At 34.9% G+C, this 45,007-nt stretch carries 44 protein-coding genes, 2 pseudogenes and 2 riboswitches; of the genes and pseudogenes, 8 read left to right on the forward strand and 38 right to left on the reverse strand.

Annotated features, from left to right (window positions below):
- Nucleotides 1-217 (reverse strand): helix-turn-helix domain-containing protein (locus D2K40_RS12285; RefSeq protein WP_162879199.1); only part of this gene is annotated, 217 nt, incomplete at its 3' end.
- Between the two features lie 346 nt (nt 218-563).
- Here D2K40_RS12285 and D2K40_RS12290 point away from each other — a divergent pair.
- Nucleotides 564-650, forward strand: coding sequence for a YjcZ family sporulation protein (locus D2K40_RS12290; protein ID WP_117156389.1), 87 nt, complete (start codon nt 564-566; stop codon nt 648-650).
- Between the two features lie 338 nt (nt 651-988).
- Nucleotides 989-1,456, forward strand: coding sequence for a hypothetical protein (locus tag D2K40_RS12295; RefSeq protein ID WP_373285579.1), 468 nt, complete (start codon nt 989-991; stop codon nt 1,454-1,456).
- A 203-nt stretch (nt 1,457-1,659) separates the two neighbouring features.
- Here the strand turns inward: D2K40_RS12295 and D2K40_RS12300 are convergent, their stop codons facing one another.
- Nucleotides 1,660-2,139 carry a hypothetical protein gene (locus D2K40_RS12300; RefSeq protein ID WP_117156450.1) on the reverse strand — a complete coding sequence of 160 codons (480 nt, stop codon included), beginning with the start codon at nt 2,137-2,139 and terminating at the stop codon, nt 1,660-1,662.
- A gap of 203 nt (nt 2,140-2,342) precedes the next feature.
- Between D2K40_RS12300 and D2K40_RS12305 the strand changes: the two genes are divergently transcribed.
- From D2K40_RS12305 to D2K40_RS12315, 3 genes are all read left to right on the forward strand, one after another.
- Nucleotides 2,343-3,248: a ferritin family protein gene (locus tag D2K40_RS12305; RefSeq protein WP_117156391.1), complete on the forward strand. Its 906-nt coding sequence runs from the start codon at nt 2,343-2,345 to the stop codon at nt 3,246-3,248.
- A gap of 151 nt (nt 3,249-3,399) precedes the next feature.
- The gene (locus tag D2K40_RS12310; protein ID WP_117156393.1) at nt 3,400-3,756 is read left to right on the forward strand and encodes a PadR family transcriptional regulator; all 357 of its coding nucleotides are present in this window, start codon (nt 3,400-3,402) and stop codon (nt 3,754-3,756) included.
- Nucleotides 3,743-4,747 carry an HAAS signaling domain-containing protein gene (locus D2K40_RS12315; RefSeq protein WP_117156395.1) on the forward strand — a complete coding sequence of 335 codons (1,005 nt, stop codon included), beginning with the start codon at nt 3,743-3,745 and terminating at the stop codon, nt 4,745-4,747. Before D2K40_RS12310 ends, D2K40_RS12315 begins: the two co-directional genes overlap by 14 nt.
- Before the next feature lie 41 nt (nt 4,748-4,788).
- Here D2K40_RS12315 and D2K40_RS16665 read toward each other — a convergent pair whose 3' ends face one another.
- The 22 genes and pseudogenes from D2K40_RS16665 to D2K40_RS12420 form a co-directional block, all read right to left on the reverse strand.
- On the reverse strand, nt 4,789-6,096 hold the full coding sequence (locus tag D2K40_RS16665; RefSeq protein WP_229666757.1) for a globin-coupled sensor protein: 1,308 nt from the start codon (nt 6,094-6,096) through the stop codon (nt 4,789-4,791).
- A gap of 378 nt (nt 6,097-6,474) precedes the next feature.
- Nucleotides 6,475-6,840, reverse strand: coding sequence for a DUF488 domain-containing protein (locus tag D2K40_RS12325; protein WP_117156399.1), 366 nt, complete (start codon nt 6,838-6,840; stop codon nt 6,475-6,477).
- A 125-nt stretch (nt 6,841-6,965) separates the two neighbouring features.
- Nucleotides 6,966-7,175 carry a hypothetical protein gene (locus D2K40_RS12330; RefSeq protein WP_117156401.1) on the reverse strand — a complete coding sequence of 70 codons (210 nt, stop codon included), beginning with the start codon at nt 7,173-7,175 and terminating at the stop codon, nt 6,966-6,968.
- Nucleotides 7,176-7,350: 175 nt separating this feature from the next.
- Entirely contained in the window at nt 7,351-7,893 is a 543-nt protein-coding gene (locus D2K40_RS12335) for a GNAT family N-acetyltransferase (protein WP_117156403.1), read from the reverse strand.
- 51 nt (nt 7,894-7,944) lie between these two features.
- Nucleotides 7,945-8,562, reverse strand: coding sequence for an HAD family hydrolase (locus D2K40_RS12340; protein ID WP_117156405.1), 618 nt, complete (start codon nt 8,560-8,562; stop codon nt 7,945-7,947).
- Nucleotides 8,563-8,799: 237 nt separating this feature from the next.
- A complete protein-coding gene (locus tag D2K40_RS16440; RefSeq protein ID WP_162879210.1) occupies nt 8,800-9,912 on the reverse strand; it encodes a DUF5667 domain-containing protein in 1,113 nt (370 codons plus the stop codon).
- 22 nt (nt 9,913-9,934) lie between these two features.
- Entirely contained in the window at nt 9,935-10,450 is a 516-nt protein-coding gene (locus tag D2K40_RS12350) for a hypothetical protein (RefSeq protein ID WP_117156407.1), read from the reverse strand.
- 215 nt (nt 10,451-10,665) lie between these two features.
- Nucleotides 10,666-10,749: riboswitch (cyclic di-GMP riboswitch) on the reverse strand.
- Nucleotides 10,750-10,990: 241 nt separating this feature from the next.
- Nucleotides 10,991-12,184: a chromate efflux transporter gene (chrA, locus tag D2K40_RS12355; protein ID WP_117156409.1), complete on the reverse strand. Its 1,194-nt coding sequence runs from the start codon at nt 12,182-12,184 to the stop codon at nt 10,991-10,993.
- Nucleotides 12,185-12,199: 15 nt separating this feature from the next.
- On the reverse strand, nt 12,200-12,502 hold the full coding sequence (locus tag D2K40_RS12360) for a PadR family transcriptional regulator (protein WP_117156410.1): 303 nt from the start codon (nt 12,500-12,502) through the stop codon (nt 12,200-12,202).
- A gap of 207 nt (nt 12,503-12,709) precedes the next feature.
- Nucleotides 12,710-13,060: a DUF2200 domain-containing protein gene (locus D2K40_RS12365; protein WP_117156411.1), complete on the reverse strand. Its 351-nt coding sequence runs from the start codon at nt 13,058-13,060 to the stop codon at nt 12,710-12,712.
- 75 nt (nt 13,061-13,135) lie between these two features.
- A complete protein-coding gene (locus D2K40_RS12370; RefSeq protein WP_117156412.1) occupies nt 13,136-14,320 on the reverse strand; it encodes a permease in 1,185 nt (394 codons plus the stop codon).
- Between the two features lie 313 nt (nt 14,321-14,633).
- Nucleotides 14,634-16,859: an ABC transporter permease gene (locus D2K40_RS12375; protein ID WP_117156413.1), complete on the reverse strand. Its 2,226-nt coding sequence runs from the start codon at nt 16,857-16,859 to the stop codon at nt 14,634-14,636.
- On the reverse strand, nt 16,859-17,557 hold the full coding sequence (locus D2K40_RS12380) for an ABC transporter ATP-binding protein (protein WP_117156414.1): 699 nt from the start codon (nt 17,555-17,557) through the stop codon (nt 16,859-16,861). The genes D2K40_RS12375 and D2K40_RS12380 overlap by 1 nt, the downstream gene beginning before the upstream one ends.
- Before the next feature lie 22 nt (nt 17,558-17,579).
- Nucleotides 17,580-18,188 (reverse strand): TetR/AcrR family transcriptional regulator, encoded by a 609-nt coding sequence (locus D2K40_RS12385; protein ID WP_117156415.1) that lies wholly within the window; start codon nt 18,186-18,188, stop codon nt 17,580-17,582.
- 163 nt (nt 18,189-18,351) lie between these two features.
- Entirely contained in the window at nt 18,352-18,522 is a 171-nt protein-coding gene (locus D2K40_RS16445; RefSeq protein ID WP_162879211.1) for a hypothetical protein, read from the reverse strand.
- A gap of 203 nt (nt 18,523-18,725) precedes the next feature.
- Nucleotides 18,726-18,959 carry a DUF2316 family protein gene (locus D2K40_RS12390; protein WP_117156416.1) on the reverse strand — a complete coding sequence of 78 codons (234 nt, stop codon included), beginning with the start codon at nt 18,957-18,959 and terminating at the stop codon, nt 18,726-18,728.
- A 109-nt stretch (nt 18,960-19,068) separates the two neighbouring features.
- Entirely contained in the window at nt 19,069-20,079 is a 1,011-nt protein-coding gene (locus D2K40_RS12395; RefSeq protein WP_117156417.1) for a FecCD family ABC transporter permease, read from the reverse strand.
- Nucleotides 20,076-21,083, reverse strand: a complete 1,008-nt coding sequence (locus D2K40_RS12400; protein ID WP_373285578.1) for a FecCD family ABC transporter permease — start codon at nt 21,081-21,083, stop codon at nt 20,076-20,078. The genes D2K40_RS12395 and D2K40_RS12400 overlap by 4 nt, the downstream gene beginning before the upstream one ends.
- A 133-nt stretch (nt 21,084-21,216) precedes the next feature.
- On the reverse strand, nt 21,217-22,194 hold the full coding sequence (locus D2K40_RS12405; protein ID WP_117156418.1) for an iron-hydroxamate ABC transporter substrate-binding protein: 978 nt from the start codon (nt 22,192-22,194) through the stop codon (nt 21,217-21,219).
- A gap of 95 nt (nt 22,195-22,289) precedes the next feature.
- Nucleotides 22,290-22,480 (reverse strand): annotated as a pseudogene (locus D2K40_RS12410) (ATP-binding cassette domain-containing protein); the annotation flags it as partial.
- Between the two features lie 180 nt (nt 22,481-22,660).
- Nucleotides 22,661-23,131, reverse strand: a complete 471-nt coding sequence (locus tag D2K40_RS12415) for a hypothetical protein (RefSeq protein WP_117156419.1) — start codon at nt 23,129-23,131, stop codon at nt 22,661-22,663.
- Between the two features lie 126 nt (nt 23,132-23,257).
- Complete coding sequence (locus D2K40_RS12420) at nt 23,258-23,833, reverse strand: CBO0543 family protein (protein WP_229666753.1); 576 nt, start codon at nt 23,831-23,833, stop codon at nt 23,258-23,260.
- Between the two features lie 183 nt (nt 23,834-24,016).
- On the opposite strand from D2K40_RS12420, the gene D2K40_RS12425 reads away from it, so the two are divergent.
- Complete coding sequence (locus D2K40_RS12425) at nt 24,017-24,274, forward strand: Dabb family protein (RefSeq protein ID WP_229666751.1); 258 nt, start codon at nt 24,017-24,019, stop codon at nt 24,272-24,274.
- 451 nt (nt 24,275-24,725) lie between these two features.
- Here the strand turns inward: D2K40_RS12425 and D2K40_RS12430 are convergent, their stop codons facing one another.
- The 6 genes from D2K40_RS12430 to D2K40_RS12455 all read right to left on the reverse strand — a co-directional run bounded on the left by D2K40_RS12430 (nt 24,726) and on the right by D2K40_RS12455 (nt 34,070).
- Nucleotides 24,726-27,230: a sensor domain-containing protein gene (locus D2K40_RS12430; protein WP_162879212.1), complete on the reverse strand. Its 2,505-nt coding sequence runs from the start codon at nt 27,228-27,230 to the stop codon at nt 24,726-24,728.
- Nucleotides 27,231-27,313: 83 nt separating this feature from the next.
- A complete protein-coding gene (locus tag D2K40_RS12435) occupies nt 27,314-27,943 on the reverse strand; it encodes a response regulator transcription factor (RefSeq protein ID WP_117156422.1) in 630 nt (209 codons plus the stop codon).
- 114 nt (nt 27,944-28,057) lie between these two features.
- On the reverse strand, nt 28,058-29,749 hold the full coding sequence (locus D2K40_RS12440) for a methyl-accepting chemotaxis protein (RefSeq protein WP_117156424.1): 1,692 nt from the start codon (nt 29,747-29,749) through the stop codon (nt 28,058-28,060).
- A gap of 346 nt (nt 29,750-30,095) precedes the next feature.
- Nucleotides 30,096-30,179, reverse strand: a riboswitch (cyclic di-GMP riboswitch).
- 490 nt (nt 30,180-30,669) lie between these two features.
- Nucleotides 30,670-32,154 carry a methyl-accepting chemotaxis protein gene (locus tag D2K40_RS12445; protein WP_117156426.1) on the reverse strand — a complete coding sequence of 495 codons (1,485 nt, stop codon included), beginning with the start codon at nt 32,152-32,154 and terminating at the stop codon, nt 30,670-30,672.
- Nucleotides 32,155-32,726: 572 nt separating this feature from the next.
- Nucleotides 32,727-33,059: a plasmid pRiA4b ORF-3 family protein gene (locus D2K40_RS12450; protein WP_117156428.1), complete on the reverse strand. Its 333-nt coding sequence runs from the start codon at nt 33,057-33,059 to the stop codon at nt 32,727-32,729.
- Nucleotides 33,060-33,086: 27 nt separating this feature from the next.
- Nucleotides 33,087-34,070 carry an NAD(P)/FAD-dependent oxidoreductase gene (locus D2K40_RS12455; protein ID WP_117156430.1) on the reverse strand — a complete coding sequence of 328 codons (984 nt, stop codon included), beginning with the start codon at nt 34,068-34,070 and terminating at the stop codon, nt 33,087-33,089.
- 251 nt (nt 34,071-34,321) lie between these two features.
- On the opposite strand from D2K40_RS12455, the gene D2K40_RS12460 reads away from it, so the two are divergent.
- Entirely contained in the window at nt 34,322-35,200 is an 879-nt protein-coding gene (locus D2K40_RS12460) for a sensor domain-containing diguanylate cyclase (RefSeq protein ID WP_117156432.1), read from the forward strand.
- A gap of 237 nt (nt 35,201-35,437) precedes the next feature.
- Here D2K40_RS12460 and D2K40_RS12465 read toward each other — a convergent pair whose 3' ends face one another.
- The 8 genes and pseudogenes from D2K40_RS12465 to nadC form a co-directional block, all read right to left on the reverse strand.
- Nucleotides 35,438-36,511: a Gfo/Idh/MocA family protein gene (locus tag D2K40_RS12465; RefSeq protein WP_117156434.1), complete on the reverse strand. Its 1,074-nt coding sequence runs from the start codon at nt 36,509-36,511 to the stop codon at nt 35,438-35,440.
- 77 nt (nt 36,512-36,588) lie between these two features.
- Complete coding sequence (locus D2K40_RS12470) at nt 36,589-37,449, reverse strand: sugar phosphate isomerase/epimerase family protein (RefSeq protein ID WP_117156436.1); 861 nt, start codon at nt 37,447-37,449, stop codon at nt 36,589-36,591.
- Nucleotides 37,450-37,483: 34 nt separating this feature from the next.
- Nucleotides 37,484-38,638: a Gfo/Idh/MocA family protein gene (locus tag D2K40_RS12475; RefSeq protein WP_188618826.1), complete on the reverse strand. Its 1,155-nt coding sequence runs from the start codon at nt 38,636-38,638 to the stop codon at nt 37,484-37,486.
- A gap of 272 nt (nt 38,639-38,910) precedes the next feature.
- Nucleotides 38,911-39,753, reverse strand: coding sequence for an AraC family transcriptional regulator (locus D2K40_RS12480; protein WP_117156440.1), 843 nt, complete (start codon nt 39,751-39,753; stop codon nt 38,911-38,913).
- Nucleotides 39,754-39,917: 164 nt separating this feature from the next.
- Nucleotides 39,918-40,169: pseudogene (locus D2K40_RS12485) on the reverse strand (family 1 glycosylhydrolase); the annotation flags it as partial.
- The gene (locus tag D2K40_RS12490; RefSeq protein WP_162879213.1) at nt 40,170-42,107 is read right to left on the reverse strand and encodes a TRAP transporter permease; all 1,938 of its coding nucleotides are present in this window, start codon (nt 42,105-42,107) and stop codon (nt 40,170-40,172) included.
- 31 nt (nt 42,108-42,138) lie between these two features.
- On the reverse strand, nt 42,139-43,152 hold the full coding sequence (locus tag D2K40_RS12495; RefSeq protein WP_162879214.1) for a TAXI family TRAP transporter solute-binding subunit: 1,014 nt from the start codon (nt 43,150-43,152) through the stop codon (nt 42,139-42,141).
- A 26-nt stretch (nt 43,153-43,178) separates the two neighbouring features.
- On the reverse strand, nt 43,179-44,009 hold the full coding sequence (gene nadC / locus D2K40_RS12500; protein WP_117156446.1) for a carboxylating nicotinate-nucleotide diphosphorylase: 831 nt from the start codon (nt 44,007-44,009) through the stop codon (nt 43,179-43,181).
- A gap of 234 nt (nt 44,010-44,243) precedes the next feature.
- On the opposite strand from nadC, the gene D2K40_RS12505 reads away from it, so the two are divergent.
- On the forward strand, nt 44,244-45,007 hold a 764-nt coding region (locus D2K40_RS12505; RefSeq protein WP_162879215.1), incomplete at its 3' end, for an RNA-guided endonuclease TnpB family protein.

Genomic DNA, 45,007 nt, shown 5'->3' on the forward strand with positions numbered 1-45,007 from the left:
TGTTGTATTTATTTAAACACTTCCCTTTCCAGTTGTTCGCTGGTAGGTGACCATTTTGAACCATTTCTCGGGCAATATACCAATAAGCATCTTTTTCTTTTTGTTTCCCGAAAAAGAAGTTAAAAACAAACCTGGAACAACCAATGGTTTTATTGATAAGTTCAGTCTGTTTTTTATTGGGATAGATGCGAAATTTATAGGCTTTGTTTACAATCATAGTTTCACCTCCTCATTAGGTCAATTATACCATTTTGGAGAGTAAAAAAACAAACGTTTGTTCTTGTTGTTTTAAGGGAGTTGGTGTGTACTGAAACTCGCATCTAATTACTTACATGTAGCACTCAAACAGTCGGACAATTGAGATGGCAAATGCCATCCCTTGTCCGAAGCCGATTCATCTCATGACTGAAGTCACGAGTGTTTTCGGATAATTTATAAAATCATCGTTTGGTGTTAAAAGGGGCCTTACCTGAAAATGCTTTTTTCTAATATGTTCCTGGTTTATAGCCCAACCAAATTTAAAAAAATTTAATATTATGTATTAGTTAGGGAGGTGAAGTTTTATGGGATATCAATCTAATGACAGCTTTGTGTTGATTGTTGTATTATTTATTCTTTTGATTATTGTTGGCGCATCTTTCTATGCCTAAAACCTAACACAGCCATAACCTAGCATCGTAATTCACATTTCTTTACTGAAGAGCATATTTTGTAGGCTCTTCAGTTTTTATTATGCTTTCAGTCTCTTTTTATTTGAATTGTTAGTACTATCGCTAACCAATACCTTGCTCCCCTAGTCTTCAACTCCAAAAATACAGTAGAAAACATTAGTATTTTTTACACTAATATCACTAATTTCTATTTCTGACAAATACACAATTCTAGTTTTCTAATGTTATATAGGCATTCACACATTTAACGCTGTCCAAGTTTATAAACAAATGCCTAATGAATAGGATGAGAGTGATAAAAGTTAAGGAGTGATATTTTGTATTCTACTGATGAACAAGAATATTGGAGAAGTATTTATGGTCAGGACGTTTCTTCTATGCCATTTCAATCACACAATTATTCCTATGGATCTTTAGATGAAAGACAAATGATTCCTGGTTTTCCATGGGCAGGAGGTACGATGCAACCACCATCAGGTTTTCCTGGTTCACCTCCACCATTTGCACCGCCTGGGCAAGGGCAAGAAGCTGGCCCACCTTCTTCACCACCACCAAATTATGTTCCTGCACAAACACAGCAAGCTCAAACGTTTGCAGTTGACCCAGGGAGTATAAGAGGATGTTTATTTAGATTTACGTATGTTTGGATGCGAGGCTTTCAACAATTTTGGTTTTATCCAATATTCGTAGGTCGAAATTCCGTTTCTGGATACCGTTGGAATGGTTTTAGATGGGTTTATTTCGGAACAAGCTTACGACAAATTCAATCGTTCACTTGCATATAATTAGGGGTATGGTAGATTGATATCTACCATATTCAGTAACAACAAAAAAATTGATCCAGTTTCACCCATCTAGTTGCCTAAGTTTCACAATATCCCTATTAAAAAATAACCTCATCCTAAAACAAACGTAATGTCTTAGGATGAGGTTCAATTCGTGTTACCACCTTAAGTTTATAAATTATGTTTCCATACTTACTCTTTCTCTACATATTTTTACTTTGTTGAAGCAGTTTGGACTCCCCTGTACGTTCCCATTCTTCTACTGTTTCATATGCACGTTCAGGAGAATATCCTTTCCCAACAAGAATTCCCATTAGAATAAATTCTTGTAGAATATGTGTAGCATTGATACCTCTTTTAACATCTTCTAACCCTTCGTTAACTAAAAATTCCGTGTGCTGTACCCATTCATCAGGTGTCTTACCAAATACATTTGGTTTTCCAGTACGAAACGTGTCATTTTGCTTTGTTGCTTCATTGATATTTGTCACAAATGGATTTGGTCCATAGTCAGTTAATGAGATATTACCATTTGAAGACCTAAAATCATTATATTCAGTTCCATTCCCTGTCTCATTAGGAAAAGCACCGTAAACAAACTGTCTTCCATGATCGTACATTGGTACATTCACATAATAAGGATATTGATATTGCCATGGATACGTTTGAGGAACATAGTACATTTTTATCAATCCTTTCACAAATTTCATAAAATTATCCTATTCATTTATAAAGTTAATGTACCTAGAATTCACTTATTTCACATATTTTTTATACCAATCTCTTTTATAAAAATAGTAAAAATCTCTTTCCGAAAAGCAACGTGCACAATCACCTATAGATCAAGCATAGAATAAGCTGAGAGTTAAACAGAAGGAGGAAGATCATGTATTCAAATTATCATGATACCCTATACAATGCTTCTTATCGTTCACCTAATGACATTTCCCTTATAAATGATATTCAGAAAGCGATTAATGCAGAGTATAGTGCCGTTAATTGTTATGGGCGTTTAGCTAATATGGCACCTACAGATGATGTAAAGGAAAAAATACTTGAGATTCAACAAGATGAAAAACGGCATTTAGAAGAGTTCAGTACCATTTATCGAGGTTTAACAGGACAACAACCTACTTATACAATTAATGAGGAATGCCCTGAAAATTTTAGGGAAGCAATGACATTTGCTTTTAAGGATGAACAAGAAACAGTCGATTTTTATTTAGATATAGCCGATCAAGCGAAAGATCCTTTTATTCAAGATAGATTTCGACGGGCAGCTGCAGATGAACAAAATCATGCTGTTTGGTTTATGTTTTTTATTCCAAATCTAACAAATGGTAGCAAAGTTAATCGTCAAATCGAGAATTATGGAGCTAAAACAGCATTAACGGATCCAACATTGACACTCCCTCAAATGCTAACTTATGCTATCCAAGATGAATATTTAGCACAAGCAAGGTATGATAATATTCTCGGAACCTATGGTGACATTCCAACTTTCATCAGGATTAAACAAGCCGAACTGAGACATATCAATGCATTATTACCACTATTTGAGCGGTATCAAGTGCCAGTACCAGCAGATGTATCACAAAACTTTGTAACGACACCGGAGAGCATTAAAGCATCTTTCGCAGCTGGCGTACAAGGCGAAATAGATAACATTGCTATGTATGATAAGTTTTTATCATATGAAATTCCTATTGACATGAGAACAGTTTTTCAGCAATTACGCAACGCCTCCGTAAATCATCTTGCTGCATTTGAGAGAGGGCTTAGTAGAGATTAATTGTCCTAACATCAGACCTTTAACATACAACAATTTATACTTTGTTTGTATGTTAAGGTTTTTTTATTTTCAAATAGGTCATAAATCACTATAATATGTCATTTACAATAGTGTACGTCACACAGTATAATTAATGTAGGAGTTGATTTCTATGAGTGATGTAAATAAATTGGTTGAAAAATTGCTACAGGAATTGCGCAGGGGAACAATCACGATTGGTGTATTAAGCCAGCTCGAAGAACCCCAATATGGGTACTCGCTTGTTACGTTACTTCAAGAAAAGGGTGTTGAGGTGGAGCCTGGAACTTTGTATCCTTTACTTAGAAGATTAGAAAAACAAGGATTACTGGAAAGTAAATGGGACACGAATGAATCTCGACCACGAAAATATTATTTACTTAGTACAATTGGAAAAGAAGTCTACAAGTTGTTCTGTATCGAATGGAAAAAAATTTTTCAAAACATGGAAGTACTGATGGAAGGGGAAAACGAAAATGGAGATGATTGAAAGATATATCTATGCTGTAACAAAAAGGCTCCCAAGTTCACAACGAGAAGACATTGCACAGGAACTGCGTGGATTGATTGAAGATTTATTAGAGGAAAAGATAGGCAACAATGCAGTAACAGATGATGCGATTGAAGAAGTTCTTACTGAGCTTGGTAGCCCAGTAGAATTGGCAGCAAAATACCGTGGAACCAAAAGGTATTTAATTAGCCCTGATTTATTTCTTCCCTATTCTCAAATGTTAAAAATTATTTTGTTTTCTATTCTCATCGCAATGATTACTGTTTTTGCAATTGAAACAATCATTCAACCAACTTCAGTAGTTCAAAATTTTGTTGCGTTTATTGGTTCCGTAATTAATATCAGTGCACAAGCTTTTGCTTGGGTTACAATTGGATTTGCAGTTGCTGAATATTTTGGCAAGGTTCCCCGAGAGTTAAATTTTCAAGATGAAAAATGGAAACCGTCCGACCTACCCCCTATTCCTGATCCGAAAAACCAAATTAAACGTGGAGAAACACTTTTTGGAATTATTTTTTATATACTATTTGCTGTCTACATTCTATTTTCTAACCAATTATTCGGAGTTCCTATATTTAAAAATGACGAGCTAATAACTATCATTCCATTTTTAAATGCAGATGCTTTCCAGGGATTTATAGTAGTCATTTATGGATTAATTGTTACAGGTATTTTAAAGGAAAGCTTGAAACTGGTAATAGGAAAATGGACGAAAAAATTAGCAGTATATAACTTCCTACTGAATGGGGTTACATTAGGGTTAATAGCTATTCTGTTGAAAGAGCAATCCATTTGGAACCCAAATTTCATGCAAGATTTAGCTCAATTTAGTGATATAAATGCTACGAGTGAAGCGTATTCTGTTATCAAAGATACATGGGAAAGGTCTCATTTTTGGATTGTTACTGCCTTTAGCATTGGCTTGATTGTTGATACAGTAATTGGGTTTTATAAAGCTTTTAAAAAGTAAGTTGGAGGAAGCAGCGAACCGTTCGCTGCTTCCTCCACTCCCTATCTTTCCGCTTTTTCCAAGAGATCCGTGGCTAGTTTTGAGACGCCTGTCGTCGTGTTTTTGATTTCAGCAATAGAATAGACAATTTGATCCAGATCTGTTTTATTTCGAGAGAACATACTAACATAATTTTCAATTTCCATTTTCACAGTTAATAGACCGCCTTTAACTTGAACAATGTCTTGCTCTGAAGCAGAAGATGAACTATTCATATGATTCATTTTCTCAGTGAGCTCTCCAATATGTTCGTTCCCTTTTTGTATAGAAGAAACAATGTCATTACTCATCGTTTTCGTGTTCTCTGCAAGTTTCCTGACTTCATCTGCAACTACAGCAAAGCCTTTTCCTGCGTCTCCAGCTCGAGCAGCTTCAATCGATGCATTTAACGCTAGTAAGTTTGTTTGTTCGGCAATCCCTTCGATTTCTTTGGTCATGTCCGATATATGATTGGTAATCTCCTTAACTACTCCAGTCACAGTTATCGACTCGTCAATAGACTTCTTCAAATCAGCAAAGGACTGGATTAAACTTTCCACTTGGTTTTCACTTTCGCCCGACAAGTTTAATATATTTTGGCTGCTTTTTTCTGTTTTCTCTGTTTCTTTCTTTATATGTTCAGCTTTTTCTGTCGTTTCCTCCATGGACGCATCTGTTTGTTGAACAGATGCAGCCAATTCCTGACTCAAGTGCATCAATTCTCTTTGTAGTTCTTCATTTTTCTCGGTAACTTGACGTAATTGTTCAATCCTACTATTTAAATAGTTTTCTGTAACAAGCTGTGAATCAAAGTTCATAATGCCCGTAACAGCTAAAAGTACATCGGTTAATTTATCTGGTTCACCTTGGAAATACTCTACAACTTTTGGAATAAGTAACGATTGCATCGATTGATAGGTTGCTAGAAACCATCCGATTGGTAGATCTACATTATTGTGTGTATTACCCATTCGATTTCTCATTTCCAAATACTTATCATCAATTTGACCACTAAATATACTTTGAAAATAATATACAAAAACTTGTTTTAATCGTTCTCTAGAAGTGTGCGTACTTGCAATATGATCTAACTCATCAAACGTATACAGATGATCGAGTACCGTTTCTAGTACTTCATCCGTCAATTCCATAATGATTGGTTTAATTTCTTGCAAAATCTCTAGATGCTTTTGATTAAATCCCATGTACTGAAGCCTCATAGAGAGTTGTTTATTTCCTAGATTAATTGCTTTTTGATTCTTTTCAAAACTTATGTCCGCTTTATATAACTCTTTTTTAGACTTTGTAAATTCTTGCATTAACTGAAACATAAAAACACCGACCCCATTAACTTTATGTATTTTTTGTATAACTTTTGTATACATTTTATATTATCTAGTTTAGAAAAGAGAATTGCAAGTATTAACGCTTACTTAAATATATTTGTTAACATAAGGGGGGACAGAAATTTTATATAGAACATGGAGACTATGAGGGTCTGGCCCCTTTATCAATGTATTCAATTCGGTCGTGTTCAGTAAGCATAAAGGATATATTGAACTCTCTTGTTCTGTTTCAGAAAAAGAACCTTTCATAAGAGTCCTAAACCCTTTAACAACTGCTTTAGGTCGGAAACAAATACCATATAAAATAAAACACAAATGATTCAGTTCTAACTAGAATCGTTTGTGTTATATAAAATGAGCTTTCTATAATCTTTGTCTATCTAATATCTCTTTTAACACTTTTGCTTGATTGTTGCTTTCATCTTTTGCTGAAAACAACAACGTCACATTTTTATTATGCTTTTTTGTTATATCCTTTAGTTTTTCTAGTTCTTCTTGCTGGTCACCATCTTCAAGCTCTTCTTTATATTTCTGTTTAAACTGATTATATTTCTCAGGATCATGTCTAAACCATTTACGTAATTCATTTGATGGTCCAATTTCTTTCATCCAATAGTCTAATTTCGCATTTTCTTTCGGCATACCTCTTGGCCATATTCGATCAACCAAAACTCGAACACCGTCTTGTTTATCAGCATCCTGATAAATTCGCTTTAAATGTACCGGCATTATAATCACCTTACCCGAAAATATCGTTCTTACTTCTCGATACCCACCTAAGAAATAACGAAACTATTATCTATATGTACTTTATAAGGAAGCAACGAACCGTCCCCTGCTTCCCCTGATAACTTTTAGCGTGATGCTTTTGGTGGTTGGCATACGTCGCATTTGCGTTGGTTTTTATTTTTGAATTTGGTAAAGCTTTTTTCAAAATTATTACCACAAGCACATTTAAATAATAAATTTTGAGAAAAACCATGATATTCCGTTGTTAACAACGTACTATCCGAATTGTTCTCAACAAATGTTTTGATTTTATCAATTGTCCAGCGTTTGTTCATTTTCTTACACCTCCATATTTTGTCACTGGGCGGAGGCTTTGTTTGCATCCGTCACATTAAGAGTAAAAGTCAGCATTATCCTAAGTGGTTCATTATAACATGAGCCGATACTACTCGTTACAATTTTTAATAGTGAAATTATACTGTTACTACAAGCAATTGATTTTTACTTTAATTAATTTAGTGCATATTCCAACTGGATGTCACGTGGATCGCTTTCATACAGCTGTTTGTTCACTTCTTTTGCAGCAACACAGCCAAGAGAGTTATAAAACGCAATTGTTTCTTGTGAAGATGCGGCACACATATAGAGTTTGTCAGCTCCCCATTCCTTTGCTCTTTCCGTACATTTTTGAAAAAGTTGTTTTCCTATTCCATAGTTACGAAATTGTTTTGAAACAAACATGGAATCAAGCAATACATACTTTGCAGTTTTGCCGAAAATATCACTATTTAATGTTACAAAACCAACTAATCTTCCTTCTCCATCGAATGCCCCAATTGCTACACCAGCTGCTCGAATTGTTTCTTTCAGTGCATCACGATATTTTTCATAGCCATCTGGCCAATCTGTTTCCATAAAATCAATTCTAATTAACTGATAAGCTCCATCCACCTTGCGCCATACTTTCTCAATATACTGGCTTGGATCGATTTCAGAAATGCGGTCGCATTCATCTACTAATAAATCACGAAAATGCCATGTTACCATACTCATTTTGTTATTCTCCCCATTGTTAAGATAACGGATTAAGTTTTCACTGTATCATTACATAAACATACCTAACAACTCATCAAATCTATCAACAGCATGTTCATACTCAGTTACCTCACCAAATCCATATTTTGCATAAATGAAAGGAATTCCCGCGTGTTCCGCTGCCTGAAGATCACCATTTGTATCACCAACGTAAACAGGATTTAGTAGCTGATTTCTTTCTATAATTAATTTGATGTTATCACCTTTTGAAAGCCCCGTCCTCCCAGGGTTTTCGTAATCAAAGAAATACTTTCCTAATCCGTGATACTGATAAAATGCTTCTATGTAACCATCTTGACAATTGCTTACAATATATAACTCATAATGTTGGGATAAAGTTTTTAATACGTCCTCCACATCATCATATAAAAGTCCACCTTGTTCACTTAAATAAACGTTTTCAACCTCACAAGTATCATCAAGTACTTTTTTTACTACTTCCTTATCTACATCAGGTAACAATGTTTTGCTTACTTCTTCAAATGGTAGACCCATTGTTCTTTTAAAATCATCACGCGTTAATTCTTTGTTAACTTTATTTTGGCTCAAGACTTTATTCCAGGCAAGAACCACTGCATCTCTTGAGTCCCATAAGGTTCCGTCTAAATCAAATATAATACTATCCATTATTATTCTCCTTTATTCACTTTGCATAAGAATTTCTTGTCTACCTATTGTACTATAATACAATGGCTACGTGCATCGAATGAAATATAAGAATGTACACAGCACACCCCAAAAATAGTTGTTGATTAGAAGTACCAGATCCCTTTAGAATAAGTCATATAAGCTAACGACAAATAACCGAACTATTTTTATTATAGTTCGGTTATTTTCTTACATATTTACTTTTGTATCAATGATTTATTGGTTTCCTCTACCTCTACTATTATCTTTACCTTCATTTCTTGAATTTTCGTCGTCCTCGTCGTCGTCGTCGTCTTCGTCCTCATCTTCATCTTCGTCTTCTTCTCTTGATTCTTCCTCACGTTCTTCTGCTTCTTCTCTTGCTTCTTCTTCACGCTCTCTTGCTTCTTCTCTTTCTTCTTCCTCACGCTCTTCTGCTTCTTCTCTTAATTCTTCTTCACGCTCTCTTGCTTCTTCTCTTAATTCTTCTTCACGCTCTTCTGCTTCTTCTCTTGCCTCTTCTTCACGTTCTCTTGCTTCTTCCTCACGCTCTTCTGCTTCTTCTCTTGCTTCTTCCTCACGTTCTTCTGCTTCTTCTCTTGCCTCTTCTTCACGTTCTTCTGCTTCTTCTCTTAATTCTTCTTCACGTTCTTTTGCTTTTGCTCTACTTTTTCTTGCTTCTTCTCTACTTTTTCTTGCTTCTTCTCTACTTTTTCTTGCTTCTTCTCTATTTTTCTTAGCTTCTTCTCTATTCTTCTTAGCTTCTTCCTTAAAGGTTTCAGCTAGTACTTTCATCTCGCTCTTAAATTCTTCTTCTGTTATTTCACCATCTACTAACTTAGATTGTAATTCTTCTCGTTGTTTAGCTCTTTGTACCACATTTTCTACTTGTTTAATCGCATTAGAGATGCCCTGTTTTGCTTCTTCTGGTAGATCTTCTCTCTCTAGAAGCTTTGTTAGCTCTTTGGAACGTTCTTCTAAACTTTTAGAAAGGGATTCTTCTACTTCTTCTGCATCCTCATCACCAGAAGATTTTGCTTCAGTTAAATCAGCATCCGCTTGCTCTGCACTTGAATTAGATTCTTCTACTAATTGTTCAGCTGTTTCAATATCTCCACTTTCCATTGCTACTTGAGACTCTTTTAATCTCTCTGTTGCATATTGGTCTTGAAGAATAGCTTTATCACTAGCATCATCGGTTAAATCGTACTCTACTTCTTCCATAATTCGAGTAGTATCATAAAGCTCTGAATCTGGACTTACTACTTCTTCTGTTTCATTTGCAAAAACTTGTCCACCACCGACAAACAATCCAGCACCTAAAACTAAACTAAATAATTGTTTTTTCATTCCAAACACTCCCTTTTTGTTATTAATTAATATGATTTAACAAGCTTTTTATATTTGGTTTAGCTTGTTCATACTCAGAATTTGGTGACATAAAAATAATAATCAAGTTTTTAGAGTCGTTATGCTCTTTAAAATATACATCTGTTCGAACAGCATTTTTTAATTTTGACTTGTACGACAATGTGTGCCCTTCTTCCGAAATGACCTCCACATCACCAGCACCTGATTTTAATTCTTGTTTTATTTCCTCAAATGTTCTATCAGCCGAAACAGTTGAAATGATTGCTTCTAACTTGTTATGGCTTAGAACTACATTTAAATTGGCACTAACAACCTCTGATTCAAATGTCCAGTCTGCATTTTGTGCAATTGAAATGCCATACGCTTCATTTACATAAAGTAATTCATTCTCTTCAGATTCAACATTTTCTTTTTGGTTAACCTCTGCTGAATTATCTGATTCTGTTTCTCCATTACATCCAACTAATAAAGTAGTAATAAAGAATAGAATAAATGCAAAGTGCCATTTCTTTGTCATATAGCAACCTCCCTTCTTATAAAGTGAACCTTCAATCAGTGGGTTTTTTTGTCCTTCCACCACTGATTGTTAGCTGAACCATTCGGGGTGTTAGCGTCCGTTTACTCCTACTTAAACTCTTTGATTTCCTCGTTGTTTTGAAGTGGGATTTTTACGGACGATTACACCGGGATAAAAAAAAGTACACGCCCGTGAACAAGGGTGTGTACTTGTTTACCGGCAACTGGCTGGCATAGACGTTGTCCTTAGCCCCTATAGCTTTGCGCCCCATCCTTTCAGAAGGTTTGCCTTTATCGATTTTTCTATCTTACTATTAATACGAAATTACTTTTATTTTTTTGGGGGGGATTTTTAATATTTTTTAAATTTATTAAAAATCCCCTCAGAATTCTCTCAATACAAAGACTTTTCTGATATTTAGTTTAACACACGTATTTAAAGTTGAGAATACAAAAATAGATGATATCCCTTTTACATTCACAACCAGCTTGCAAAAAACACTGACCTTATATTTGAATAGAATCAGCGCTTCTTCATTTATCACACAATAAACTGCAAAATATACCCACCTACAACACCTACTATAACAATTAACCAAGCAGGGACTTTCCATACATTTAGTAATGCAAATAATATAACAGCTAAGGCAAAGTCAGTTGTACTAAAAATAGAGCTACTGATCACTGGGTCGTAAAATGCTGCTAGCAAAATACCTACAACACTAGCATTAACACCCATTAGAACACCCTGAAAACTAGCTCTCTTACGTAATTCATTTAAAAATGGTAAAGCTGCAATAATGAGTAAAAATGAAGGTAGAAATATTGCTATTGTTGCCACAATACCTCCAGGGATTCCTTCCATCATTGTTCCGAGATAACTAGAAAACGTAAATAATGGACCAGGTACAGCTTGTGCCATTCCATATCCCGCCAAAAATTCATTCGCTGTTAATAACCCTGTAGGCACTACTTCACGCTCAATCATCGGTAATACAACATGTCCACCACCAAATACTAACGAACCAACTCTAAAAAAGGTATCAAAAATATTTAATAAAGGATTGTCTGAAAGTCTATTTAAGATTGGCAAAATAACCAGAAAACTAATTAAAATTCCTAAAGAAGTCAATCCTAGCTTTTTTGAAATAGTAACAGAGAATGGCTGAACTTTTGACTCAGTTTTATTTGTGAATAATTTTAACCCTATTAAACCAGCACCTAGGATAACTAATATCTGCATCCATGCCGATGGATATAATAACATAATACTAGCAGCGACAATAGCTATTGCTAACCGCGATTTATCAGGCGTTAATTTTCTTCCTAATCCTATTAGTGCATGAAGGACAACTGCGGCTGCAACGATCTTCAAGCTGTGTATGAAACTAGCATCATCCAAAGAAAATGTTTGATACATGAATGCAAATACCATTAACACAAGAATAGATGGCACAGTGAATCCAAACCATGAAGTAAGACCACCAAGTAAACCGCCACGTAACATACCAATCGATATACCTACCTGACTACTAGCAGGACCAGGCAGAAATTGACAAACAGCAATGATATCCGCATACGTTCGATCATCTAGCCATTTACGACGGTCAATATATTCATCCTTAAAATATCCTAGGTGAGCAACGGGACCACCAAATGATGTTAACCCTAGTTTTGTTGAAATTAATAATATCTCAATTAGTGTCTGAAACTTGTTTTTATTATTTTTTGCCATTGGTTTACCCCTTTTTTATATTTCCTTAAACAGCTCATAGGCCTTTGCTCTTGCTTCATCAAGAACCTCTTCGCCCTTATCAGTCGCACGATAATACTTTCTAATCTTCCCTTGAACATTTACTTCACTTTTACTGAGAAGCCCATCTTTCTCCATCCCATGAAGAATTGGATAAAGTGTACCAGCACTCATTTCATAACCATGTTCATGCAATTCTTCAAGCATCCAAGATCCATATATACGCTCTTCCTTCGCATGATGCAGAATGTGAATATGAATGAAACCTAAGAATAGTTTGCGCAATACCTTATTGTCCAATTAATCACCCCTCTCACAATCGATCCTCAATATCGAAAACCAATATCGATTTGCGTTTTTTATTGTATATTTAATTTATTTTCAATGCAACAGGATAGATATTTCTTAACATTAAATTAACATTGCAGCTTTTGTGATGGATAAATCAACTAAAAAAGATGCTCAGATAATTAACTATATCTAAGCACCCTCATAACTCATAAAGTTTTATTTCAGCAAAATCTTCTCCATCACTTTTCCTTTTGCTAGTTCATCGATCAGTTTATCTAAATAACGAATTTCCTGCATCGTTGGTTCTTCGATCTCCTCCACTCGGACACCACAGATTACACCTTTGATTAAATTTCGCGCAGGGTTCAGTTTGGGAGCTTCTGCAAAGAACGTCTCAAAGTCTGTCTCTTTTTCCAATTGCACTTCTAACGCTTCTTGGCTATAACCTGTCAACCAACGAATGATTTCATCGATTTCTGTTTTCGTGCGTCCTTTTTTCTCTGCCTTCTTAACATAATGCGGATAGACACTTGCAAAACTCATTGTATAAATCTTATGTTTTGCCATGATACACATCCTCAAGTTTGATTTTCTTTATTTTATCATGAAAAAGAAGTTAACGTAGCTCTTTTTAATTTAATATTAAAGTATAAAATTTGATAGAAAACCGATGAATACATAAGAAATACAAATCCATGTAATAACAGTTTTCGCCTTTGAGTCTCCTTCCATATCCATCATATGGTGGTGTTTAGTCTGTTCTTTAAATTTCTTATTTAGATATATGCCAATACCAGCAATAAATAAGAATACAATATTAAACCAAAAAGTATAATTTATTTTGAATGGATTCTCTTTCATGATTAAATTTGCACCTTCTGGAAGCATACCAACACTTGCAAAACCTAAATGTAATAATAAAGCAGTGATTACAATCGATACATAGAAAACACCCGCAATATACAGTGCTGTTTTCCATCCATAATATTTTTTATTAACGGCAACAATTGGCGGAACAACTAAATCGGAGTAAATAAAAGCCATTATACCAGCAAATGTAACACCACTAGAAGCTAAAATTGTTGAAATTGGGATATTACCCATCGATCCAATGAAAGTTAACATGGCAGCTACCGGAGCTATGAGCGTGTTTTCAAGTAGTTGCCAAAAACCAATATCAGCCTGTCCCACTAAAAAGATTGCTTTCCACGTTTCATTGGGTACATATGTAGCCATTATTCCTGCCAACGTGAAACCAATCGTTATTTCTTTCCAAACCATTTGCCAATTATGAGCAAATTCATGACCTACCTGATACCATCCTTCTTTTGTCTTAATTTTCTCTTTCCAATTAAATGAATCTTCCATTTCATCTTCTCCAACATTACTTCTAGCTTCTTCTACTAATTTTTTAGGGTAGAACAAACTTACAAGACCCCATGTAATTAAGATAAGAATGATCCCACCGATTATCTCTGCAATCACATACTGCCAACCTAAAAAGACATAGATTAAAATACCTAATTCAATTACTAAATTAGTCGAAGCAAATAAAAAAGCTAAAGTGGAAGCAAAGCTTGCCCCTTTTCTAAACAAACTTCTCCCTGCAGATAAAGCGGCAAAGGAACAGGATGAACTAATTGCTCCAAAAATAGTCCCAAGCCCTACGGATTTAAATGAAGAATCTCCCATGTACTTAACCATTTTTACTTTTGGAACAAAGGCTTGAATCATAGAACTTATAAAATAGCCAAGCACAAATGCCCAGCCCGCCTTCCAAAAGAACCCTATTGATGTCATAGCTGAATTTGCTATTTGTTCGAGCATATAAATCCCTCCTAATTACCGACTCCCCCTTATTAACATTTTTTAAACTATAAAATATATAGATTTTATAATCATTTATTAATTTTCATATTTCCACCAATTTACAGCGAGTAACGTTGAAATAATGTTTGGTTAAAAACAGTTAGCAAAACTCATATTCAATGATGAATAAAAATGAGGACTATTTTCTACCTACCTTGTTCAACAATTAGTACCTGATTATTGATAAATGTTATTAAGCATCAAAAAAAACGATGGCAGCGCAACTTTACGCTACCATCATTTCTAAACTACTGCACCTTAGATTTTTATGTCACTCCGTACTTCGATTAATCGCCTCATGCATCGAAACATTATTCAATTTCCGTTGATTTAACAAAATTGAAATGAAATAAGCCACAAGTATAACAATGAAGCTAATCACAACATTTAGCCAATCTAATTGAACCGGAATGGTTAAGTTCATTTCTGTTGTGATAGACGTTAAAAAAGCAGACATGGACCAAAGGGTCACCGGAATACCAATGAGAAATCCTAAAATGACAAACCAACTATTAAAATCGATCATCAACCGGCGAATCGACTTATCGTCATACCCAATCACTTTCATTAACGAAATTTTATAAGAATTTTCTTCAATTAAAAGTGAGACCAAAATATAAATAATCAGGATCCCGATGATTCCTGCACCAATTGCAATGCCGATCACCATGTATTGCAACGGCTTTATTAGTTGATTATATCCATCTATTGTAGATTCCGTCGTTGTTGTAGTAAGAAGTGCTTCAGGATCAATCTTTAATGACTCTTTGGAATAAAGTGAGGTATAGCTCCTTTTTGGATAATCATTTTGTTGATTAAATTCACTTAATGGCATATACACCCGGTCACCTAAATAAGAGTTTGCAATTTGATCAACTTTAATTGTGAACGTCTTGTTGTTTAATTGATTTTCAACGGTTAAAGCATCACCTTTTTCAATGTTCAATTTGTCTGCTAATGATCGATTGATGATAGTGGTGTTAAAGTCTAACCTCTCACCTGCACGATTTTCTAAATGAATCGTTGTATTATCTGGTTTTAGTGCTGTTATCTGTATACTCTGATTATCTTTATTTTTGATAACAAAAGGGGCACTTGCTGCTTTTTGACCAGCTAGTGGTATCTCTGTTTGTAGTTGGTTAAAAGTATAGTGATAATTATATTGATTCACATTTTTAAAATTTTGTTGAATTAAATAATCAAAAGAATCATTGGTTACAAACCCAATCAATAACAACACTGTTGCGAACATAACACCAATCGTTAAAAAAGTAACACGCGGTAAATTTCGTAGTACTTCTCTTAATTTAAAACGGGAAGTAAACCTAAATCGCTTCAAATTGATCGAACGTTCTAAGAAATTAAGTTTCGTTTGTACGCCACCACCTTTAATTAAAACAACAGGTGGAATCTTTAATACCCGTCTAGCCAACACGTACGTCAACGGTACAAAGAAGAGGACTGGTAATAACAAACTAATCACGAGATATAAAAAATGTGGATTGATCGTTAGTACTGGTAAATTATAAAATGCTGCAAACATCGATAGCAATGGTTGCATTAAAAACCAACCAAAAATAGTACCTAAAACACTCCCTAAGATTGCGATAATTGCTGAGTAACTTACGTAATGCCGGATGATTTCTGACTTTTTATACCCGATTGCATATAGTGTTCCGATTTGAGCATACTCCGTTTTTAGTAACCGCCATAACAAAATCATAATAATAGTAACTGTAATCAGTAGCATCCCAATCGGTAATGTTTCTCCTGCTTGTTTAATACCTTGAATATCTCCTCTTATAAATGAGATTCTATTGTTATCTTCTCTATCCACCCACTTCAAGATGCGGTTAGATTGTGTGATATCGCGCTTAATTGCTGCTTTATCACCCTCAATTCCAGTAATGTTATAAAACAATTGTGCATCTGTCCATTGTTCAAAAACAGTTGATTTTACAACAGCTACCCCAAAAGCTTGTGAGTTTTTAAGGAAACCTGATTCGGATTTGAGCGGATAAACATAATCTGGCACAGCCATAGTCCCAACCACTGTAAATGTCTCTCCTGCCAATGGATAAGTATCACCAATAGCGACATCATTCTCTTTTGCAAAATTCGGATCAATCAAAAGCTCATCATCTTGTTCAAGTGCTTCCCCTTCAATGACGGAATATTGATTAATCGAATCGGTCGCATTCAACAAGCGTAATGTCGTGTTATCATCTACTGCAACATCTTTGGAATATCGTTCTTCAATCGTTACCTCGTGCGCTTCTTCTAATGATTGCACCTCTTGGATCGGTTCGGAAACAGTAAATTGCGCACCTTCTACATTGTTTTGTTCAAAAAATTGATTCAAGTTATCAATTAAATTAGCACCTGCTGCAGTAAAAGAATAAAAGATCATGGAACTTATAATGACTAGAAGCAATGCTGCACCATATTGCGCCTTTTTCTTAAGCATTGTTCGCCACAATTTTTTTCGTAAAGCCATTACCACTCGATCCTTTCTGGTGGATAAATATTTTCATTTAACGTAACAGTATCGATCATGCCATCTTTTAGTTGAATGATCCGGTCTGCCATCTGACTGATCGCTTCATTATGGGTAATAATTAGTGTTGTGATGTTGTAATTGCTATTCATCTTTTTCAGTAATGATAGAATGTCCTTAGATGTAACAGAGTCAAGTGAACCAGTTGGCTCATCACAAAGTAATAATTTGGGTTTACGCACGATCGCTCTTGCAATGGACACTCGTTGTTGCTGGCCACCACTCAATTCACGCGGAAAGCAATCACCCATGCCTGACAATCCCACATCATCAATCACGTCGTTAATTTTTAATGGAGATGTACTAATGTTTGCTGCCACTTCAATATTTTCATAGACTGTTAAGTTGGGAATAAGGTTATTCATTTGAAAAACAAACCCAATCATTTCGCGGCGATAGTTTACAGACTCCTTATCTGATAGGGAAGCCACATTCCATCCTTCCACCGAAATGTCACCATTATCTACCTGGTCAATTCCACCAATTGCATTTAATAAGGTTGATTTCCCCGAACCAGATGGCCCTAGGATAACAGCAATCTCTCCTGTTTCCATCTCCAATGTGACATCTTTTAACGCATGAAAAGTCGTTTCACCACTGCGGTATGTTTTATTTATCTTTTGAACGGTCAATCCCATTCTTACTACCTCCTCCTACTATTTATTTCCCATTAAAAATAAAAGCAATTTGTTGCTCAATCCGATCTACTAGCTGCTGATACGACATTTCATCTTGATAAATAAAAAGCATCGATTCCATCATCACGATATTGTATATAACTTCAGTTGCCTGCACACTATCTATTGGTACATGAGTGTCATTTTTATGGTCTTCTATGATCACTTTTAGGTGGTTCATCAAATCTTGATCAAGACCAAATACTCCTCGCCTGATCCCATTACTTTCTTCTGCATCTTCTGTCATAACATGCGTAATTTCCCTCCAAAACTTTTTAGGAAAATCATCAAAAAAACGGGTAATTAATTTTACAAAATAAGTAATTTTTTCAACAAGATTTTCACCTTCTGGGATGACAGAAACACCTTGATTATCTTCTTTTAATCGAGTGAATTCATCTTCCAACACAGCTAACAGCAGGCTCCCTTTTGATGGATAGTAATTATAGATAGTCCCTGTACCCATGTTAGCCTTTTTCGCAATTTCAGCGATCCTCGTTTCTTGATACCCTTTTTCCAAAAAGCTCTTTGTTGCTTCGTTGATTATTTTTTGTTGATTTTGATATTTCTTTTGTTCGCGTAAGCTAGCCATTTAATTTCCTCCGAATAAAAGTGAATGCATTCATTTATGAACAGGTTCACTTTTATTGTAAACGATATAATTTCACATGACCAGTGAAATCCACGTGAAATTAAAAAAGGTACCTGCTACTCCAAAAAGACATTTAACCTTTGGAATTGCTTGGCACCTTAATTTATAAATATATTGTCCCTTTAAACTGAATATCAACCTCTGATGAATGGTTTTGCATTGTTTTTGTCATAAATTCTTTTGCTTGCGTCAATGCATCGAGCATTCCTTCTGCTTCAAATTTAACCTCTATTGGATTAAGAGGGGTTTTTAACAAAAAGATGTATTGTTTCATGCTGTTCCCTCCTTGTTTTCATAGTTAGTGATTCCATAATACCACAACAAGAAAACGCTTTCAATAGTAATTTTTATTACTTTTAATGTTCATTTTTAAGCTCTAAACTGAGCTACATTTAAAATAAATCCGCGAAAAATACCTGGCATCCCAAAAGAGAAGTTGTCTATTTGAAATACCAGGTACCAATCAAATCCTATTTGTTAACTACCGCTGTACGGTTCCTTGCCTTGCTCCTCTAACTTCTCCGCCAAATAATTACGCAAGCGTGATACCGCTTCTTCATCAGTGGTAGGGCCTAATTTTATCGCCTCTTCGTACTGCTCATGACTGAAAGCTAGATCAGCTTGAATAACTTCAGGTGTTAATCCAGCATGTTTAAAATTCTCTCTTAGTTCCTTAGCCACATGCTGTTTCTCTTCAGGATTTAAACTCATTTTTCTCTCACCTCCAAATTAAGCTATTTTCAGCTTTCCCAACTATCTATTTTTTAGTAGGTGCCTGGCACAACCCGAAAAATAGTTGACACGACATTCACCAAATACCTTATGTTTTTCGTAATAATAAAAATATAAAATATGGAGCGCCTATTAATGCAGTCATAATACCTGCAGCAATTCCAGCAGGTTCAACTACATTACGTCCGATTGTGTCAGCAAGTAATAACAGCCACCCACCGATAAGAATTGCAATTGGCATAAACAGTTGATTTCTAGGACCGACTAAACTTTTGGCAATATGAGGAGCCATGAGACCAATAAAAGCAATACCACCTGTTACAGAAACAGCAGCTGCTGCTAATGCTACAGCTGTTAACAACAAAATAATTCTCTCTCTTTCTACAGATACTCCGACACCTATTGCAACTGCTTCACTTAGACTTAACAAATTTAAGATATTCGATTTAAATAAAGTAAATGGTATAAGAATAATAATCCAAGGTAATATAGCTAAAATAAACGGCCAATCCGCACCCCATATATTTCCTGATAACCATTTTGCAATAAAATCTACCTTTTGACGTTCTGCTGAAGAAATAAGTACAATCATTGCACCCGAACAAGCCATGGAAAAACCAATTCCCACCAAGACCAACTTGATAGGCTGTAAACCATCGTGCTTGTTATAAGAGAAAATGTAAATGAGACATGCTGTAAGAAAAGCACCTATAAATGCAACCAAAGGAAGTATATAGACAAATGATCCAGCCTCGATAGGAAAATATAAAAAGAACGCAGCAATTGCCACACCAGCTCCAGCGTTAATCCCAATTATTCCTGGGTCAGCTAGGTCATTTCTCGTTATTCCTTGTAAAATAGCACCAGAAACCGCTAACGCCATACCCGCCAACAGTGTGATAAATATGCGAGGTAACCGTATAGAGAATAGTACGAATTCTTCTTTAAATGTGCCCTCTCCCATTAAAGTGGGAAGCAAACGTTGATAAGATACACTTGAGTAGCCCAATCCCATACTAATAATTATCGTTAGGAATATAGCTGCTAGTAAAAATAGAAAAATAATGCGTTGTTTTTTAACCAATTTAGACTTAATCATACGAATGCTCTTCCTCCTTTTTGAACGATTAGTAAAAAGAAAGGAAGCCCCAGAATAGATACTATAGCAACAACAGGCGTTTCAAATGGTGCATTGATTGTTCTTGCAAGTGTGTCAGCTAATAACATGAATGTTCCACCCAAGATAGCTGACATAGGCAAAACGAAACGATAATCTGTTCCAGTAACCCTACGAACGATATGAGGAATCATTAATCCAACAAACGCTAAATTACCAACTAATGCTACAGATGTACCTGCTAATAAAACAATAATGAGAAACAACATATATTTTACCCGGGTTATATTTTGTCCTAAACCGATCGCAACCTCTTCATTTAAACTAAGAATGGTAAGCTGTCTAGCTAATAAAAGAGCAAATGTTATACTAATAAGGATAAAAGGAACAATAATTTGAAGCTGTCCCCATGTTGTGCCAATTAACCCTCCGGCAGTCCACATTGACACGTCTTTAGAAATCATAAAATACAAACCAATCCACTCTGTAATCGCATGAAGAAATGCTGAAATAGCAGCTCCTGCTAAAACAAGACGAAACGGAGAAAGTCCTCCTCTTCTAATTGAGCCAATTCCTATAACTAAAACCATGCCTAATGCAGCACCTATAAAGCAGGCAATAGTAATCCAAAAATAGTTAGCTGAGGGGATTAGAACAATGGTTAAAGCAAGTGCAGCATTAGCACCAGCTGTTAAACCTAGTAATCCAGGGTCTGCCAAGGGATTTCTCGTAACTCCTTGCATGATTGAGCCTGAAACTGCCAAAGAAGCACCAACAAATACAGCAGCTATTACACGAGGTAATCTAATTTCATTTAGCATAACTACTGTGTCACTAACTTTGTTAGATATAATAGCATTCCACGAATCATTTATAGTCGTGTCAGCCGCACCTAAGACCATTGAAATAAAAAATGAACTAATAAGTACTAAGATACCTATTAGAAACTTGTAAAAAATGGGTATAGAACTAAATCGTTTCATCATATTATCGCATCTTTCTTTTTAAGAATGAGGATGGAAAAAAATATTAAAAGGAAAAAAGTATAGGATAACCCAAGCAGGTCACCTGACCAGTTGAGTCATCCTATTCATAATATCATTATAAATATACTATTAGTTAGTTGGCAAGAAAGTTTTCTCTAAAGAATTCTAGTTGGTATTCCAACGTGAGTGGATCACTGAAATAGAATTTGGTTGCATCTGCTACAAATGCTTGATCATTTTTTACAGCAGGAATATTATTATATGTTTCAGAATCCAAGAATGAAGTATCGGTTTCCGTCTTACTTACAATTAAGTAATCCCCTACAAATTCAGGAAGAACTTCCATAGAAATTGTGTAGTATCCAGGTTCTAAGGCTGTCTCCTTTACTTTTTCAGGCATATTTAATCCCATTTCTTGATAAAGTAATTCTGTTCCGCGCGCCCAGTTATCTCCAAACACGTATAAATCTTTATTAAAGTTTTCAATAACAGTTACTGTTGCATCTTCTCCAATTTCAGCTTTAACTTCTTCTCCTAAAGTTTGGGCCCGTTGTTTATAATCATCAATCCATGCTTGTGCTTCTTCTTCTTTGTTTAACACTTTACCAATCTCTAAATGTTGCGTTAAGTAATCAAGTTCTCCCCAAGCAAACGTAACAGTTGGGGCAATTTCACTTATTTTGTCAAGATTTTTTGTACTAGATAAACCAATAATTAAATCTGGGTTTAACTCAATAATTTTTTCGAGATTTTCCTCTGATACTTCTTCTACCCCTTCTAGCTTCTCAGCATAAAGCGGGTTTCCCATTGACCATGAATCAACCCCAACTAAAGGAGTATCCAATGCTATAACATTCCCTGCATAGGAGGACAGCACAACTACGCGCTGCGGATTAGCTGGCACTTCAACAGGTCCGTTTTCAGATTGATAGGTAATGGTACCTGATGTTTCTTCTTCACCTTCTGTTTCGTTAGCTTCATTTTCTGTTGTTTCATTTACTGAATCCGTTGAATTGTTTGACTCCTCTTCATTTGTATCTGAAGAATTACTTCCACATGCACTAAGCATAATTAGTAATAGTATTAGGAATGGTACTAGTAACTTTTTCATTATTATTCTTCTCCTTTTAGTAGATTATAAGTTATACACATTGGTTTATTTGTTCGAGGATGTCTTCCTATTTCAGCGTCAATCTGAAAACTATGGCCATCTAAAATAATAGAACCCGACTGATGGGAAATAATACGAGTAATAGCTTTTAGTAAAGTTGATTTCCCACATCCGTTTGAACCAATAATGGCTGTAATTTTTTGATAGGGATTTCAATCGTCAAGTCTTTAACAATTAAGTCTTCTCCGTAGCTGATATGTAATTGTTCTGTAAACAGGCGAACCATAGAGAGTCCTCCGTTTTTAAGTATGTGTATGTATTGATAATGATTATCAGTATCGTTTATAATAATACTATAATTCTACACTTTGTCAACAATATTTTTTAGGTTTTATAACACGAATTTAGAATAATCGAGGCTTTCATTTGGTGTTATTCTTGTTATTATATCGAACATAAGCTTTCGTTAATTTAATGAAATGCTTTTCTCTATTTTGGATATCCACTTATAATATTTAACTAAAATAATTAGTAATAAAGGATCGATAAATATTGAATATTCCAATCTCCACCATCCATAATTAAAATATCCCAAAGGTTCAGGTAATAGTGCTATCACTTCATATAAGACTAAAGGTATCAACCAATACAGATAATACAAAACTTTTTTAAATAATGTTGCGTTAAAAGGATACCAATTTAAAAACATCATATTTACTGGTGGAATCAGAAGGGTAACAGTAGGTAAATCCAAAAGGTCAACATCTTTAGAAAAGTACCAATAGCCTTGAAGTTTATGGTCAATATAACCATCAAAAGCCATTTGAAGAATAATAGTAAATGACCAAATATGTACAATTTGATTTTTAGTAAGGCGTTTATTAGTTCTAAAAGCTACGATATTGAAAAGGAAAATAGCAATAATAAGTCCAATCATAAAATTATTCCTTCCATTCTTCTAATTGCTATTACTTTTCCCTTTACTAAATTTAATTATTCTACCTCTACACTTTAAATACATTTTTTTACAAACTGTTCAAAAATTGTTCGTTGGATTCTTTAGTTAATATTTGTTCACTTTACTTTCTAGTTTCAAGAAAAAGTTTGTAATAAGTTTAGAAATTAAAAACATTAAACAATATAAAAGGAATAGATAAAAGTAATTCATTCCTTTATTTAATCCAAATAAATTAATACTAACTAATAAAGGCTTTAATCCAAAAGAGAAAATTGCTGATAAAGCAATCGCATATAAATAAAAATTCTTCTTTTTATTTAATGTCCATTGATAAACGAACATATATGCAACTGGTACCAATGAACCGTCTAATGATAAACTAAATGGGAAATAAGGTGTTAGAGAATGTGGATATTCCCAAAAGCCGCGCCTTACACCAAAGGCGTCGATGTAAGCAAACCAAACGTGTATATTAAATGCAAAAAAAAGTAATAAAAACAGTTTACTTCTATCTATCTTAAGAATAAAAATAATTAATGGCACAATTAACATTAAAACCATAACCCAAAATTGCCACGAATCTATATTAGTATATGAAAGCCAATAGTCTTCTTGAAGTTGAGCTACTTTCTCCTGCATTTGATTTATTTCTTCAAAATTCTCATGTATATTTCCTGACAAAGTATACACACCTCACTTTTATATTCCTCCTTAGAATATCCATAAATCTCCTGTATATGCATTAAAGGCATTATAAAGTTATTCTTCTTAAACACTAGCATTAATCGAACTAATTAATTCACAAAGATTTTTTGCTATACGAAGTCTGTTATACTTACTAATATAAGAATGGAGGTAGATTAAATGGAAAAGGGAAGAATTAGACATATGGCGGTTTTTACATTAAAAAGCCAGAAGAATTCACCGAAAACTAAGAAATTCTTAGCAGATGGTGAAAAGATATTAAGCTCTATACCAGTAGTTGAACATTTTGAAGTATTTAAGCAAGTAAGTAATAAATATGATTTTGATTTTGGTTTCTCAATGGAGTTTGAGAATCAAGAAGCTTATGATACATATAATGCTCATCCAGATCATCAAACATTTGTTGAGGAGCGCTGAAAAAAAGAAATTGCAAGATTTCAAGAGGTTGATTTTGAAGCTTACTAATATGATAAAGTGAACCTTCAATCAGTGGGGGTTTTTGCCCTTCCCCCACTGATTGTTAGCCCTAAAGGATGACCTAAAGGCCTCTGAACCATTCGGGGTGTTAGCGTCCGTTTACTCCCACTTAAACAGCTTTGATTTTTCTCGATGTTTTGAAGTGGGCGTTTTACGGACGATTACACCGGGATAAAAACAAGTACCTAGTACTCCAAATAGACATTTGTCAATTGGAAGTACCAGGTACCTTTTTGATTTTTAGCTACCCTAATATATATTAACTAATCTATCTTACAACTTAAATTGACGGATAAGCCCATTTATCACTATTAAGACAATGATTGCCTGGCACTACCCGAAAAATAAGTATATAAAAAACAAAAAAGGACTGGTACCACAGCCCTTACTACTATGATCCCTTTAATATTGTCTTTTCGAAAGCTTTTGAAGATAGTGGCTTACTAATATAGTAGCCTTGCCCGTTTGTACATTGCAGTTCTTTCAGGACTTCAAATTGTTCTTCTGTTTCTATTCCTTCAGCAATAATTTTTAAGTTTAAGTTTCTTCCTATATCAATAATACTCTTAACCATAGAGACAGCATTTGAATTTGTTTCCAGATCTTGAATGAATGAACGATCTATCTTCAAACGATCTATTGGTAAATGTTTTAAATAACTTAGAGAAGAGTATCCAGTACCAAAGTCGTCTAAAGCGATCTTTATCCCTTTATCTCTAAGTCGATTAAGTACCACAATTGAATCATGCGGATCATGCAAAATACTTTCCGTAATTTCGAGGACAAGGTGTTTTGAATCTAAACCAACTTCGTCTAAAATTTGATCAACTAGATGGTGAAAATTCACATTTTGTAATTGACGAATAGATATATTAACCATGATTTGCAAACTGTCGTATCCTTGATCTATCCAATCTTTATTTTGCCTACAAGCTTCTCTTAGAACCCATTCACCTATTTCTTGGATTAGTCCAGTTTCCTCTGCAATTGGAATGAATTCTGCTGGTGATATAACACCCATTTCTTGATTGGTCCATCTTAGTAAAGCTTCCGCACCAATCAAATTTTCACTTTCCAAGTTAATAATAGGTTGATAATGAATTTCCAATTCGTGATTCTGGATTGCTTTTCGTAAATTCTTTTCTATTGCAACTTTTCGATGTATAATTTGGCTCATTTCACTTGTATAATATTGAAAATTATTTTTACCTTTAGCTTTTGCCATATACATTGCTGCATCTGCATACTTAACCATTGCATCAACATCATTAGCATTATCTGGATATAAACTGATTCCAATACTAGGTGAAATAAGTATTTCCTCAGCACTGTCTAAATCCAAAGGTAAGCTGAACTGTTCTATTATTCTGTGAGCAATGCTATCAACTTCTTCTTTTTTCACGTTAGTTAACAGAATAATGAATTCATCTCCACCCAAACGACTAACCATATCTTTGTCTGGAATTGACAGTTGTAATCTTTTAGCAACTACCTTTAATAGTTGATCTCCTATAGCATGCCCCATCGTATCATTAATAAATTTGAAACGATCCAGATCTATAAATAATACAGCAAAGGATTGATTATTTTTTTCAGATTCAGTTAAAACCTCTTCTAAACGTTCATTTAATAATCGCCGGTTAGGTAGATTCGTTAAACTATCATAATAAGCCATATGGTTGATCTTTTCTTGCATTTTCTTCTGTTCTGTCATATCTTTTGCAATGCCATAAATGCCGACTGTTTTCCCGTCAACTACAATGGGTATACTAGTTAAACTAAGGTCGATAAGATGACCTTGTTCATGAAAAATGGAACATTCATAATATTGTGGCGCTCCCTCAATTGTTTGTTGCATGTGTGTTAAGACTCTGTCTAAGTCCTCAGGAATTAGTAAAGGTACAAATGAAGTCATAATCAACTCCACTGGTTTATATCCAGACACTTTCTCACATGCAGGATTGGCACTAACAAAATTTCCTTCTAAGTCGAACATGAAAACAGCATCTGGGTGAAACTCGAATAGAGATTGGTATTGCTGTTTGCTTTTTTCTAACTGTTCCCTTACCCCGTTTCTCTCTGTAACATCTTTACCCACCGACATAATAGCTTCTTGCCCTTGATAAACTACGTTAATCGCAGATGCTTCAACTACTCTTGCTTCCCCATCAAATCGAGTAATCTTTTGTTCAATATACTCTAATTTTTGCTTATTCTTAACTTTTTTAATTCGATCAAGAGTACCTTCCTTACTGTCAGAATGGACAAAGTCTAATAAAAACCTCCCAATGATTTCATTTGAATGTTTGGCCCCCATTATATTAACTGCTTCAGGGTTTACAAATAAAACAATCCCATCTTTATGAATTAGTATTAGTTCAGGAGAGTTTTCAATCAGTTGATGATAGCTCTCAACTGTCACTTTTAGCTCTTGTTCCAACACTTTTTGTGCTGTTACATTTACAGCAATAAGAAAGCTGCCTACTATTTGATTATTTTTATCTTTCATCTGGTTACCATTTAATAAATAATAGTTTAATTTACCATCAGATTTAGTTCTCACAGATAATTCATAATCACGAACTTCTTCACCATTCAATAGTCTATAGAGAGGAAGGTCAACCAGTTCAATAGGAGTTTTTCCATCTGGATATAAGAGCGTAAAGTAATTTGACCAATCTTCAGAGGGAAGAACCTCATCTGGCAAACCATACATTTCTTTGGCGTAATTGTTTATATATGTTAGTTCTCCATTTTTATTAGCAATAATAATCGCAGTACGTGTGTGCTCTAAAGACAGTTCCAATAAAGATACGTTATCTATTGATTCTTCTATTTCATTTTTCATTTTACCACCAAGCTTTTTAGTAGGATAATCAAATTTTAAAGTACACATTAGATATGACATTTCCTTTTTTCTTATTTAACCAAACATATTAATTAGCATATAACAAAGTAACTATTTTACAGTAATCCTTTTCAAGTGTAAATCCAATTATTCCGTAGCGCTTTTAGTACAGCGTTAGTACGATCAGGCACTTCGATTTTTTTAGATATTTTACATACGTATACTCTAACTGTTTTTACTGAAATGAAGAGAGATTGCCCAATTTCTTCATTATCATATCCTCGTATAACTAACTCCAATACTTCCCACTCACGTTCTGAGAGTATTCCAACTGGTTTATCAGAGGTTTTATGATTTATTCGTACGCACTCTTCTAAAAGAAACGATAGCGAAGGATGAACATAGTATTTTCCATTGAGAATTGATGTAATTGCTACGGTTAATTCTTTCTTTTCCATTTCAACATAAAAATACCCGTCGACCTGTAATTTAAATAAATCGATCAAGCTGGTATCATCTAATCTAGCTGTCCATAAAATAATCTTTTTATTAGCATTTTTATATAAATCAATCGTTTCAGATAGGTTTATATCTGTATCTATATCGATAATAATTACATCTTGTAAGTCATATTCATTCAAAACTAACTGGTAATCTGAAGAACTATATACTCGCACATCACTGTTTGGGAAACAATCTTTTAGAGCATTAACAAGTCCAACCCTTAATAAAGAAGGATTTTTAATTAAGTCAATTTTCATTTTCTTCACCCTTTGTTCACTACCTTTACATGCAATTCGTATTTGAAAATCAAAAGGGTAGTCAGATGAAGGAGATCATTACCGACTACCCTAATATATAGTAACTCATCTATCTTACAACTTAAATTGACGAATAAGGCCGTTCAATTCTTCTGCTAGCTTAGCCAACTCAGTAGAACTATCGGCAACTTCTTCAACTGAGCTCGACGCTTGTTGTGCTGATGCTGATGTTTGTTCAACGCCCGCTGCAGATTCTTCTGACACAGAAGCAATTTCTTCGATTGATGCATTCATTTCTTGACTACTTGAAGACATAGTTGTTAAATTATTTGTTACTACTTCAATATTTGCAACCATTTTCTTCAATGCATGATCAATGTTAGTAAAAGTTTCTCCAGTAGTTTTAATTTGATTCGTTCCTTTTTCAACTTCTTCATATCCACCCTGTAACGATTTAGTTACTGTCGTAGATTCATTTTGAATCGTATTAACTATGCCAGTTATATCTTTTACCGATTCCCCAACTTGTTCTGCTAATTTTCGAACCTCATCCGCCACTACAGAGAATCCTTTTCCATGTTCACCTGCACGTGCTGCTTCAATCGCTGCATTTAATGCTAATAAGTTCGTTTGTTCTGCGATATCTTGAATAACGGATACCAATTTTGAAATTTCTTGTGATTGCTTATCCAAACCATTCACTTTTTCAACAGCATCTTTTACGATTTGATCAATGATTGACATTTGGTTAACGGATGCATCCATTAGTTGAGATCCTTCTGATGTCATATTAAGTACATCAGTAGAAGACTGGTGAATATCTTCTCCATTGGCGTTTGCTTCTTGTACTTTCGCTACAAAAGTGTTCATCAAAGAGGAGAGGTCACTTGCATTATTAGCTTGTGATTCGGAACCATGTGCCATCTCTTGCATTGTTTTAGCAATTTGAGTTGATCCTTCTTTCACTTCGTTTGCAGATTGTGTTAACTCTTCACTCTGAGAGCTAACTGTCTCCGAAACAGTACTAACTTGTTGTAGTAAATTACGCATATTATCGTTCATTTCATTTGTTGCACGCATCAATTGACCTGTTTCATCTTTTAATTTCGTTTCTAATGGTTCTTGTCTTAGGTCTCCATTTGCAATCAACTTCATTCGCTCCATTACAGTGTTAATCGGTTTTGCGATCGTACGAGAAGTTACAGATGCAGCTACTATTCCGAGTAAAACTACAAGAACCGAAACTGCAATACCGACGTACATAAGCGTTTCTCCAGTTGATACAATACTGTCTCTTCTTTCCTGAATCTTTGCTTCTCTCTCACTAGCTAACGCTTTAAATCCGTCAATTAACTCATTACCAAGTGATTGCACTCGACCTTCCATGATTGCCAAAGCGATTCCTTCATTTCCGTTATCATACGCTTCGATCACTTCATCAGTATATGTACCCCATTCAAATTTTTTCTCCAGAAGTGCTTCTAATTGTTCAGAGTTACTCAACTCCTTCGCACGATTCTCTAACGCTATACTCTCTTCTATCCCTGCAGTGAACGCATCCTTATACGACGTTTTACCGAATAATAGATAACCGCGCAACAAGCTTGACCTTTCTGCCATATTAATTGCTAGTTGTTCTTCAGTTATCAGTAAACTCACGTCTCTATCGATCATTTTTTTGATGTTGCTGTTAGATTCATTAACAGAATAACCGTTATAGAGACTCAATATCGTAGCTAATACAATAACAATTCCAAATCCAAATAATATTTTGACACGCAGACTCTTAAAATTTAACTTTCTCACTTTTATCCTTCTCTCATCTAATAGTTTGTATTTAACGTAATATTTAATTATCTGTTTAATCTTGTTAGTATCTGGTTGAATTTATCATGTTTCAATTGAATCTTTTTTATGTTGATCTCATCAGCAACTACTTGAGCGAACATAATTAATACGTCTATGTGCTTTCATGCTGCTACACTTATTCTTATTGTTTATACCGATTAAAAATCTATAATTTTTCCCTCCTTATATTAACCATAGCCATATTTCATTCTTATTTTTAGAGATTTTATTAAGTAAAATATTCCTGTTGTAATCACAAAAAAATGAACTCAAGAAAAGAGTTCACCAAAAATAAGTATAATCTTTCGGCAACCCGGCGATCATAGTTAAAACCCTTAGATCCGTGGCTTTGCGTCCTTACCTTTCGATAAGTTTGCCTTTTCTTTTTTATTATGTGATTTATGAGATAAAATAACTATTAAATAGTATCAAATAACTATTAAACTTACAACAAATTCTGACAAATTTTTCTGACTATTTGTTACTTTTTATATCTTTATGTTTATTTTAACTTTATTCATGTTATCTGTTAGATAATCTATCAAAAAAAGGTACCTGGTAGTTAACTCCTAAATATTCTCTAGACTTATATTCATCATCTTTAAATCAAAATCTTGATAACCATGACTTATTACCCAGTTTATCATACGTGAGAATATTGAAGCCGTACTATTAGTTTTGAATCAAGCACACATTTAGAAATTAAAATAGGAAATCGCAGTTCATTAATTTCTGTCTCAAATAACTTATGCCTATGACTTTGGACGATTGGTAACACCGAATTATTATTGAAGATTTTATCGATTACTATTATCATCCTACTTGTCTAGCAGGCGAAGGAAATGCATCACCTAAAGATAATGGTTCATCATCTCTGACTATTTATTAATAGTCAATTTCTTTAGTTCATTACTATTACTCTCCATCTCCTGCATTAAATTGTCACTATTGATTACTCTATTATTTTGTTCATCAATCGTTGCTTGAATCTCCTCTATAGAAGCAGCGTGTTCTTCAGAAATGCTTGCAATATTTTCTACTTGTGATTGTATCTCTGTAAATTTAGTAGATAGATTTTCAATATTTTTGTCCTCATAGTTAATCATTTTTCTAACATTTTCAAAGGATGTTGTCATATCATTAAATCTACCCACCATACTTTCCATAAGTTCCTTTCCTGAACTTACTGCTATATTCCCTTGACTCACTTCTTCCAATACTTTATTAGTTCTAGAGGTAACTTCTCCAATGATTTTACTAGCCATTTCTACATTTTCTTTACTATCTTCTGCGAGTTTTCGAACTTCATCTGCTACAACAGCAAATCCTTTACCTGATTCTCCTGCTCTTGCTGCCTCTATTGCTGCATTCAATGCAAGAAGGTTAGTTTGATCTGATATTTGTATAATACTTGATAATATAATATTGATATTGTCAATGCTACTATTCAATTCGTTAACATTATCTGTAGCTGATTGTACAGTATTTCCGATTATATCTATCTGGCCATTAAGTTCATTCAATTTTTCAATATTTTTTTGCGCAACTTGATCTGTTTCATCTGTAACTTTAGCTACATCTTGAGAAATCTTTTTAGTATCAGTAACTATTTTACCAACCTCTGCAACTGAATCATTTATATTCTGAATACTGTTTGCTTCCTCACTAACTCCTGCGGAAATTTCCTGAACCGCTATGGTAATTGAATTGCTTATATCTCTTGTAACTCTTAGATCTTCCGATGAGTCTGAGATATTCTTATTTAAATTAGATGTACTTATTTGTATTGTTTTCATAGTATTTTCTAATTTCTTAACCAAAGTTTTAGCATGATTCTCATTTTTAATCGCAGACTGAATATATTCATTGCCCCATTTTGTTATATAGTATAGAATAATTGCGCTTATGTTAAAAAGGAATACATATGATATAAATTCATTAATTTGCCCTGATTTCAGAACACTTTGTGGACTCAAAATAAAATATGTAGATAAAACTATATTGAAAAATATAACATATGTTAAAACTAAAGATTTTCTAAAATAGAGACCTATCATCATTAATGCTATAAAGTGTACTAAGAATATTTTTGACTCACCATGAGTAATATGTGACATTACAAAAGCAACATTAGTGGACATCGATCCAATGACAAAGTTCTTAATCCTGTTGTTAATTTTTATAAAGTAAAAGATAGTACTTATAACCACCGCTAATATACCTACTGAAGTCACAGATAATGCATAGTTAATTCCATAATTAAGAAATGATTGTGCAACTAACACAATAATAATAGCGTAAGATAAGCTTAAATTAAATTTATCTACACGTTTTGAATCATATTCCTTTGAAAATACCTCCATGAATAAGCCCTTCTTTCTATAAATTCTTAAAATTTAATATAAGTATATATATCACTGTATTTTTATGTAATCATCTTATTGTTACTTATAATTGTGAATTAATGTATAATTACCGTGATATATGTACTGCTACGATTATACATAATTGTATAACTTTTGTATAGATTTTTTGTTAAAATTCACTAATTCTTTTTTGCAATAAAGTAATTCATAGAAAACCTTGATAGTCAACACTTTATAACACTTAAGGTTCATCAGAACATTTTTATTAATAAATATTTATACGAGTACCACTATCTGCAACTTGTATCTTATTAAGCCTTTAGACACAGGGTAATAATACCTATTATCACAGTATAAAAATAGGTACCTGTTACCCAAAAAGACATTTGTCCATTGGGTGTACCAGGTACCTTTTCAAACAAGTTAAGTTATTCCCTTAACTCCTATATATTCTCTAGCCTTATATTCATCATCTTTAGATCAAACCCTTGATAACCCTGACTTACTCCCCAACTTTTCATGTAATCATGATCTGGATGCGTTGGATCTTCAATAATTTCAAGAAACGATTAATATCCAGGTTCTCCCCCTACATCTTCAGGTGGTACATTCCCTTCACCTGCTATACAAGTAGGGTGATTATAATAATAGTCATCGATAAAATCTTCGACAACAATATGGTGCCTCCAATCATCACCAAAGTCATAGGTATACGTTATTTCAGACGGAAGATAATCTGAAATCACTTTCCCTGTTTCCATTTCTAAAGGTATGTCAGATCCATAACTAAAAGCCTCTTCATGACAAACAAGTTGTACAATTGGTTTGAGATTTTCACTTGTTCTCTTTTCTTTAGGATCGAATGGTTTGGTTAGTATAACACTAGGTGCCTGGCACTCCAACGAACTTGTCCATTGAAAGCACCTGCGCTATTTTAGCAATGCAGCTAATTCTTCGCCAGCAGCAATGCCTGAAATAAATGCACTTTCTAAGCGCGTGCGGTTTGCTGTGTCTTGTGGGTCTAGGAAAGCATCTCCTGCTACTAATAGCGGGTACTCAAGTTCAGTATTCAAAAAAGGTTCTCGTAAAAACTGTGTTGCCTCTGCATAACGCCATTTTTTCAGTTGGCTTGAAATAACAGAGTTAAAATCGAAGTATGCACTTGTTATTTCCTTCATCTTTTCTAACACCGCTTCTTCTCCCTTATCATAATGGATTTTACTCCACTCACTCGTCATATAGATACAAACGGTTGTATTTGGCGAAATCCCTTTTTTCTTGTGATCAACCAAGCGCATCACACCTTCTGGAAGGCCTGAATCAAGGTGACCATCAACCGGTAAACTTGTCGGCTGTTCCAAATCAAATAAACCGACCAAGCATGGCTGAAACACAATCTCATCGAGTTTATGTAAAAACTTCGTATCTAGCTGTAACCCTTCGCTTTGAAGCAATGCTTTCGCCTGCGGGGCAGGTACTGTCACAAGCACAGCCTTTGCATTAAAAGATTCCCCATGGTCTGTTACAAGGGTGTATCCATCCTCATTTCTCATAATAGCAGCAATTCTCGTTTCCAATCGTACTGAAATATCTTCTGCTAGTTTTTTAGCAAAGGAGTTCATACCTCTCGTACTTATATAGCGGTGATATTTGTCACCAAACCAATTCTTTACGCTACCTTCTTTGATCCAATCATTAATAAATGTTTGAAATTTTTCAGTTCGGGCTGTGAAAAATTGGGCACCATGATCGACCTTCCCATCTTCTATTCTTCGCGTAGCCATTCTGCCACCAACACTTCGGCTTTTATCCACAATCAATATGTCTTGATATCCTTTTTCCTTCAGGGTTCGTGCAGCCATTATACCCGCCATCCCACCGCCAATAATTACAATTGGTGTTTGCTCACACATATTAAAAACTCCTTTTTCACTCTTTTACCTTCTATTAAATATTTTCAAACAATTTTGCTCATCCCAGAAGGATCATTTCATTAGGTATTATACTTTTGTATGATAAACTAATAAAGCACAGTTGATAATATATTGTTTTCAAAGCAAAGATATAGGGAAATAACCTTATAATTATTATAGAATGGTAAATTAGGTAGAGGGTGTTTGTAGTGAAAGAATATCCTCATTTGATGGGAAAAGGGGTGTATTGAATGAATGCGGGAATTAGCTCTGCTATCTTAAATTCTATAAGGGATCAGATATGCCTCATTGATCATTCAGGTGAAATTATTTACGCCAACGATGAATGGTTGAATTTTGCCAAAAGAAATGGTGGAGATTTATCAGCACTTGGTGTGGGTTCTAATTACTTGGAAGTATCTAAAGGAAATCAGAAAGTATATAAGGGATTGCATGCACTTATTAACGGTGAAATGAAGTCTTTTAGTCATGAATATCCTTGCCATTCCCCAATGGTAAAACGCTGGTTTAACATGCAAGCAACAAGAATGACTAAGAATGAACATGGAGTTGATGGAATAGTGATACGCCATGCCGATATAACGAGACAAAAACTACTTGAAATCCAGTTAAAAAAATATGTGAACACTGATCCTTTAACATCCTTATACAATCGCAGGTATTTTGAAAACGAATTACAAAAAGAAATCTCACGTTGCGAGCGAACTGATCGTTCTTTATCTGTGTTATATATAGATATAGATGACTTCAAAGAGATAAATGATAATTTTGGTCATAATGTCGGGGACACAATTTTAAAAGAAGTTTCTATGCTATTTCTTGAAACCACCCGTGATTCCGATACATGTGCACGAATAGGTGGAGATGAATTTGCTATTATCTTACCCGAAACACCAAAAGATGAGTTAGGCCCTATAGCAGATAGACTTGTTAAAAACATTGAAGAAATTATAGTACAAGAAGAAGTTACTTATCCAATTAAAGTGAGTGTATCCGTTGGTGGTTCTTCTTTTCAACATAATACTGATATGAAAACAATGTTAGAAAAAGCAGACAGAGCTTTATATGCTGCAAAAGACCAAGGCAAGAACAATAATGTTATTTATTAGCCACAGTTAATGCTGTGGCTTTTATATTGTTGGTGCTCCAATCCGCTTGTGAGGAGCGTTTTGATCGAATTATCGTGCTTTTTGATCGAATAACGACTTTTTTTGATCGAATTACCGGAATTTTTGATCGAATAACGCATTTTTTTGATCGAATCCAGACTCCTAGACTCATGCTGCCCATCACAAAAAAGCACTGCCTCAAACTTTCCAGAGCAGTACTTTTACTATATTAGATATTTACTTTGTAACCACGATTGCTCTTTCTTGTGCTTCTAGGCATAGTTCTGCCGCTTTAAACACATGCGCTTGGGTCATCGCTTTTTCTGTACGATCAACACAGTCCTTAATCAACTCTCCGAAGAATGGAAAACCTACTTCTCCTGACAATTTATAATGCTTTTCTCCATCATTGTTAACTAGAAATAGATGATCCCCAGTTTCTTCTCTAGCAACATCAACATATTTACGAATCTCAATTGTACCCTCTGTCCCTGTAATGAAAGTGCGTCCATCTCCCCATGTGCTTAAACCATCTGGTGTGAACCAATCCACTTTAAAATATTGTGTCGCTCCGTTATCACCGACTAAGGTTGTATCACCGTAATCTTCTAGTTCTGGATGATCAGGGTTATTATAGTTTCCGACTTTACTGTGTAATACCTTGGCATCTTTACAGTCCGCATAGTATAAAAATTGTTCAATTTGATGGCTGCCAATATCACATAAAATGCCACCGTATTGTTTTTTATTAAAAAACCAATCAGGTCGACTTGATGCATTTAATCGGTGTGGACCAAAACCTGTCACTTGTATAACACGGCCAATCGCACCTTCTTTAATAAGGTCTCCAGCAAATACTGCTCCTTCAACGTGCAGGCGTTCACTGAAATAAACCATGTACTTTTGTCCTGTTTCTTTTACTACTTTTTTTGTTTCTTCAAGTTGTGCTTTCGTTGTGAAAGGTGTTTTATCTGTAAAATAATCTTTTCCAGCTTGCATAACCTTATTACCGAGTGCACTTCTACCCGATGGTATCGCTGCAGCCGCTACTAATTGAATCGTTTTATCGTTTAAAATTTGATCTAGAGATTCAGCTACTTTTACTTCTGGAAATTTGTCTAAAAACTCATCCACTTTGTCAGAATCAGGGTCATACACCCATTTCAAACTACCGCCTGCCTCCACTAACCCATTACACATTCCATAAATATGTCCATGATCAAGTGCTACCACAGCAATTTGAAATTCACCATCTTTTACAACTGGATTTGGTTTCCCTTTTGGTGCATATGTCATTCCATCTTTACTCATGAAACTTCACTCCTGGCTATTAAACTAATTTAGTTTGTTAGATGCTAGTTTACTAATGTTGCTTCGCTCCTAGTGAATTAAAACCAGTCAGAATAACCCAACTTTCTTAAGTTGTCACCAGATATTTTCAAACAATCAAAAGAATCCTTACCATACGTGTCATCTTGTTCAATCAAAAAGTATTGCGCGCCACTCTTAAGTCCTGCATGAATAACCGCATTTATATCAAGATTTCCTTCGCCCACTTCTGCAAACTCAATAAGATTCGTGAACTTTCCAAAGAATTGACCCATGTCTTTTAAATCTTCTTCTCCCACATCTAACTTACCAATACGGTAATCTTTTAAATGTAATAAAGCAATTCGGTCTCTATATTGTTCAATTATTTTAACTGGATTTTCACCAGCTCTTTGAATCCAGTGCACGTCCAATTCAAAGCCTAGTTTAGATGTATTGTTTTTCATCATATCCAATAAATATTCTCCATCATATTTTTGGAACTCAATATGATGTGTATGATAATACAATTCAATGCCTCGTTCAGCTAACCTTACTGCCATTGCTTCAGCATCATTAATAAACGCCATTATTTTATTTTTATCAGACATTTTGTTTAACGGTAGCATACCTATTCGCAAGTAACGACAATTTAATGTTTTACAATCGCTTACAATTTTATCAAAATTATTATTTAAAGTTTCTCCTCCCATACCAGGTAGCATAGGCTCTAGAGGGGCTGAGAGTGCAGCAATTTCGATATCAAAATCTTCACTTGCACGTCTAAATTCTAATACATTTTCTTCCGTCATTGGAATTTGAGAAACTTCCACTGCACGATAACCCAATTGATTTAATCTTCTCATTGTTTCATATACACCTAACTCTTCCACCTTGCCTTTTAGCATCATCATTTGTACGCCGATTTTACCTTTTCTCATTGATATACCTCCATTTTATAGTTAGATTCTATTATTAATTATCCATTTGTTTTTCTTCTGCAATTTTTTTATTTAATTCAGCAAGGTATAAATCTTCATCGACTGGAAGCTCTACTTCTTTGCCTAACCAGCTTGACAAGTGAATCGCGTTTGCCAAAGCTACACCATGAATCCCATCACTTCCTGGTGCTAAAAGTGGTTCATCATCTAAAATATTACCAGCAAAGTTTTCCATTACTGCTGTGTGCTGCGCTCCCCAGACACTTTCAAACTCTATCACTTCTTCATCATAAATTTCTCCCATATTACCACCCGCGGAAAGCTTCGCCATATCTTGCATACTCATCTTGTCGCTCAACTCAGACTCAGGTTGTTTTAGTCTCTTAATCGTCACTTTCTTACTGTCATCTACGACAATCTTTCCTTTATCCCCTAAAATTTCAAAACGATCTGTACCTAAGACATCGTGGGTACAGGTAACAAAAACACCTGTTGCTCCATTGCCATAATCAAGCATTGTTGTAACTTCATCCTCAACAGCAATATCTCGCTGGTAACCGTACTTCACATTTGAGTAAACTTTTTTAGGAACACCACAAATCCATTGAAGTAAGTCTAATTGATGTGGCGCTTGATTAACTAAAACACCACCACCTTCACCTTCCCATGTTGCTCTCCAAGCACTTTGGTCATAATAGCCTTGTGGTCTCCACCAAGTGGTAATAATCCAATTTGTTCGACGAATACCACCGATATCACCATTGTCGATAATTTTCTTCACTTTTTGGTAGAGCTCATTTGTCCGTTGGTTAAACATAATTCCAAATGTTAATTCTGGTTTTGTTTCAGCAAATTCGTTGAGTTCTTTTACTTGTTTCGTGTAAACTCCAGCTGGCTTTTCAACTAATGCGTGTACATCCCTTTTTAACGATTCAATTCCCATCTCAGGGTGTAAATAATGCGGTACACACGTAACGACAGCATCTACATCTCCACTATCTAACATATCAATATAATTTTCATAAAACGGAATATTGGGATACTTTTCATTTGCTACTGCTCTCTTGGCAGGATCCGTATCACAAAGCGCACCAATTTCCATGTTTTTAACTCTTCCTTCTTGAATAAACCCTGCGTAGGCCCCACCTTGTGTCCCAAAACCAATAATACCTAACCTTACTTTTGTCATCATCATACCCCTTTCTGTTTTGTGCAATTTCAATCAATTAAAATTCACAATTTTTTAATGTAAGCCTTGTCATTTTTTTCTTTTATAAAAGAAATTTATTTGTTGCTACTAGTATTAGTATATATAACCGAACAGCAAAATTCATTATCTCAAGATGTTTAATATTCCACCAAAATTGACTGAACGTGCTTTAATTGAAAAATAAACAAGTTGGCTCACCACATTAAAGCCAACTTGTTTTATCATCAAGATTTGATACTTTTTACTCTTAATTATTTCACACGCAACCTGCGATATTCTTTAGCTGTCATTCCTACTTTTTTTCGAAAAAATCTGCTGAAGTGCGCTACACTTTCAAAACCACAATCATATGCAATATCTTTTAAAGCTTTATTCGGTTCCATTTCAAGAGAGTATTTGACCTGTGTTAATCGACACTCCATTACATATTCCATTACCGTAAATCCTGTCATCTCTTTAAAGACGTGAGATATATAAGATTTACTTATACTCAAATCTTTAGAGATATGATCCAGTGTTATTTTATTATGAAAATTTTCTTGGACATAAACAGCTACACTCTCTGTGTATTCTGCTTTCGTATCCTTTTTGTATGGACTATCGAGTAACTTGTTTTTACTCATTCGATGAACGATAACTAACACTTGCAATAACAAAACCTTTAACTCCGTCTCTGATTGTACATCTTTATTATTCATATGATTGGCTAAAACGTCCATACGTTCAATAAGTTTTTCTAATTCGATCAATTCTGAACTTTCATTGGAACGAATAAGACAATGTTGTAGTTGTTGAAATATTTCTAGCAAATAATGACTACCTAACTCATTTAAGATTCCACTAATCCATTTAGGAGAAAAATGAATAATGCTTCTCACATATTCATCTTCTTTTTGAACATTTGGCCTATGTAAAGTCATACCATCCATTAATAAAATATCACCTGGATGTAAATCATAAATTTGATTGTGAATTAAATAGCGGCAAGATCCAGCATGAAAAATATAAATTTCATATTCTTGATGAGAGTGGTAATCAAAAGAATATCCTTTACTGCCCACTACACGGTGACCAACCATGACAACTTCATTCATCTAATACCCTCCCCTGAAGAATATCTATAACTATTTTACCAAAAAACAAAATTAAAGCCATCGCATGTGTTTTAATCGAATTATCGTGATTTTTGATCGAATAACGATTTTTATTGATCGAATTACCGAAATTTTTGATCGAATGACGCAATTTTTTAATCGAATTACAAATAAAAGGTGCCTGGCACTCCCAAAAGGAAGTACCAGGCACCTTCATTCTTACAGCTCTCTCCATTTGTAGCAATTACATTTTGATACCAGTAGAATGATTTTTTTCTACTACGTTCTAAAGATCCGCTTCCATCATCATGCTTGTCAACGTAAATGAAGCCATAATGTTTCGACATTTCGCCTGAACATGCACTTACTAAATCGATACATCCCCATGAAGTATAGCCCATTACTTCAACGCCATCCTAATTAACTTTAGCTTGATTGAATTTTTTATTAAATGAAAGCTTAGACTTGTTAACGGCCAAGCCTAAAATCAAGATAGCCAGCAAACCAATGATATCTGATAGAAAATGCGGATAGATCATTGTCAAAGCACTGAGTCCTAACATGATTCTCTTAATGGCTGAAATCCTCACGCCAAACCATCCTATTAAAGCAGCCGCTAATACAATAACACCAATAGATGCAGTGAAAAAGGAAATAACAATCGCGAGCAACTCGCCCTCCATAAGTAACGTGGGCTCTAGGACAAACATAAACGGCACAATAAAACCAACCAATCCTAATCTTGCCGCTTCAAAACCAACTTTATTAGGATTGGCATCTGCAATTCCTGCTGCTGCAAAAGCTGCGACTGCCACAGGTGGTGTTATCGCAGAAAAAATAGAAAAATAGACAATAAATAAATGAGCTGAAATTATCGGTACTCCTAACTCAATTAAAGCTGGTGCAGCAAGCATTGCCGTTAAAATGTACGCTGCTGCAACTGGCATTCCCATTCCTAATATGATACATATTACCATCACTAGTATTAGTGTGAAAAGTAAGTGACCTTCTGTTAACTGCAATACAATGCTAGTCAGTTTTCCACCTAAACCAGTAGACATAATTCCCGCAATAACTAAGCCTGCAGCAGCACATGCAGTCGATACTGGAATAGCAGATCTTGCCCCATCAATTAATGCTTCGACTATTGCTCTTACTCCCATTCGCGTACTTTTACGAAACCAACTAATGATGATGATTGTTAGCATCCCATAAAACGCTGTTCGAGATGGGCTATACCCTTCGATTAAAAAGAAAACGAGTACAATGAGCGGTAAAAAATAGTGCCAGCCTTCTTTTAAAATCCGAGACAATTTTGGGATATCTTTTTTTGCTGCACGTGGCAAATCTAAGCGTAAAGCTTCGAAATGAACCATTGCGAGTAAAGAAATATAATACAAAATCGCCGGGATAAATGCAGCAATAATAATCGATCGATAAGGTAGTTGCGTAACAGCAGCCATTAGAAAAGCTGAAGATCCCATAATTGGCGGTAAAATGCTTCCTCCTGTAGATGCAGCAGCCTCGATTGCTGCTGCAAAAGAAGATTTATAGCCATTTTTTTTACTCACTGGAATAGTGAAAGCTCCTGTTGTGACAACATTCGCTGTCGGGCTTCCAGATATCGAACCAAAAAAAGCACTCGCCAGCACCGCTACCTTTGCCGCACCACCTTTTGATCTCCCCGCTATTGCAGACGACAATTGAAAGAAAAAGTCGCCAGCTCCAGCTTTATTTAAAAAAGAGCCAAATAACATAAACATAAAAACAAACGATGCTGCAACGGCAACAGGTGAACCCCAAAGTCCATTAAAACTATAAGCAAGATCATCGAGAATTTCTATTGCTGAAAATTCCCTGTGGCTTAATACACCAGATAATTGATGCCCCCAAATCAAGTAACTAATACCAACCGAGACGATTAAAACAACTGGAAATCCAATCGTTCTCCTTGCAGCTTCCAAACTTAACACTACAAAAACTAGTCCAAAAAATAGATCCACATTCGACAATGGGTCCATAATTGGAATTCTTGTCGCGATTCGTTCCGCATGAATCGTATAGTAAACCCCAGCAGAAATTGCCAATGACGCCGCCAAATAATCTGCAAGAATCAGATATTTTTTATCCGTAACTTTTCTTGAATAACTGTATACAAAGAAAGTTAAAGCTACTATGAAAGATAAATGAATCGCCATCTGATTGAGTGGATCTAGTTTACCAAAGATTACGGACCAAACTTGAAAAACAGCTAAACTTAATGCCATTAGAGAAAATAGTCGAAGATGTATACCTGATAGATTTCGCTTTGCACCAGTTGAAAACCACCCGGCCAATATATTTTTACTAATCACTCTTCTCCACCTCTCTTCTCTTGTTAGCATGTTATTCTAGTAAACCTTTATCCTTGTAAAATGCTTCAGCACCGGAATGTAGTGGTACACTTCCAACGTCCGCCATGTTTTCTGCTGTTAAATTTTTAAATTCTTCGTGTACAGTACTTAAATAATCAAAATTGTTATAAATAGATTCAGTGATTTTATAAACTTCCTCATCTGATACGTCTTTATTAACGATTAAAATAACTGGCGTGTTAACTGTAGTAACTTCTTCGTACTGAAAATCATAGCTACCAGATTCAATTGTCCCTGTCAGCATTCCGAGATCTTCTGCCACTGAAACTGCGATGTCCTCCTCTAACGATAACAATTTCAAATCAATGGAAGTGGAGGCTTCAAGTATATCGCTAGATGGAACCGATAAAGCATCCCCTGCTGCATCAATTCGTTTATCAGCCATCAGCTCGAATGTTTTTGTACCACCTAAATGGTCGACTGTTCCACCCCAGGAAATAATATCTTCATAACTAACACCATATTGCTTCAGGATATTGCGTGTAATAATCTCACCAGCTGACCCTTTTTGATCTACAGACAAACGAATAGGGTATTCATTCTCAATAATTTCTTTGACTGAGTTATATTCTGTCTCCGCTCTTACAATAAATTGATAATAATTTGCTGGAATGACCACACTTATTGCTCTTAAATCTTGATAAGCTTGATCATACGGCTCAGCTCCACTGTATGCAGCAAAAGCTGTCATCGCATACGAAAGTCCATATGGAATGGTATTTGTTGCTACACTTACTGGGTTTTCAACAATCCCGCCTGGTTCCACTGTGATAATAGATCCGTCATTATCTCTTCTAATTGACTCTGCAATTCCCTCTGTAAAGATCGACCATGCTCCACCAGTTCTTCCACCTACGAGAACTGTCTCAAGTGTTTCACTAGAATTAGAATTTGTTGATTCATTTTGGTCTGTTACCTCTTCACTTCCACACGCTGCGAGTACCAATACAATTAATAAAATGATAGATTTAACTACTGTTTTCATATACATCCCCCTGTAAATTTTTATATTTATTTTACTTGTAAACTAATATCTAAAGCCTTAACTGAATGAGTCAAAAATCCAAGTGATATAACATCGACGCCTGAATTTTGATATTTCGCTAGATTTTCTAACGTTATTCCACCTGAGGCTTCTGTCACAATCGTATTAGGCACTTTTTCTGCTAATACTTTTACCTCTCCTGGCGAACAATTATCTAGCATAATCACATCCGCACCCGCTTCTACAGCTTCCGCTACCTGTTCTTTTGTTTCTGTTTCCACTTCTATTTTCACCATGTGTCCGGTATGTTTTCTTGTCCTCTCTACTGCTTTTGTAATCGACCCTGCAAAAGCTATGTGGTTATCTTTGATCATGACACCATCATACAGACCTTGGCGATGATTTTTTCCACCGCCACAGGTAACAGCATATTTATCGAACATTCGAAGTCCTGGCGCTGTTTTTCGCGTATCACAAATTTGAATAGATGGATCATTTAAAACTTCTACACAAGTATTAGTCATCGTTGCGATACCACTCATACGTTGGAGTAAATTTAAAATTACTCTTTCTCCTTTAAGAAGTGGAATAACTGGACCACTTACCTCAGCAATTTTATCGCCTACTTTCACACGATCTCCATCCGAAAAAAATAGCTTAACGACTATGTTTTTATCTAGTAATGCGTAAACTTCTTCTATAATATCTAAACCCGCAATGATTCCTTTTTCCTTTGCTACAAAAACACCGCTTCCGTTCTGCTCGGCAGGAAAAATCGCCTCACTCGTTATATCACCATCACCGATATCTTCTATTAGATAAGATTGTAGTGAATCTCTTAATTTGACTTTATTCATTTTTCGGCTCCTTTTTTATGAATTAGCCGAGAACACTCGTGACTTCAGTCATGAGATGAATCGGCTTCGGACAAGGGATGGGCATTTACCATCTCAATTGTCCGACTGTTTGAGTGCTACATGTAAGTAATTAGATACGAGTCTTCGTACAAATCATTTCCTTGAAATGAAGGAACAAATGTTTGTTTCACTCTCTCGAAAATGGTATAATTGACCTAATGAGGAGGTGAAACTATGATTGTAAACAAAGCCTATAAATTTCGCATCTATCCCAATAAAAAACAGACTGAACTTATCAATAAAACCATTGGTTGTTCCAGGTTCGTTTTTAACTTCTTTTTCGGAAAACAAAAAGAAAAAGATGCTTATTGGTATATTGCCCGAGAAATGGTTCAAAATGGTCACCTAGCAGCGAACAACTGGAAAGGGAAGTGTTTAAATAAATACAACACGGTCAAATCTCTCCCCGAATTAAAGAAGCACTATGGATTTCTAAAAGAGGTCGATAGTATTGCCTTACAAAAATCAGTTGAAAATTTAGCTGATTCCTATCACCGCTACTACAAGAAACAAAATAAGTACCCGCGTTTCAAATCTAAAAAGAATCCTGTTCAGTCTTATACAACAAAACAAACAAATGGAAATATTGCAGTATTAGATAAACACATTAAACTCCCAAAACTGGGACTTGTTCGTTACGCTAAAAGTCGAGAAGTAGAAGGTAGAATTTTGAATGCAACCGTTAGACGAAACCCTTCTGGAAAATACTTTGTCTCTATATCAACTGAAACAGAAGTTAAAGAACTTCCTAAAACAGGCTCAGCTATTGGAATAGATGTAGGCCTAAAAAATGTTGCTACTCTTTCTGATGGGACAATCTATTCTAATCCAAAGTTTTTTCGAACCTTGGAAGAAAAGTTAGCCAAAGCACAGCGGATGATGAGTAGACGCACAACAGGTGGTGCAAATTGGCATAAAGCTAGAATTAAAGTTGCTCG

The sequence above is a fragment of the Paraliobacillus quinghaiensis genome, from assembly GCF_003426025.1.
GTDB lineage: Bacteria > Bacillota > Bacilli > Bacillales > Amphibacillaceae > Paraliobacillus_A > Paraliobacillus_A quinghaiensis.

Bases quoted from the DNA above. Each gene is read 5' to 3' on its own strand.
- D2K40_RS12290 (WP_117156389.1), top strand. From the start codon at position 564: ATGGGATATCAATCTAATGACAGCTTTGTGTTGATTGTTGTATTATTT.
- D2K40_RS12300 (WP_117156450.1), bottom strand. From the start codon at position 2,139: ATGTACTATGTTCCTCAAACGTATCCATGGCAATATCAATATCCTTAT.
- D2K40_RS12305 (WP_117156391.1), top strand. From the start codon at position 2,343: ATGTATTCAAATTATCATGATACCCTATACAATGCTTCTTATCGTTCA.
- D2K40_RS12310 (WP_117156393.1), top strand. From the start codon at position 3,400: ATGAGTGATGTAAATAAATTGGTTGAAAAATTGCTACAGGAATTGCGC.
- D2K40_RS12315 (WP_117156395.1), top strand. From the start codon at position 3,743: ATGGAGATGATTGAAAGATATATCTATGCTGTAACAAAAAGGCTCCCA.
- D2K40_RS16665 (WP_229666757.1), bottom strand. From the start codon at position 6,096: ATGTTTCAGTTAATGCAAGAATTTACAAAGTCTAAAAAAGAGTTATAT.
- D2K40_RS12325 (WP_117156399.1), bottom strand. From the start codon at position 6,840: ATGCCGGTACATTTAAAGCGAATTTATCAGGATGCTGATAAACAAGAC.
- D2K40_RS12330 (WP_117156401.1), bottom strand. From the start codon at position 7,175: ATGAACAAACGCTGGACAATTGATAAAATCAAAACATTTGTTGAGAAC.
- D2K40_RS12335 (WP_117156403.1), bottom strand. From the start codon at position 7,893: ATGAGTATGGTAACATGGCATTTTCGTGATTTATTAGTAGATGAATGC.
- D2K40_RS12340 (WP_117156405.1), bottom strand. From the start codon at position 8,562: ATGGATAGTATTATATTTGATTTAGACGGAACCTTATGGGACTCAAGA.
- D2K40_RS16440 (WP_162879210.1), bottom strand. From the start codon at position 9,912: ATGAAAAAACAATTATTTAGTTTAGTTTTAGGTGCTGGATTGTTTGTC.
- D2K40_RS12350 (WP_117156407.1), bottom strand. From the start codon at position 10,450: ATGACAAAGAAATGGCACTTTGCATTTATTCTATTCTTTATTACTACT.
- chrA (WP_117156409.1), bottom strand. From the start codon at position 12,184: ATGGCAAAAAATAATAAAAACAAGTTTCAGACACTAATTGAGATATTA.
- D2K40_RS12365 (WP_117156411.1), bottom strand. From the start codon at position 13,060: ATGGCAAAACATAAGATTTATACAATGAGTTTTGCAAGTGTCTATCCG.
- D2K40_RS12370 (WP_117156412.1), bottom strand. From the start codon at position 14,320: ATGCTCGAACAAATAGCAAATTCAGCTATGACATCAATAGGGTTCTTT.
- D2K40_RS12375 (WP_117156413.1), bottom strand. From the start codon at position 16,859: ATGGCTTTACGAAAAAAATTGTGGCGAACAATGCTTAAGAAAAAGGCG.
- D2K40_RS12380 (WP_117156414.1), bottom strand. From the start codon at position 17,557: ATGGGATTGACCGTTCAAAAGATAAATAAAACATACCGCAGTGGTGAA.
- D2K40_RS12385 (WP_117156415.1), bottom strand. From the start codon at position 18,188: ATGGCTAGCTTACGCGAACAAAAGAAATATCAAAATCAACAAAAAATA.
- D2K40_RS16445 (WP_162879211.1), bottom strand. From the start codon at position 18,522: ATGAAACAATACATCTTTTTGTTAAAAACCCCTCTTAATCCAATAGAG.
- D2K40_RS12390 (WP_117156416.1), bottom strand. From the start codon at position 18,959: ATGAGTTTAAATCCTGAAGAGAAACAGCATGTGGCTAAGGAACTAAGA.
- D2K40_RS12395 (WP_117156417.1), bottom strand. From the start codon at position 20,079: ATGATTAAGTCTAAATTGGTTAAAAAACAACGCATTATTTTTCTATTT.
- D2K40_RS12400 (WP_373285578.1), bottom strand. From the start codon at position 21,083: ATGATGAAACGATTTAGTTCTATACCCATTTTTTACAAGTTTCTAATA.
- D2K40_RS12405 (WP_117156418.1), bottom strand. From the start codon at position 22,194: ATGAAAAAGTTACTAGTACCATTCCTAATACTATTACTAATTATGCTT.
- D2K40_RS12415 (WP_117156419.1), bottom strand. From the start codon at position 23,131: ATGATTGGACTTATTATTGCTATTTTCCTTTTCAATATCGTAGCTTTT.
- D2K40_RS12425 (WP_229666751.1), top strand. From the start codon at position 24,017: ATGGAAAAGGGAAGAATTAGACATATGGCGGTTTTTACATTAAAAAGC.
- D2K40_RS12430 (WP_162879212.1), bottom strand. From the start codon at position 27,230: ATGTGTACTTTAAAATTTGATTATCCTACTAAAAAGCTTGGTGGTAAA.
- D2K40_RS12435 (WP_117156422.1), bottom strand. From the start codon at position 27,943: ATGAAAATTGACTTAATTAAAAATCCTTCTTTATTAAGGGTTGGACTT.
- D2K40_RS12445 (WP_117156426.1), bottom strand. From the start codon at position 32,154: ATGGAGGTATTTTCAAAGGAATATGATTCAAAACGTGTAGATAAATTT.
- D2K40_RS12455 (WP_117156430.1), bottom strand. From the start codon at position 34,070: ATGTGTGAGCAAACACCAATTGTAATTATTGGCGGTGGGATGGCGGGT.
- D2K40_RS12460 (WP_117156432.1), top strand. From the start codon at position 34,322: ATGAATGCGGGAATTAGCTCTGCTATCTTAAATTCTATAAGGGATCAG.
- D2K40_RS12465 (WP_117156434.1), bottom strand. From the start codon at position 36,511: ATGAGTAAAGATGGAATGACATATGCACCAAAAGGGAAACCAAATCCA.
- D2K40_RS12470 (WP_117156436.1), bottom strand. From the start codon at position 37,449: ATGAGAAAAGGTAAAATCGGCGTACAAATGATGATGCTAAAAGGCAAG.
- D2K40_RS12475 (WP_188618826.1), bottom strand. From the start codon at position 38,638: ATGACAAAAGTAAGGTTAGGTATTATTGGTTTTGGGACACAAGGTGGG.
- D2K40_RS12480 (WP_117156440.1), bottom strand. From the start codon at position 39,753: ATGAATGAAGTTGTCATGGTTGGTCACCGTGTAGTGGGCAGTAAAGGA.
- D2K40_RS12495 (WP_162879214.1), bottom strand. From the start codon at position 43,152: ATGAAAACAGTAGTTAAATCTATCATTTTATTAATTGTATTGGTACTC.
- nadC (WP_117156446.1), bottom strand. From the start codon at position 44,009: ATGAATAAAGTCAAATTAAGAGATTCACTACAATCTTATCTAATAGAA.